General features: G+C 41.2%; 61 protein-coding genes and 3 pseudogenes. 39 read left to right on the forward strand and 25 right to left on the reverse strand.

Annotated elements, in window-relative coordinates:
- Positions 1-136 precede the first annotated feature (136 nt).
- On the reverse strand, positions 137-352 hold the full coding sequence (locus V7K15_RS03215; RefSeq protein ID WP_334902970.1) for a hypothetical protein: 216 nt from the start codon (positions 350-352) through the stop codon (positions 137-139).
- Between the two features lie 98 nt (positions 353-450).
- Between V7K15_RS03215 and V7K15_RS03220 the strand changes: the two genes are divergently transcribed.
- The 4 genes from V7K15_RS03220 (at position 451) to V7K15_RS03235 (ending at position 4361) form a co-directional block, all read left to right on the forward strand.
- Positions 451-666 carry a hypothetical protein gene (locus V7K15_RS03220; protein ID WP_334902972.1) on the forward strand — a complete coding sequence of 72 codons (216 nt, stop codon included), beginning with the start codon at positions 451-453 and terminating at the stop codon, positions 664-666.
- Between the two features lie 6 nt (positions 667-672).
- Entirely contained in the window at positions 673-1077 is a 405-nt protein-coding gene (locus tag V7K15_RS03225; RefSeq protein WP_334902973.1) for a type II toxin-antitoxin system VapC family toxin, read from the forward strand.
- An 11-nt stretch (positions 1078-1088) separates the two neighbouring features.
- Positions 1089-4094 (forward strand): UPF0182 family protein, encoded by a 3006-nt coding sequence (locus V7K15_RS03230; protein ID WP_334902975.1) that lies wholly within the window; start codon positions 1089-1091, stop codon positions 4092-4094.
- Between the two features lie 84 nt (positions 4095-4178).
- Complete coding sequence (locus V7K15_RS03235) at positions 4179-4361, forward strand: hypothetical protein (RefSeq protein ID WP_292790110.1); 183 nt, start codon at positions 4179-4181, stop codon at positions 4359-4361.
- A gap of 372 nt (positions 4362-4733) precedes the next feature.
- Here the strand turns inward: V7K15_RS03235 and V7K15_RS03240 are convergent, their stop codons facing one another.
- The 4 genes and pseudogenes from V7K15_RS03240 to V7K15_RS03260 all read right to left on the reverse strand — a co-directional run bounded on the left by V7K15_RS03240 (position 4734) and on the right by V7K15_RS03260 (position 8298).
- Positions 4734-5036 carry a hypothetical protein gene (locus V7K15_RS03240; RefSeq protein WP_334902977.1) on the reverse strand — a complete coding sequence of 101 codons (303 nt, stop codon included), beginning with the start codon at positions 5034-5036 and terminating at the stop codon, positions 4734-4736.
- Positions 5037-5616: 580 nt separating this feature from the next.
- On the reverse strand, positions 5617-7020 hold the full coding sequence (locus V7K15_RS03245; RefSeq protein ID WP_334902979.1) for a glycoside hydrolase 100 family protein: 1404 nt from the start codon (positions 7018-7020) through the stop codon (positions 5617-5619).
- A gap of 62 nt (positions 7021-7082) precedes the next feature.
- Positions 7083-7253, reverse strand: a pseudogene (locus V7K15_RS03250) (SDR family oxidoreductase); the annotation flags it as partial.
- A 616-nt stretch (positions 7254-7869) separates the two neighbouring features.
- On the reverse strand, positions 7870-8298 hold the full coding sequence (locus tag V7K15_RS03260; protein ID WP_334902981.1) for a hypothetical protein: 429 nt from the start codon (positions 8296-8298) through the stop codon (positions 7870-7872).
- A 1261-nt stretch (positions 8299-9559) separates the two neighbouring features.
- On the opposite strand from V7K15_RS03260, the gene V7K15_RS03265 reads away from it, so the two are divergent.
- Both V7K15_RS03265 and V7K15_RS03270 read left to right on the forward strand, forming a co-directional pair.
- The gene (locus V7K15_RS03265; protein ID WP_334902982.1) at positions 9560-10198 is read left to right on the forward strand and encodes a hypothetical protein; all 639 of its coding nucleotides are present in this window, start codon (positions 9560-9562) and stop codon (positions 10196-10198) included.
- A gap of 79 nt (positions 10199-10277) precedes the next feature.
- Complete coding sequence (locus V7K15_RS03270) at positions 10278-11609, forward strand: hypothetical protein (RefSeq protein WP_334902984.1); 1332 nt, start codon at positions 10278-10280, stop codon at positions 11607-11609.
- Between the two features lie 216 nt (positions 11610-11825).
- On the opposite strand, the pseudogene V7K15_RS03275 reads toward V7K15_RS03270, so the two are convergent.
- The 4 genes and pseudogenes from V7K15_RS03275 to V7K15_RS03290 all read right to left on the reverse strand — a co-directional run.
- Positions 11826-11996, reverse strand: a pseudogene (locus V7K15_RS03275) (3'-5' exonuclease); the annotation flags it as partial.
- 21 nt (positions 11997-12017) lie between these two features.
- Entirely contained in the window at positions 12018-12473 is a 456-nt protein-coding gene (locus V7K15_RS03280) for a hypothetical protein (protein ID WP_334903210.1), read from the reverse strand.
- A 125-nt stretch (positions 12474-12598) separates the two neighbouring features.
- A complete protein-coding gene (locus tag V7K15_RS03285; RefSeq protein ID WP_334902986.1) occupies positions 12599-13861 on the reverse strand; it encodes a sensor histidine kinase in 1263 nt (420 codons plus the stop codon).
- Positions 13862-13891: 30 nt separating this feature from the next.
- Positions 13892-15778 carry an ATP-binding protein gene (locus V7K15_RS03290; RefSeq protein ID WP_334902988.1) on the reverse strand — a complete coding sequence of 629 codons (1887 nt, stop codon included), beginning with the start codon at positions 15776-15778 and terminating at the stop codon, positions 13892-13894.
- Between the two features lie 276 nt (positions 15779-16054).
- Here V7K15_RS03290 and petN point away from each other — a divergent pair, with 276 nt between their 5' ends.
- The 9 genes from petN (at position 16055) to V7K15_RS03335 (ending at position 22104) form a co-directional block, all read left to right on the forward strand.
- Complete coding sequence (petN, locus tag V7K15_RS03295; RefSeq protein ID WP_012408302.1) at positions 16055-16144, forward strand: cytochrome b6-f complex subunit PetN; 90 nt, start codon at positions 16055-16057, stop codon at positions 16142-16144.
- A gap of 4 nt (positions 16145-16148) precedes the next feature.
- Positions 16149-16313, forward strand: coding sequence for a hypothetical protein (locus V7K15_RS03300; RefSeq protein WP_334903224.1), 165 nt, complete (start codon positions 16149-16151; stop codon positions 16311-16313).
- A 153-nt stretch (positions 16314-16466) separates the two neighbouring features.
- On the forward strand, positions 16467-19265 hold the full coding sequence (locus V7K15_RS03305) for a GAF domain-containing sensor histidine kinase (protein ID WP_334902990.1): 2799 nt from the start codon (positions 16467-16469) through the stop codon (positions 19263-19265).
- Between the two features lie 267 nt (positions 19266-19532).
- Positions 19533-19988 (forward strand): DUF29 domain-containing protein, encoded by a 456-nt coding sequence (locus V7K15_RS03310; RefSeq protein ID WP_334902992.1) that lies wholly within the window; start codon positions 19533-19535, stop codon positions 19986-19988.
- A 99-nt stretch (positions 19989-20087) separates the two neighbouring features.
- Complete coding sequence (locus tag V7K15_RS03315) at positions 20088-20339, forward strand: hypothetical protein (protein ID WP_334902994.1); 252 nt, start codon at positions 20088-20090, stop codon at positions 20337-20339.
- Positions 20340-20727: 388 nt separating this feature from the next.
- A complete protein-coding gene (locus V7K15_RS03320; RefSeq protein ID WP_334902996.1) occupies positions 20728-21000 on the forward strand; it encodes a hypothetical protein in 273 nt (90 codons plus the stop codon).
- Positions 20987-21340, forward strand: coding sequence for a type II toxin-antitoxin system PemK/MazF family toxin (locus tag V7K15_RS03325; RefSeq protein WP_334902998.1), 354 nt, complete (start codon positions 20987-20989; stop codon positions 21338-21340). Before V7K15_RS03320 ends, V7K15_RS03325 begins: the two co-directional genes overlap by 14 nt.
- A 153-nt stretch (positions 21341-21493) precedes the next feature.
- Positions 21494-21721: a hypothetical protein gene (locus V7K15_RS03330; protein ID WP_334903000.1), complete on the forward strand. Its 228-nt coding sequence runs from the start codon at positions 21494-21496 to the stop codon at positions 21719-21721.
- Positions 21718-22104 carry a type II toxin-antitoxin system RelE family toxin gene (locus tag V7K15_RS03335; protein WP_334903002.1) on the forward strand — a complete coding sequence of 129 codons (387 nt, stop codon included), beginning with the start codon at positions 21718-21720 and terminating at the stop codon, positions 22102-22104. Before V7K15_RS03330 ends, V7K15_RS03335 begins: the two co-directional genes overlap by 4 nt.
- A 61-nt stretch (positions 22105-22165) precedes the next feature.
- Here V7K15_RS03335 and V7K15_RS03340 read toward each other — a convergent pair whose 3' ends face one another.
- The 4 genes from V7K15_RS03340 to V7K15_RS03355 all read right to left on the reverse strand — a co-directional run bounded on the left by V7K15_RS03340 (position 22166) and on the right by V7K15_RS03355 (position 26097).
- Positions 22166-22894, reverse strand: coding sequence for a hypothetical protein (locus V7K15_RS03340; RefSeq protein WP_334903004.1), 729 nt, complete (start codon positions 22892-22894; stop codon positions 22166-22168).
- Positions 22895-23128: 234 nt separating this feature from the next.
- Positions 23129-24535: an NAD(P)(+) transhydrogenase (Re/Si-specific) subunit beta gene (locus V7K15_RS03345; RefSeq protein ID WP_334903006.1), complete on the reverse strand. Its 1407-nt coding sequence runs from the start codon at positions 24533-24535 to the stop codon at positions 23129-23131.
- Complete coding sequence (locus V7K15_RS03350; protein ID WP_191757267.1) at positions 24532-24825, reverse strand: NAD(P) transhydrogenase subunit alpha; 294 nt, start codon at positions 24823-24825, stop codon at positions 24532-24534. The genes V7K15_RS03345 and V7K15_RS03350 overlap by 4 nt, the downstream gene beginning before the upstream one ends.
- Before the next feature lie 99 nt (positions 24826-24924).
- Positions 24925-26097: a Re/Si-specific NAD(P)(+) transhydrogenase subunit alpha gene (locus tag V7K15_RS03355; protein ID WP_334903008.1), complete on the reverse strand. Its 1173-nt coding sequence runs from the start codon at positions 26095-26097 to the stop codon at positions 24925-24927.
- A 760-nt stretch (positions 26098-26857) separates the two neighbouring features.
- Here V7K15_RS03355 and V7K15_RS03360 point away from each other — a divergent pair.
- The 7 genes from V7K15_RS03360 to V7K15_RS03390 all read left to right on the forward strand — a co-directional run bounded on the left by V7K15_RS03360 (position 26858) and on the right by V7K15_RS03390 (position 31125).
- Positions 26858-27370 (forward strand): DUF2808 domain-containing protein, encoded by a 513-nt coding sequence (locus V7K15_RS03360; protein ID WP_334903010.1) that lies wholly within the window; start codon positions 26858-26860, stop codon positions 27368-27370.
- Positions 27371-27609: 239 nt separating this feature from the next.
- Entirely contained in the window at positions 27610-27744 is a 135-nt protein-coding gene (gene rpmH, locus V7K15_RS03365) for a 50S ribosomal protein L34 (protein ID WP_094327629.1), read from the forward strand.
- A 25-nt stretch (positions 27745-27769) separates the two neighbouring features.
- Complete coding sequence (rnpA, locus tag V7K15_RS03370; protein WP_334903012.1) at positions 27770-28192, forward strand: ribonuclease P protein component; 423 nt, start codon at positions 27770-27772, stop codon at positions 28190-28192.
- On the forward strand, positions 28179-28571 hold the full coding sequence (locus V7K15_RS03375; protein ID WP_334903014.1) for a PH domain-containing protein: 393 nt from the start codon (positions 28179-28181) through the stop codon (positions 28569-28571). Before rnpA ends, V7K15_RS03375 begins: the two co-directional genes overlap by 14 nt.
- Positions 28572-28761: 190 nt before the next feature.
- The gene (gene yidC / locus V7K15_RS03380; protein ID WP_334903016.1) at positions 28762-29913 is read left to right on the forward strand and encodes a membrane protein insertase YidC; all 1152 of its coding nucleotides are present in this window, start codon (positions 28762-28764) and stop codon (positions 29911-29913) included.
- Positions 29910-30437: a Jag family protein gene (locus V7K15_RS03385; protein WP_334903017.1), complete on the forward strand. Its 528-nt coding sequence runs from the start codon at positions 29910-29912 to the stop codon at positions 30435-30437. The genes yidC and V7K15_RS03385 overlap by 4 nt, the downstream gene beginning before the upstream one ends.
- Positions 30438-30609: 172 nt before the next feature.
- Entirely contained in the window at positions 30610-31125 is a 516-nt protein-coding gene (locus tag V7K15_RS03390) for a YceD family protein (protein ID WP_334903018.1), read from the forward strand.
- Positions 31126-31515: 390 nt separating this feature from the next.
- Here the strand turns inward: V7K15_RS03390 and V7K15_RS03395 are convergent, their stop codons facing one another.
- The 4 genes from V7K15_RS03395 to V7K15_RS03410 all read right to left on the reverse strand — a co-directional run bounded on the left by V7K15_RS03395 (position 31516) and on the right by V7K15_RS03410 (position 33941).
- Complete coding sequence (locus V7K15_RS03395; RefSeq protein WP_334903020.1) at positions 31516-31944, reverse strand: putative toxin-antitoxin system toxin component, PIN family; 429 nt, start codon at positions 31942-31944, stop codon at positions 31516-31518.
- The gene (locus tag V7K15_RS03400) at positions 31944-32165 is read right to left on the reverse strand and encodes an AbrB/MazE/SpoVT family DNA-binding domain-containing protein (protein WP_334903022.1); all 222 of its coding nucleotides are present in this window, start codon (positions 32163-32165) and stop codon (positions 31944-31946) included. Before V7K15_RS03400 ends, V7K15_RS03395 begins: the two co-directional genes overlap by 1 nt.
- Before the next feature lie 302 nt (positions 32166-32467).
- Positions 32468-33628: a protein NO VEIN domain-containing protein gene (locus V7K15_RS03405; RefSeq protein WP_334903024.1), complete on the reverse strand. Its 1161-nt coding sequence runs from the start codon at positions 33626-33628 to the stop codon at positions 32468-32470.
- An 82-nt stretch (positions 33629-33710) separates the two neighbouring features.
- Positions 33711-33941 (reverse strand): type II toxin-antitoxin system HicB family antitoxin, encoded by a 231-nt coding sequence (locus V7K15_RS03410; protein WP_334903026.1) that lies wholly within the window; start codon positions 33939-33941, stop codon positions 33711-33713.
- 273 nt (positions 33942-34214) lie between these two features.
- On the opposite strand from V7K15_RS03410, the gene V7K15_RS03415 reads away from it, so the two are divergent.
- Positions 34215-35726: an AAA family ATPase gene (locus tag V7K15_RS03415; protein ID WP_334903027.1), complete on the forward strand. Its 1512-nt coding sequence runs from the start codon at positions 34215-34217 to the stop codon at positions 35724-35726.
- A 113-nt stretch (positions 35727-35839) separates the two neighbouring features.
- Positions 35840-36340, forward strand: coding sequence for an SH3 domain-containing protein (locus tag V7K15_RS03420; protein WP_334903029.1), 501 nt, complete (start codon positions 35840-35842; stop codon positions 36338-36340).
- A 22-nt stretch (positions 36341-36362) separates the two neighbouring features.
- Here the strand turns inward: V7K15_RS03420 and V7K15_RS03425 are convergent, their stop codons facing one another.
- Positions 36363-37613 carry an RNA-guided endonuclease InsQ/TnpB family protein gene (locus tag V7K15_RS03425; RefSeq protein WP_334903031.1) on the reverse strand — a complete coding sequence of 417 codons (1251 nt, stop codon included), beginning with the start codon at positions 37611-37613 and terminating at the stop codon, positions 36363-36365.
- 38 nt (positions 37614-37651) lie between these two features.
- On the opposite strand from V7K15_RS03425, the pseudogene tnpA reads away from it, so the two are divergent.
- Positions 37652-38053, forward strand: a pseudogene (gene tnpA, locus V7K15_RS03430) (IS200/IS605 family transposase).
- Positions 38054-38137: 84 nt separating this feature from the next.
- Here tnpA and V7K15_RS03435 read toward each other — a convergent pair.
- A complete protein-coding gene (locus V7K15_RS03435; RefSeq protein ID WP_334903033.1) occupies positions 38138-39490 on the reverse strand; it encodes a serine/threonine-protein kinase in 1353 nt (450 codons plus the stop codon).
- Positions 39491-39797: 307 nt separating this feature from the next.
- Between V7K15_RS03435 and V7K15_RS03440 the strand changes: the two genes are divergently transcribed.
- Positions 39798-41246, forward strand: a complete 1449-nt coding sequence (locus V7K15_RS03440; protein WP_334903035.1) for a peptidoglycan-binding domain-containing protein — start codon at positions 39798-39800, stop codon at positions 41244-41246.
- Here the strand turns inward: V7K15_RS03440 and V7K15_RS03445 are convergent.
- Positions 41243-44269, reverse strand: a complete 3027-nt coding sequence (locus V7K15_RS03445; RefSeq protein WP_334903036.1) for an SMC family ATPase — start codon at positions 44267-44269, stop codon at positions 41243-41245. The two genes, V7K15_RS03440 and V7K15_RS03445, sit on opposite strands and share 4 nt — an antisense overlap.
- Before the next feature lie 488 nt (positions 44270-44757).
- Here V7K15_RS03445 and V7K15_RS03450 point away from each other — a divergent pair, with 488 nt between their 5' ends.
- The 4 genes from V7K15_RS03450 to V7K15_RS03465 all read left to right on the forward strand — a co-directional run bounded on the left by V7K15_RS03450 (position 44758) and on the right by V7K15_RS03465 (position 46809).
- Positions 44758-44946, forward strand: coding sequence for a hypothetical protein (locus tag V7K15_RS03450; RefSeq protein ID WP_334903038.1), 189 nt, complete (start codon positions 44758-44760; stop codon positions 44944-44946).
- Between the two features lie 65 nt (positions 44947-45011).
- A complete protein-coding gene (locus V7K15_RS03455) occupies positions 45012-46007 on the forward strand; it encodes a tetratricopeptide repeat protein (protein WP_334903212.1) in 996 nt (331 codons plus the stop codon).
- A gap of 72 nt (positions 46008-46079) precedes the next feature.
- On the forward strand, positions 46080-46469 hold the full coding sequence (locus V7K15_RS03460; protein WP_334903040.1) for a DUF433 domain-containing protein: 390 nt from the start codon (positions 46080-46082) through the stop codon (positions 46467-46469).
- A complete protein-coding gene (locus V7K15_RS03465; protein ID WP_334903042.1) occupies positions 46447-46809 on the forward strand; it encodes a DUF5615 family PIN-like protein in 363 nt (120 codons plus the stop codon). The genes V7K15_RS03460 and V7K15_RS03465 overlap by 23 nt, the downstream gene beginning before the upstream one ends.
- Before the next feature lie 116 nt (positions 46810-46925).
- On the opposite strand, the gene V7K15_RS03470 is transcribed toward V7K15_RS03465, so the two are convergent.
- From V7K15_RS03470 to V7K15_RS03480, 3 genes are all read right to left on the reverse strand, one after another.
- Positions 46926-47231, reverse strand: a complete 306-nt coding sequence (locus V7K15_RS03470) for a hypothetical protein (RefSeq protein ID WP_334903044.1) — start codon at positions 47229-47231, stop codon at positions 46926-46928.
- A gap of 88 nt (positions 47232-47319) precedes the next feature.
- Complete coding sequence (locus V7K15_RS03475) at positions 47320-47487, reverse strand: hypothetical protein (protein WP_334903045.1); 168 nt, start codon at positions 47485-47487, stop codon at positions 47320-47322.
- A gap of 51 nt (positions 47488-47538) precedes the next feature.
- On the reverse strand, positions 47539-47841 hold the full coding sequence (locus tag V7K15_RS03480; protein WP_334903047.1) for a hypothetical protein: 303 nt from the start codon (positions 47839-47841) through the stop codon (positions 47539-47541).
- A 370-nt stretch (positions 47842-48211) separates the two neighbouring features.
- Between V7K15_RS03480 and V7K15_RS03485 the strand changes: the two genes are divergently transcribed.
- The 7 genes from V7K15_RS03485 (at position 48212) to V7K15_RS03515 (ending at position 51928) form a co-directional block, all read left to right on the forward strand.
- The gene (locus tag V7K15_RS03485; protein WP_334903049.1) at positions 48212-48427 is read left to right on the forward strand and encodes a hypothetical protein; all 216 of its coding nucleotides are present in this window, start codon (positions 48212-48214) and stop codon (positions 48425-48427) included.
- The gene (gene bchM / locus V7K15_RS03490) at positions 48414-49100 is read left to right on the forward strand and encodes a magnesium protoporphyrin IX methyltransferase (protein WP_334826742.1); all 687 of its coding nucleotides are present in this window, start codon (positions 48414-48416) and stop codon (positions 49098-49100) included. The genes V7K15_RS03485 and bchM overlap by 14 nt, the downstream gene beginning before the upstream one ends.
- A 265-nt stretch (positions 49101-49365) precedes the next feature.
- The gene (locus V7K15_RS03495; protein ID WP_334903051.1) at positions 49366-49845 is read left to right on the forward strand and encodes a hypothetical protein; all 480 of its coding nucleotides are present in this window, start codon (positions 49366-49368) and stop codon (positions 49843-49845) included.
- 57 nt (positions 49846-49902) lie between these two features.
- Complete coding sequence (locus V7K15_RS03500) at positions 49903-50283, forward strand: DUF423 domain-containing protein (protein WP_334903214.1); 381 nt, start codon at positions 49903-49905, stop codon at positions 50281-50283.
- A gap of 316 nt (positions 50284-50599) precedes the next feature.
- Positions 50600-50983: a hypothetical protein gene (locus V7K15_RS03505; protein WP_334903053.1), complete on the forward strand. Its 384-nt coding sequence runs from the start codon at positions 50600-50602 to the stop codon at positions 50981-50983.
- Positions 50984-51148: 165 nt separating this feature from the next.
- Positions 51149-51589, forward strand: a complete 441-nt coding sequence (locus V7K15_RS03510) for a sensor histidine kinase (RefSeq protein ID WP_334903055.1) — start codon at positions 51149-51151, stop codon at positions 51587-51589.
- Positions 51590-51595: 6 nt separating this feature from the next.
- On the forward strand, positions 51596-51928 hold the full coding sequence (locus tag V7K15_RS03515) for a sensor histidine kinase (RefSeq protein WP_334903057.1): 333 nt from the start codon (positions 51596-51598) through the stop codon (positions 51926-51928).
- A gap of 51 nt (positions 51929-51979) precedes the next feature.
- Here V7K15_RS03515 and V7K15_RS03520 read toward each other — a convergent pair whose 3' ends face one another.
- Positions 51980-52741, reverse strand: a complete 762-nt coding sequence (locus V7K15_RS03520) for a nucleotidyltransferase domain-containing protein (protein ID WP_334903059.1) — start codon at positions 52739-52741, stop codon at positions 51980-51982.
- Between the two features lies 1 nt (position 52742).
- Between V7K15_RS03520 and egtC the strand changes: the two genes are divergently transcribed.
- Both egtC and egtD read left to right on the forward strand, forming a co-directional pair.
- On the forward strand, positions 52743-53531 hold the full coding sequence (egtC, locus tag V7K15_RS03525; RefSeq protein WP_334903060.1) for an ergothioneine biosynthesis protein EgtC: 789 nt from the start codon (positions 52743-52745) through the stop codon (positions 53529-53531).
- A 193-nt stretch (positions 53532-53724) separates the two neighbouring features.
- Entirely contained in the window at positions 53725-54759 is a 1035-nt protein-coding gene (egtD, locus tag V7K15_RS03530) for an L-histidine N(alpha)-methyltransferase (protein ID WP_334903062.1), read from the forward strand.
- Positions 54760-55009: 250 nt separating this feature from the next.
- Here egtD and V7K15_RS03535 read toward each other — a convergent pair whose 3' ends face one another.
- Positions 55010-55324 carry a hypothetical protein gene (locus tag V7K15_RS03535; protein WP_334903064.1) on the reverse strand — a complete coding sequence of 105 codons (315 nt, stop codon included), beginning with the start codon at positions 55322-55324 and terminating at the stop codon, positions 55010-55012.
- Between the last annotated feature and the right edge of the window lie 601 nt (positions 55325-55925).

Below are 55925 nucleotides of genomic sequence, written 5' to 3' on the forward strand. Positions count from 1 at the left end.
AAGCTGAGAACATCGGGAGCCGTGTACACAGAAATGGGTACGCACGGATCTAACTGAGAGGTGCGGGGAATAATATCCCCCATCGACTCAACCAAGAGAACAGAAGAAATAAACCTCTAATCTCCTATGTTGAGGCTCAGAACTCCACACTCGGAACTTTGACCTTTGAACTCGGAACTTCGACCTCTGAACTCGGAACTTCGACCTTTGAACTCGGAACTTCGACCTTTGAACTCGGAACTTCGACCTCTGAACTCGGAACTTGGTGTTCAGAACTGCAACAGTCGAGATCCAAGGGATAAGGGGTTAGGGGATAAGGGCAAAAGCTGCGAGAAATAATTCCAGAACTCATTATGTATAATCATTCTGGAACAAGCGCTCGATACAATAGACTCGTCCCACCAGAGCAGCAATAGATGCCACTAGAAATTAAATAGGAGGTAAACAATAATGCTACGAACCATTGAAGGAATTTATAAAAACGGCAAAATAGAACTAGCTGAAACACCACAAGGTATTACTGAAAGCAGAGTCTTTGTTACTTTCTTAGAAACAAAACCCATGACTTGGCCAGAAACGATTATGCAACATCAAGGTGTAGTAGAAAGTATCATTTTTGAGTCCTACAGAGACGAACTGCTACCACTTAACGAAATCGAGTTGTAATTAATTATGGGTTACTTACTCGATACCTGCGTAATTAGTGATTTTGTCAAGGGAGAAGAAAACACTCTCAAGCTATTAAAGTCTACTACTCCCACTGATATTTTTATTTCCTCCTTAACAGTAATGGAGGTGAAGTATAGATTAGCAATCAATCCCCAACGTGCCTTGAAAATTCGATCATTGATTGAAGCATTATTAGGTTCAATTACAATTTTACCTTTTGGTGTGGAAGAAGCTGAACAAGCTGCCCAAATTAGAAGTATTTTTAAAACAGCAGGTACTCCTATCGGTTCTTATGATCTACCGATCGCAGCAACAGCAGTAACTCACAATCATATTGTTGTAATATCTAATGTTCGAGAATTTCAAAGAGTACCCGGCTTGCAAATAGAGAATTGGCGTTCTTCTTAAATTAGATATCAATGTATTGGAAATGGGGCTTTAGACTATTAATTATATTTTTGGGGCTGTGGCTAGTGTTGGATCTGGGTTCCCGCCTGGGAGCAGAGATTTTTTGGTTTCAGGAAGTCGGCTATCTCCAAGTATTTCTGTTGAGAGTGGTAACTGGTGGTGTTTTGTGGTTGGTGGTGGCTGGAATCACTGCTGTCTATCTACTGCTAAATCTGGCTCTCGCACAACGGCTAAAATATCCCCAGTCTTTGAAGATTGAGGAAGTCAGGCGTGAGGAAGCAGAACTGGGGAGTGAATTAACAAATTTTCTCAGTCCTCGTTATCCAAGACGCAACGAAACCCAGATACTTGCGCTGCAACGCTTTCAACCATTAAGATTGCGCTGGTTATTACCCCTAACTCTGTTACTGAGCTTATTGATCGGGTTGATGCTGGCTCACTATGGTCAAATTGCTCTTTTCTACTGGCATTCTCCAGTTAATAACGCTAGTTTACCGATTCCCGCCCGATTTCGACCAGAGACAATCTGCCAACTCTTAAGGCAAATTGTTTCTCAAGTCTGGCATCTCAGTTTAATTGTGGTTGGCGCGATCGCAATTTTAATCTATCCCCAATTTTTATTAAGAGCGATCGCACTTTTGTTCTGTCCCATTTTTGCGTTCATCCTATTCCAACACTGGCCAAAGGTGCTGCAATATTTCCACCCCACCCTTTTCAACAGCACTGAGCCTTTATTTGGTCGAGATATCAGCTTTTACATATTTTCCTTACCCTTTTGGGAACTGCTAGAACTCTGGCTGATGGGATTATCTTTGTATGGCTTTGTCGCCGTTACTCTCACTTATCTCCTGTCAGGCGACAGTTTGAGTCAGGGAATTTTCCCCGGTTTTTCGCCCCAGCAGCAGCGTCATTTATCCGGGATGGGTAGCTTGTTGATGCTGGTAGTGGCGCTGAGTTATTGGCTGAGTCGCTATGAACTGGTGTATTCTACCCGTGGAGTTAGTTATGGTGCCTACTATACGGATGTGACAGCCCAGTTGCCAGCTGACACCGTTTTGTGCATCCTCGCAGTAGCGATCGCCTTTTACTTACTTTGGCGAACATTTTTCTGGAAACCCAAATCTCAGTATCGTCCCTTGGTGTTTTACGGGTTAGGGGTTTATCTAATACTGGTTGCAGTGGCTGAGGGTGTTCTACCTAGTGTGGTGCAATATTTAATTGTCCAACCGAATGAGTTGCAACGAGAGCAACCCTACATTCAGCGTACTATCGCCTTGACTCGCCAAGCATTTGATTTAGATGCGATCGATTCCAGAACTTTCAACCCACAAGGAAGATTGACTGAAGCTGATATTCAAAAGAATGACTTGACAATTCGGAATATTCGCCTGTGGGATCAGCGACCATTGTTAGAAACTAACCGTCAGCTGCAACAAATTCGGCCTTACTATCGGTTCCCTGATGCCGATATTGACCGCTATACTCTCAAAACAGATGCAACTTCACGCCGACCATCAGCCACCCAAAAGCCGCTAGAACCAACAGAACGGCGGCAGGTACTGATTGCCGCACGAGAATTAGACTACAGTGCCGTACCACAGGAAGCTCAAACATGGGTTAACCGCCGCCTTATTTATACCCACGGTTTTGGGTTTACTGTTAGCCCAGTTAATACAGTTGGTCCGGGTGGGCTACCAGAATATTTTGTGAAAGATATTAGCGGTAATAGTAGCGCCCTCACAACTTCCAATGAAGCGATTCGTGAAAGCATTCCCATTGGACAACCCCGAATTTATTACGGTGAAATCACTAATACTTATGTGATGAGTGGCACAAAAGTTAGAGAGCTAGACTACCCTAGTGGTAGTGACAATGTTTACAACTCTTACGATGGTTTGGGTGGCGTTGAAATCGGTTCAGGATGGCGACGCTGGCTATTTGCAATCTATTTGAAAGATTGGCAGATGTTGCTGACACGGGACTTTTTGCCAGATACAAAGGTGCTACTTCGGCGAAATGTCAAGCAAAGAATTGAAGCGATCGCACCTTTCCTGAAATTTGACAGCGATCCCTATTTAGTCGCTACTGCTAATCAAGATTTCCCAAGTAATCCCAGTTATCTTTACTGGATTGTTGATGCCTACACGACGAGCGATCGCTATCCTTACTCAGACTCTGGTAACGATGGGATCAACTACATTCGCAACTCGATCAAGGTAGTAATTGATGCCTATCACGGCACTGTTAAGTTTTACATTGCCGATCAGAGCGATCCGATCATTGCCACTTGGTCAGCAATATTTCCCCAAATGTTCAAACCGCTCAGTACAATGCCAGTAAATCTCCGTAGTCATACCCGGTATCCGGTGGACTTTTTCAAAATTCAATCTGAGCGGTTGATGACCTATCACATGACCGACTCCCAGGTATTTTACAATCGGGAAGACCAGTGGCAAATCCCCAACGAAATCTATGGTAGTGAAACACGTCCGGTAGATCCGTACTATTTGATTACTAGTTTACCCACCGTACCTTTTGTTGGTGCAGCCTCTCGTAGAGAAGAATTTATCCTGCTTCTGCCCTATACTCCCAAACAACGGACTAATTTAATCGCTTGGTTAGCGGCGCGATCGGATGGCAAGAACTACGGTAGGCTAGTGTTATATGTCTTTCCTAAAGAACGCCTAGTTTTCGGCCCAGAGCAAATCGAGGCGCGGATTAACCAAGACCCAGTAATTTCCCAGCAAATTTCTCTGTGGAATCGCCAGGGTTCGAGAGCCATTCAAGGAAATCTACTAGTCATTCCCATTGACCAATCGCTGCTCTATGTCGAGCCAATCTATCTAGAAGCCACACAGAATAGTTTACCAACTTTGGTGCGGGTAGTGGTGGCTTACGAAAACCGGATTGTCATGGCACAAACCTTAGAACAAGCATTGCAAGGAATTTTTAAACCAGAAGTTACACCAGCCCCTGCGATTATCCGTCCCTTTGAAGAAGCAGCCCCGCCAGGTTAAGCGATTTTAAAACTAAATAATTCAAAATTTATTGCAACAGCCATACTTTAATGGTTCAACATATGTAATGGACACTAAAACTTAATGGACATGGTACAAGATAACCAACTAGAGATTCGCCACGTAAGTCCTAAAGTCAGGGAGTTGATTAAAGTATACGCAGATGTTAATAACTGTACGCAAGTTGAGATGTTGGAACGCATTGTTTTGGAGTGGAACGCCCAACAAAGCGAGAGCGAACGACCGCCAGGAGACGAAGATGAATAACTTTGTGCTACAATCTTTAATCCGATTCTAGCGAGATGCTTTTATCAGAATGCCGCTTGAAAACCCTTGAAGATGTGTCCGACGTCAGGTCGATATATGTGTGCTTTAGACACTTTTTTGTGCAAACGTGGTCAGTATGGGAACCTGAAAAATAGACATCTCCAGAAATTAAATATGCCTTACCCAGAACCCTTGTAGAGACGTAGCACTGCTACGTCTCTACATTCTTTTTCGAGATGTCTAATCAGGATATTAAAACAGTGATGTTTTAATAATCTGCATCTATTTAGAGCTGAGAGTGTGAATAATTAGACTGGACTAGTACGGTGATCTTGTGTTTAGTAAGCATTCTCGGTGTTATCTGAGTATTACTTATTTCACCAACAATGGTGATTCCGAGTGAGGATTCTCCTTGATACTACTCACACAAAAACTAATGTGGGAGCGGATAGCTCGCTCATAAACTTCAGTCTGGTGAGTACGTACCCCTACAGCCTGATAGATTAAGTTAACTTCTGGGAATTCCGACCAATACATCAAAAAAATGTCTTTGGCTGGAGTAATAATTTCATAATTATTCTCTTGTCTTTTCTTTCTGAGTTTACAATTGTTTAGTTGTAATTTTTCTCTGAATAGTTTTTCAAATTCTGGAATTAAATCTGAAGTAATTTTCATGGTTTATACACGTTAAAACGTGTTAAGGATGCAAAGACTATCTGGTGATATTAGAAAGTATGACACTTCAGATACCTCTTACAATATAGTGTATCAGTTATCCGGTATTTTAGAAGGGGATTCAGACGCAGGGTGACTCGTTGGCGCAGCCCAAGTTAGACAGGACTTAGACAAACAATAGCCTGAACCCTGATTTTGAGGTAGGGGCAATACCCTGCGGTCAGCCTTCGTCTACATGAATTGCCCCTACCTCATGTAGTTTTGCGTAAGTCTTATAGAGAATCAGGCTGTGCGATCGCCACAACCTGTTGATCACGATTTTATCTAGCACAAATCGGCTATTTATTAACTTATACTTACTAAAAGTTTGGTTGTTTGTGATCTTACTGTCAGTGTAGCTAGTACAGGCGGAAGTTTGCCTACCTTTAACTAGTTGCTGTGAGCAGGTTGTCTATCTCTTGTCTGGTTAATTGAAATGGTAGCTGGATTTAGATGCCCTCTGTACTAGTTAGCAGAGACACCCTGTATAGTTACACCACTAAATCATCTTCTCTTTAGAGCCTTGGGGGGCAATCAGTACCTAGAGGCTACAGCCTGGGACTTCAAGTCCTTCTGCAAAGCTGATTAATTCCAAGTACTCTGGATTTTCTACGAACTTTTTGGCTGCTAGCAATCCGGCAATGCTCCAAGTTTGATAAATTCTGGCTTCTTTGCCAATCAAACGGCCATTGTTGCCATCGTAGTATTCTGGGAATTTATCCTTAAATAAACGCCTTTCGGCAATGGCGATCGCTGCTTGGGCAAGTTCTGTTCGACCTGCTTTGAGTGCGGCGGCAGTAAATAACCACAGTAAAACGGGCCAGTTCCCGCCGTTGTGATAAGACCAAGCCCTGTTTTTAGAATCACATCCTGTAACAATTCTCCACTCTAAACCATCCATTGCTGGAAAACAGATTTTAACAGGCATATAGCCGATCAAGTCTTGCCAACGTTGGGCAAATAAATTCATAATGCTTTGAGATTCTTTTTCGCTTGCTAAGGAAGCTAAGATTGCCATCAGATTTCCCAGAGCAAAAAAGCGAAAATCTATCCGTCCCGGCCCCAGATTTCCCGCTAAATATCCTCCAGTTTCGGGCAACCACTCGGTCAACCAAGTGGGAATTGATTCTGAGTTGATGTTGAATTTATTAACAATTTCTTTACCAAATTCGTTATCCTTGTAACGATAGATTTCCCCCAATCGCTTCAGGTCTAGCCAGTAATAGTTGCGGATATGATATTTCAAAGATCCCAATCGCTTATTGACTTTACCAAGGTAGCTATCGCTATCCCCATCTGGTAAAAGCAATTCATTAGCAGCCCTGAGGGAGGCATAGAATAACACCTGAATTTCTAGAGGATGTTCGTAGACTCCCATGCGACGGTCAATCATAAACGCGCCATCGGGAACTAACATTGTTGGGTACATGGAAAAGCGATGTACCAAGCAAAGATCCAAAATTAACTTGATTCCTGCTTGAAAATCTGGCTGACGCGCTAGGGTTAAATCGCCTGTAACTTTTTCATAAGCGCGTAGCAGGAGAATCCACCACATACAAGAATCAATTGGAGGAACACGAGCGATCGCCAGTTCACCAAAATCAGCGACCAAAAATTCCTCATTCCCCTTGGAATGTACTTTGAAACTTGCAGGCATTAACCCCGCTCCCGGTTCAAAGCAGTCTATCTGCTTTTCATGACTTTGTAATTTCAGTGTTTCTACTAAGAAGTTACGCACAATCTCTACTTTGCCGTGCATGAGAAACACCAAGGCAGAAGGGACAAAATCGCGGAGGAAGCACTGGTCATAATTGAGTGCATCTGACTCCGGATCGTGGGCGGCTACAGTACCAATGGGTCTTCCTTGGTAATAAATTATCGACTCTTCCAACAATTCCCAGGCTTCTGCTTCGAGCAGACTGTTATTATCGATCGCGCTAGTCATGGACGTCTAATTCCACTAATGGTATGTATCGGCTCTATTGTGGAAAATACGCAACCCTTACCTCAAGCTGACCAGTTTTCCCGGAAGTCAGCATCCAAAGTCAATCCACCATCTACAAACAAGGTTTATCCGGTGATGTAGGCGGCTTCATCCGAACCTAAAAAAGCTACTGCGGCTGCCATTTCCTCAGAGAAACCAGCACGCCCCATTAAGATGTGACTTTCCGCGTAGGCGTAGCCCGCACTTCTCTACGAGAGGCTATGCCAACGACAAAGCTACCCCGACTGCGCTCGGCACAAGTCAGTGACCATCATAGACATCACCTTTTTTTCTATCTTCATCTATCCAGGCTTGATTCATTGGTGTGTCTGGCGCAGCTTTAGAGTCTTTGCAGTAATCAATGGCGATGTTGCACCCTTCTTGAGCAAGTTATGATCGCGATCGCCTGACCGATACCTGATGTTGCACCTGTAATTAAGACCTTCTTTCATTCTAACCCTATCATATTTCTTTCCGAAGCTGCCCTTACTTGAATTTACACTCAATCAAACAATTTTGGATTTTAGATTATTCCTTCAATTCAAAATCTAAAATTGGCACTGTCAACCCCCAAGAGAAGGAATTAAAAATTAAAAAATAGGTTTTTCATGATTTAGAATTTCTGATACTATTTGACGAAATCCCTGCTATGGATACATGAGTAAGGGCGTATAGCGGTTCGTCGCTTAATAGGGTAAAAATCGGACTCAGTAAAGCGTCCGTCCACGGGTGGATTTCTAATACTCTAGAGAATGATTGAGTAGTAATGAATAATCGTGCTTTGTTTGATCAAGCTTAATACTTAATTATTTAGTATCTGCTACTGGGAAAAAGTAGAATATCTATTGTTTCGCCCACTACCAATCCCAAGACCGCTATGACTGTTAAAACCCAAAAGGAATCTAGCTTATTGAAGCCAGAAAAGCGCATTTCCAAATCACCTAAAAGCGTAGTTGCTAAGGGGATGATAAAAAGGCTGAATAATAATGACCAAGTTGCTACTAAAGCAATTGATATACTTAAAAATAATATGACAATTAAGGTTTGAGAGCCAAATTCAACTAAACGCTCTAACCAAGAAATACTCTTTCGCACTACAGCTATAACCATAGCAGCAACAAAAGCCCCCACTAACCAAATTATATGATGAGCAGCAAGATACCATCCCAGGAGAGTGTAAGCCAATAAGAGTAATATTAAAGGCATCAAAGGAATCCTGTTAAAAAATTCCACATTCATATTGCCAAGGCTTGTAAAAATACCAACTTAATCTCTTAAATTTAGTGAAAAATTGTTACTAATCAGACTTCTAAATATACCAGCTTTGCTCAGAATATTCCTCTATCTCCAGAGCAACTTTAAGGACATACTCTTTAGTCGTGACAATATATAGCCCTACTTAATCATTTGTGAACAATACTTAGACAAGTCGGGAATCTCAGCCTTAGACGCTTATAAAGTCTGTGGCAACAATAACTTGCTAAATCGGAAATTTTATACTTAGTACACGTCACCGTAAAAGGGGTTCGGAAATATTCAGACTTGATGTTGGGTTTCACTTCCCTACAGGACGCGAACGTTCTACCCAATTTAGGAATGATTAAATTCCATAGCCTTTTGGGGTGTTCTGTACTTAGTAATCTAATTTAACTTTGTTTGATGCGATCGCTTGTAGCTTAAAATTCAGACGATCAGGCTTATCCAGCTATAGTAAGATATTCTTGTCCGTAGTTGCATTAGTTATTTAAGTTATATATATGACATTTAGTACTGATTTAAGCATAATAGTAGTAGGTTCTAAAATACTATCAATGTGTGAATAAATTGACTTTGACTCTCGTCTATTTGTCATGAAATTTAATCAAGAGGTGGTTATAATTCATCGTGTACAAGTTTGACAACTGTCCACAATACTGTTGCATACCTCAAGCTCATGGTAATATTATTTTATTCTCAGGAGATATGATTTTATACATCAAGTTTTAACCATGCTGAAACAGCTAGTTAGGTGTGCTACCTCCAAAAAACAAAAAATTATTCAACCCACCCCGGAAATCAACAAAAGCCCGAACGTGCAAAGCACAGAGCTTTTGAAACTCTGCTTATACAAAGATACTAAAGAGCTAAGAAAGCCCTTTTTTAGGAATCATGACAGCCAGCGATGAAGGCATAAAACCCTTTGATAATGGCAAAAAATTAGACAATAGTAAATAGAAAAGTTTTGACACGGTGTCAATTGTTTTTTGTATATCTAAAAATATCAAAAAGCCGACTTTGTGTTGTCAAGAAGACATTCATATTGTGTGTTGTCTTGAGATATTGTTTATTTTGGTGGTTAGTTACCTATATAAAAGTCCTATTTGATTGGTGGAAACTTAGCTTACCATCGACCGAATGAGGCAACCTCTTAAATTTAAAAAATGATTTAGGACTGCTAGAACAATCCTGATTTAGTAATGACTCAATTATTAACAACGTAAGCAAGAGTAACAGGAAAAACATGAATATCATTGTTCATTTGTTTGGAGCGATCGTTCTCCAAGTATCTGCATTGACTGCGATGTCTAGCATGGCAATGTCTGATGATCAGCTTTTACGTGTCTATACTCAGGAAGCTGCTGCTTCTCAACAGAAAATAACGCAGAGGATTTGCTCTTTAGATCCCATTGATAATTTATTACCTCCACCACAAATTAAGGCAAGTAATTCTTTACTTTCTTACCTTGCTGAACAAGGTTTTACACAGAATAAAGAGGGTTCTTGGGTCTGTTATGCAAACGATCCTAAAAAAGAAGGGCGTTACTTTACTCTGTTTAAGGTTAAACAAGTTGATGGCAGACTCATCGCAAGTTCTTTCTTAGATGAAGGCAGTCTGATTCAGGGGCAGGAAAATCGGAGCTTGAACTTCTTTATGATGCTGATTGAGCATCATCTGAATACTAGTCAAGAGAACCGTCAAGGTATACGTAGGTATTTAGAAGCCTTCGTTTCCTTAGTAAAGCAAGGGAAGATCAAACCTACGCGTCGTGGGTTTCTTTTCGACCAACCAAACCGGGCATTGGTCTTATATCACACACTCTCATCAGGAAATCTCAAAGGTACGGGAATCACGATCAACATTTCTTTACCTAAGAGTTGAATTGGGGAGTAGGGAAGCAGAGGGAAATAACCAGTACCCAATGCCCAATTAAATTGCTGTCGTATAGTGGAGGTGCATTTTGCCTAAATCAATTGTTCAAAGAATTGCGATGCCATTTGCGGAGCCTCTCGTAGAGAAAGTGGTTCGCTTCGCCACCATCGGATTTTCATCTGTTGCAATAGTACTCACTACATATCAATCTGCTTTTGCACAGCTCAATATTGGACGCTATGGTATCCAACAAGGACTGGAGTCTGAGTATCTCCAGTACCAAATCAATAACCAGAATTTGAGCCAGATGCGAGTAATTCCTGCATGTAATGTAGGATTTGGTTTGAGCTGCAATAAAACTGGATCGGTAGTTCAGCAATTAGTTGATTTAAACGGCGGGACTAACTATCAAAACCTCCTGATACAAGCAGCTGGTGGGGAGAAAAACTTCCAGAATTTCGCTACTTTTTACGGTAACAATCCCAATCTCTCTGCGGTGCCTTTCGCTTCATTTTGGAGAAACCAATCCCCGGCAATTATGGATGGTTCTCAATACCTTCTTGGGCAAAGTTTTAGTCGCAACCCAGTAGAAGGACTCGGACTTGTAACCAAGCAGTTCTACTGGTCGCCGTACTCAGGAGTCAATAACTCGGTCAGCCTCCGTAATGGATTAATAGACTTGAAATTGTCATACGGACGACTGCTGTTTGAGGAAGCCTCAAAAATTTCCAACATTAAAGAGCAGATTCAATCTCTTGGTCTGTCGCCAGAGATGAGGAATTTTTATTTAAATAAAATCTCTACAGGCTTGGATGCCTTGAGTTCTGGAGATCAGAAGCAACTCCAACAGAGGATTTTTGAACTACTATCCTTTCCATACTCCGAAGATGGTGGGGAACTTGGACGCCCCAATAACGCGATTCCAGGGGAATTCAATCAGATATTGGGAGAAGATATCGCCGGAGATATTTTGCTGAGTGACAATCCACTAGCCTTGGACGGAGAAGGAATGGATCTCAATACTTTCCCTGACTCGGTGGGAGATGTTTTGGTACAAGACAGTTCTGATTCTTTTCCACTCTGGCCAATAATCGGAATTGGGGGTCTTGCTTTAATTCTGCTTTTACTACTGAATGGCGATAGTTCTTCAGCTCAAGGATCTGTTTCTTCAGGAAATATACCTACACCTATACATACACCTTTGTCTCTCACCAGCAAAGGCGAATGCGATCTGACTCCCGGTGGTAATGGTTCTGATCACACACAGATGATTGAGATTCCATGTAATGTTACTCCTAAAACCCCTACGGAAGTGAAGAGGGTAGTGGAGCCATCAATGATCAAAGCGCTGGTATTGCTAATTGTTCTACTATGCATAGTCCGTTACAAACATCGGTCTTTAAAAATCCGTAATTCGTAATTATTACAGCAGTTTTCATTTATTTAAACCACATCTATTGTCAGGGCATAGCATTGCTGCGCCTCTATAGTGGGAGTCTATTTACCTGAATATAGCTCTCAACTTAGTCTTCTGGGGCGATCGCTTCTAAAAAATGGATAAACCTAATTCATAACTACCCTTATTTTGTATTTACATATCAAAGTTGGTGTAGTTAACAGGTAACTTTGCGATTATTCAGCTTAGTTTTTTGCTTTTAATCTGTCTGTAGATAGCTGCAATGTTGCGGGCATCATCAATGCCACGATGGTGTGTGCCTTTTAATTCTATCCCCAACTCATTGAGAGCCTGTGCCATGCCAAATTTTTTAGACACGCCAAGATATTCTGAAAATTCCTCTTTGATATTTTAGTTTGCATGTTAGGTAATTTAGATTGATGAAAAAGGTTTAACCCAACGGAGTTGAATAGCCATATCAAGAGCGATGCCTACGGCGGGCTGTGCCAACGCAGCAAACGCAAACCACAATACACTTTCAAAAGCCAACACCACAAAAGGCAAAATTGTGCTGTGAGAATTCCACCCAAGTTCTATCTGAGTTAATCCCCGCACCAAGCCAAATGCCAGCACACCACCAGCTTTGAGTTGAGGATTTTTATCCGAGCGGATGATATAGCGGTAAGTGACACCAAATAGCAAACCAGTAAAAGTTGCAATTCCACCACTTACCCACCAATGCCAGTTAATATCAATTTGCAGACTTGCGAATATCTGAAAATACTTTGCTAGTACAAAAGTATTCAAAAGACTAGTAATAGCAAAAGCGAAACACACAGATAAACCTCCAATTATTCCAGCCTTGAGGGATTCTATGCGTTCTACCATTAATTGAGGATCTAAAATTGTGTTCACTCTATATAGAAATTAGGGATTGGGTATTGGGAAAAATTTTCGCCACTCTCCAGTATGATAAATGCTAAAGCAGTTTTGTAATTAATTAAATGCTGCTCTCATGTGGGAATTTTGATGATAAACTCGGTTCCTAGACCTAGTTGAGAATTCACTTCTAATAGACCTTCGTGTTTCTCTACAACTATTTGATATGCTATCGACAAGCCAAGTCCAGTCCCTTTTCCAACGACTTTTGTGGTAAATAACGGCTCAAACAAGCGTTTTTTAAGCCGTTCAGGAATACCAATTCCATTGTCAGCAATCCGAATTACAACAAATTCTTCAGAATCTATTTCTGTTGCAATTTTAATCTGAGGAATTAGATTGTTCATTTTGCCTTGCGTTATAGCTTCATCAACAGCATCAACTGCATTTGCCAGAATGTTCATAAATACTTGATTCATCTGCCCAATATAGCAGTTGATATCTGGTAATACTCCATAATTTTTAATAACTTCAATGCGGGGACGATCGCCATTAGCCTTGAAGCGATGTTGCAAAATCATTAGCGTACTATCTAGTCCTTGGTGTAAATTAGCAGATATTTTAGTATCCCTATCCGAGCGACAGAAGTTGCGGAGTGAATTAGAAAGGTTCCGAATTCGTTCACTTCCTAGCTTGAGTGAGTTCAAGATTTTTCCCATATCTTCGAGAACGAAGTTTATATTCAAGTCATCAATAGTAGTGGTAATTTTGGCTGTTGGGTTTGGATACTCTTGTTCATACAGTAGGAGCAATTCGGTTACTGCTGCAATGTGTTCTTGCAAGGGTGAAATATTGCTGGAAATAAAGTTGATGGGGTTGTTGATTTCATGTCCAATACCAGCGACTAACTCTCCGAGTGTTGATAGTTTCTCTTGCTGCACTAGTTTGACTTGGGCTTGTTGTAAAGCCTTGGTGCGATCGCTAACTTGTTGTTCCAAAGATTCAGTCAATTGTTTGAGTTGTAAATGCACGCGCACTCTAGCAATGACTTCCTCTTGTGCAAAGGGCTTAGGGATATAGTCTACTGCACCAAGGGAAAATCCCTTCGTTTTGCTTTCCGTATCCGCTAAGGCAGTGGTGAAAATAATCGGAATGTTTTGGGTAACAGGATTAGCTTTGAGACGATAACAAGTTTCAAATCCGTCAATACCCGGCATTTGTACATCCAGCAAAATCAACTCTGGTTGATTGCGTTCGGCTTGAGCGATCGCACTTTCTCCATCGACTGCAACACGGAAACGAAAACCCTCACTATTGAGCGCTTCACACAGGACAGATAAATTTGTCGGATTATCATCCACAATCAAAATAAATCCGTTATTTGTGATTTTGTTCATGATGGATTTAAAAGTTAAATTGAACTCCAATTACTTGATATATTGTTGAATAAAAGTTTCCAAACGTTTGAGTTGAAAATTACTAGCAAGCTGGACAAGCTGCTGAACAAAAACCATTAGCTGCTCATCAGATGCAGAAAGTTGCCCAGCCAGTTCCAAAATTTTTTGAATATCGCCATCTTGTGCGAGTTCGAGTAACTCTTGCAAAACCTCCTTGGCAGGATAAATCATCTTTTCCGGTTGTTCCAAACCACTTGTAGAGTTTTTTTTGATTGCGTCTACCTTCCCATCAAAAATCCATTCCAGGTTCAAAAATTGTCGTAGCATTTCCAGTAGCGTTTCCGCTTCTACAGGCTTTGGTAGAAACACATCTGCACCAACATCAATACTCTTGTGCTGGTCGATTGCAAACACACTGGCTGACGAAGCGATGATAGGAATCTCTTTAAATTGCTCAGACTCACGTAAACGATTGATCAACTCAAATCCATCGAATATAGGCATCACTAGGTCAGTAATAATCAAGTCTGGTTTGTGGGCTAGAGCCTGTTCCCATGCTTCCTGACCCTGACTAGCTTCTACAACAATAAACCCAACTGGCTCTAGTAAATTTACAATTACTGATCGGTTTTCCCATCTGTCATCCGCAATCAAAATGGTGCGCCTTTGTCCTTGATAATCAATAATGGTTCCCTGCTCAACCACTCTAGAAACCTTTGCCCAGTCTTTAGATTCTGGCAATTTTGCTTCAAACCAGAAAGTGCTACCTTTGCCAAATTCACTTTGTACCTGAATTTGATCGCCCATCAACAAAACAATGTTTTGGCTGATTGCTAATCCTAAGCCTGTACCTTCAGATTGTCGTTTCTGATTTCCCACTTGCTCAAACGGCTGGAAGATTTTCTCGGCTTGTTCAGGGATTATACCTGTGCCAGTATCTATTACCTGAAAGCGAATTTTGTAGTTAGTCTGTCCATTGGTATTTGATTCTTGAGTAATAACCTGAACTTTGAAGGTGACACTGCCTTGATTAGTAAATTTAATCGCATTACTAAGCAAGTTAATCAGTACTTGCCGCAAGCGTTTTTCATCAGCATGAATACCTGTTGGCAAATCAGGATCGAGTTGGACGTGAAATGCGATGACCTTTTGTTCTGCGCGGATGCGGCACATTTCAGTCACGCTATCTATAAAAGCAGGCAAGTAGAAATCAACAGGATACAATTCTAGTTTCCGAGCTTCTATTTTGGAGAGATCCAGAACATCATTAATTAGGGTTAAAAGATGGGAACCACATTGATAAATAATACTGACCCCTTTGCGTCCTTTTTCACTCAAAGATTCTGTGCGTTGGAGAATTTGTGTATAACCCAGGATGCCGTTAAGGGGTGTACGTAGTTCATGGCTCATATTAGCGAGAAATTCACTCTTGGCTTGGCTAGAGTTTTGAGCAACTTCTTCTGCAAGGCGTAGTTCTTTCTCGATGCGCTTGCGCTCAACAATTTCAGTTGAAAGCACTCGATTGATCGCTTCTAACTGGGCAGGGCTAGGTAGGGTCAGAGCTTGAGGCATGAGATAAAATAATGCAAATGCCGTATATATCGAAATAATGGCAGTTAAAGCTTTTAAACCACCTGCAATCCAATAGTCTGGATGCCAAAGCGTCCAAATTTCCATCAAGTGTCCAGTACCGCAGACAATGATAAAAGCACCAAATAACAAAAAGACTCCATTGAAAGGAACATCTTTGCGCTTGGAAATAAAGTAAATCAGTAAGAAGGGAATAGAATAATAGGCAAAAGCGATCGTGGCATCAGAAATAATGTGAAGCCAAACTAATCCAGTTTGCCAGAGATAACAATGTCCGTGGGGAATAAAACCGTTAGATTGGAAAGGATAGTTGAAAAATGTCGGCATGATATTAGGGGTTGGTGGATTGGAAATATATATCCAGAACCCTAGTATTCCCAAAGCATCAAGTGGAAAACCGCGATCGCTATTTTTTTATATTAGTTTTAATTATTACGTAGAGTATTAGCGTATCAAGAAAAGATAGTGTTTGGTTTGCGTAGGCGTAGCTCGTCGTAGACATCGCACGCCAAACTTCCAATGTCATTGAAAAAAATCTTAACCTGCCTTTTCCCAGTATGATAAATATTAGAAACCTTTTGTAATTATTTGAAAAGTGGGAGTATGGAGATTTTGACACTAGGTTGGGTATCACTGTTAGTTGTGTTCACTTGGTCAATTGCAATGGTAGTCTGGGGACGTAACGGACTGTAGAGGCATGGTGGAAAGTCCATTTTTGAGTATTTTGACTTTAGTTGCTGTAGTGCTGCTGGTAGTAGTCACTGGTGGTATTGGTTATTTAACCTTGGCAGATTGGCGCGATCGCCGTCGCCAAGAGGAAGAGAAACGCACCACCCGCAGCGCCACTCCTAAGCGGCGATAATTTTCTCGTAGTTGAAAAACTTTTTTGTAGGGACACGATATTATCGTGTCCCTACATTGTTTTTTTAGTATTTAAAGGAAATAATTGTTACCTTTCTACTGTCTAGGGGAATTATGAGATAGAAGACTTTCAATATTTAAAATCAGACTGGGAATGGAAAACGCCTCTACGATTCAACCTATACAACCTTCAGACCAGCAAGAATCTCATTCAGATGTGACATCCCCCTTACGTCAGAATGAGCAACAAAAAGCCTTGTCTGGCGTTATTGCCCGCATTCGTGAGTCTCTAGACATAGAAACTATCTTCAAAATTACAGTCACTGAAGTACGCAAGCTTCTGAAAACTGATCGGGTTGGTGTGTTTCGTTTTTATCCCGAATTGGGATGGGAAGGGGAATTTATCTATGAAGATGTGGGAGCAGAATGGGGTTCGGCACTAGCAGAGAAAGTGCATGACCACTGCTTTGCTGCGCAGTTTGCCGAACTATATCAGCAAGGTCGGATTAAAGCAATCGCTGATATATATCAAGCTAGTATCAGTGATTGTCACATCCAAATGCTAGAAAGATTCCAGGTACGTGCCAATATAACTACCCCTTTAATGAAAGGTAAAGATTTATGGGGATTGCTGTGTATTCATCAGTGTAGTAGTCCTCGTGAATGGGAAGCATCAGAAATTGAGTTTGTGCAATTAATCGCCGAACATCTGGGAGTTGCCTTGCAGCAAGCAGATTACCTGGAACAAGTGAAATTACAATCAGCACAATTAGCACAAGCAAAAGCCAGAGAAAAGGCAGCTCAATGGCAGAAAACCATAGCTATAACCATTGAGAAAATTCGTCAATTCCTAGACTTGGAAAGCATTTTCCGCACAAGCACTGTAGAACTTAGGCAGATGCTAAATGCTGACCGCGTGGCTATTTATCGCTTCAATCCCGATTGGAGTGGTGAATTCGTGTTTGAATCAGTGGCAGAGGGTTGGATCTCCCTGATGGAGCAGCAGTTACAGCGCCCGGAATTGAAAGAAAACGTCAGCGAATGTAGCGCCAAAGATTTAGCTAAACCCCCACTCACTGATACCTACTTACAAGATACAGAGGGTGGTAGCTTCAGTCGGTGTGAAGTTTACCGTGTTTGTAATGATATTTACAGTGCAGGTTTTAGCGACTGTTACATTAAAATCTTAGAGATATATCAAGCAAGAGCTTATGTAATCATTGCCATTTACCACGGTCAGACGCTCTGGGGCATGCTAGCAGTGTACCAGAACGCCCGAAGCCGTGATTGGGAAAAAGATGAGGTTTACTTTCTTACCCAAGTTAGCACCCAATTGGGGGTAGCATTACAGCAAGCTGAATCATTGAAACAGGTGCAGGTGCAAGCCCAAAAACTGGCTAAAGCCGCCGAACGAGAACGGAAAGCAGCCGAAAGGGAGAAGGCGTTAGCTGCAACGGTGGAGAAAATTCGCCAGTCTCTTGATATTGACACCATCTTTGCTACCAGTACAGAAGAAGTCCGACGGCTATTGGAAGTTGATAGAGTCACAATCTATCGATTCGGGGCTGATTGGAGTGGGGAATTTGTTGCTGAGTCTTTAGCGCCAGGTTGGACACCAGTAAAGGAAATTATATCTGCGATGTCTACGACGGTCACTGAGCTTGCCTGCCCTGAGCCTGCGTCGTACCACTTCCCTGCGGGACGCGCAAGGGACGTGGAAGCAAGCTACGCGCAGCGTCTCGTAGAGAAGGGTCGAAGTGCGGGCTACGCCGGAGCAGATGATTATTTGCAAAAAAACCAAGTTCGAGACTTTGCTAATGGTAAAACTCTTGTCATTAAGGATATTTACAGCACTGATTATTCTATTCCATATATTGCGCTAATCGAGCTAATGGAGGCTAGGGCATATATGATTGTGCCGATTTTTCAGGGGGAGAAACTCTGGGGATTACTAGCAGCTTATCAAAATATCAAACCCCGTGATTGGCAAGAAGATGAGGTAGATTTGCTGATGCAGATTGGGACTCAGTTAGGGGTAGGACTTCAGCAAGCGGAATTACTCGAACAAACTCAACGTCAAAAAGAAGAAATCACCCAGACTCTTAAAGAATTGCAGAACACTCAGAGCCAGTTGATTCAAAGTGAGAAAATGGCAGGCTTAGGGCAGTTAGTTGCTGGTGTAGCACATGAAATTAACAATCCGATTAGTTTTATTTATGGCAACATTACTTATGTTACTGAACATGCCGAAAATTTACTTAAATTACTGTGCCTCTATCAGAAAGAGTATCCTAAGGCAACAGGAGAAATTCAAAAGCAAGCAGCAGCACTGGATTTAGATTTCATTAGTGATGACTTGCCCAAAATTCTGACTTCAATGAAAATGGGGGCAGATCGGATCTCTCAATTAGTCTTGTCGTTGCGAAGTTTTTCTCACCTTAACGAAGCAGGAATGAAGCCAGTTGACCTTCATGAAGGCATCGAAAGTACTTTGCTAATTTTACAACATCGACTGCAAGCACAGACCAATTCTTTTGCTATTGAGGTAGTTAAGCAATATGGTGATTTGCCCCTGGTAGTATGCTATGCAGCCCAGATTAATCAGGTATTTATGAATATTCTTAACAATGCGATCGATGCACTGCAAAACTCAGAGAAAGCTGGAAAAACAATTGATAATCCTAAAATTTGGATTCGTACAGAAGTCACAAAAGGGAATACTATTCTGATTTGGATTGCTAACAATGGTTATGAGATTTCAGAGATGATGCGATCGCGCATTTTTGAACCTTTCTTTACTACCAAACAACCTGGAAAAGGTACTGGTTTGGGGTTATCTATCAGCTACCAAATTATTGTGGAAAAACACGGCGGTAATATCAAGTGTGTTTCTGAACCTGGTAACGGCTGTGAGTTCTGGATAGAAATTCCGATGAAACGGACAGTTAGTTAAAAAAACAGGCGATGCCTTCTCTACCAGACGCTACGTGAACAGAGGGTTTGGCCTACGCTGTTTTAACGAACTGTCAAGATGCATTTTCTGCCAGACGCTAGGCGTAGCTTGCTTGTATAGTCTTGTATAGTAGGGGTACGCCTAGACTGTTTTGAATGAACCGCAAAGAAAAAAGAAAAGAGGCGATACCTGCCGTAAGCTACGCTAACGCACACTCTAAAATAACACAAGTAATGTTAAAATTATATATCCATAAAGGAGAAAATTATGGGCAATCAATCTGTTCCTAAAACCAATAATCTTTATGCACAAGATTATCACTTGTGGTTAGAACACACTGTTTATTTATTAAAAAACAAAAACTTTTTAGAATTAGAGTTAGAAAATTTAATTGAAGAAATTGAAAGTATGGGGAGAAGTGATAAAAATGCTTTAAGGAGTAATCTTAGAGTGCTTTTAATGCACCTTCTCAAATACAAATTTCAACCCCAGAACCGATCCAATAGCTGGTTATATACAATCTATGAACATCGTCAAAGATTACAAGAAGCATTTTTAGATAGTCCTAGCTTAAAATGCTATTACACAGAAGTTTTTGATAATTGTTACCAACACGCTCGAAAAGAAGCATCTATTGAAACAGGACTTCCTCTGTCTATTTTTCCTAAAGACTATCCTTTTTCTGTTGATGAAACCTTAAATTCTGATTTCTTCCCAAATTAATCATAATCGCCTTTTTTGTTTCGCGCAAAGTCGCAGCGAAGCGATCGCCTACTCCATATTTTGATTAGGATTAATAATAGATCGACTCTATAAATTTATATGCAAATCAAAGAAATTCTCCAAGCACTTCCAAGTTTGAGTATAAGCGATCGCCTGAAGATAGCTCAATCAGCCCTGCAATTGGTTATTCAAGAAAAACACTCACTTACCAAAGATGAGCAAAAACGCCAATTAACACTAGCCGCAATGACAGCGATTGCAGATTATGCACCTGGGAGTGAATTAGATATATTCTCTGACTACTTACAGCAAATCTGGGAATGCAATACTCCAAGATCAGTTACTTTGTGAACGCATTCCCAATGAAGTAGGTTATGCGATCGCTTTTATTGTGAACTCTGATTGAAGATAGTTTAACCAGCCATGAAGAAAAATGTTTTTATCAAGTATCAACTCAGGAAGAATGGGAAGCTATATTAACAGATTTAATAAATAGCCCTGCTTTTTCTTTAGCACCAGCACTTTCAGATGCAGCGATTAGTCGAGAGAGTATTTACACCAGAGAAGATGAAATGTTATGAGCTATTTGGTGGATACTAATATTTTGCTGCGTTTGGTGCAGAAGAATAGAAGAGGCGATGCCTGCGGCTGGCTTTGCCTACGCACTGTGGAGATTTTGTAGGCGATCGCTTATTATAATTTCACTAGTATTAGTAATATAGTTGCTCTATGAATTAATATGGAAATCAAAGAAATTCTCCAAGCACTTCCAAGTTTGAGTATAAGCGATCGCCTAAAGATAGCTGAATCAGCCCTGCAATTGGTTCTTCAAGAAAAACACTCACTCACCAAAGATCAGCAAAAACGCCAATTAACACTAGCCGCGATCGCAGCGATTGCAGACTATGCACCTGATAGTGAATTAAATATATTCTCTGACTTAGAGGGAGAAGACTTTTGCGACTATCCAGATGAAGACTTACACAACTCAGTAAATTATGTACAGAGGTGAAGTCTGGTTAGTTAATTTAGATCCAACTGTAGGGACGGAAATTAGCAAAAAACGTCCTTGTATCATAGTCAATGATGATGCTATTGGGATTTTGCCTTTGAAGGTTATTGTTCCAGTTACGGATTGGAAAGAAAGATATGCAGTTAGACCTTGGATGGTACGGCTGGAACCAAGCACAGAGAACAGTTTAGCCAAAGTTTCCGGTGTAGATACTTTTCAAATACGTTCAGTTTCAGAAACAAGATTAGTGAGAAAACTAGGTCAACTCTCCGACTCAGAAATGCAACTTGTTTCTCAAGCGTTAGCTGTTGTCTTAAATATTTCTCATCCAACACTTTAGCGATGCCTGCGGCGGGCAACTCTTGGAGAGGCTACACCAACGCTCTTTGGGAGTTTCGGATATCGCTTTTTTGTTTCGCGCAAAGTCGCAGCGAAGCGATCGCCTACTCCAAATCTTCTATACTTGTACTATGTAAAGGTAATCAAATTCTCTATGATTACAAACACTAATACCCAAATGAATACCAATCAATATCCATTTGCTGAAGAATTAATCACAGATACTCAAGGTAACATTCGTAAAGTAATTATAGATTTTCAAGACTATCTACGCTTATTAGAAGTGATTGAAGATGAAGGATTGATATTAGCAATCAAGGAAGTACAACAAGAAACACCATTAAATATTAATGAAGCATTAGCCGAATTAGAAAGAGAGTGAATACCCAGTATCTATCCAGTTTTATTAAAGATTTAAAAGCACTCAAAAGTACACCTTACTATGAGACGATTAAAATACTTGCTTTTGAAGAAATACTACAAATAGCTAATTTTGAAGAAATTACTAATATCAAAAAGTTGCAAAGATATGATGATATTTATCGTATTCGTATAGGTGATTATCGGATCGGGATTATATTTGACGGTGAAACACTAATATTTCAGCGTGTGCTACATCGTAAAGATATTTATCGCTATTTTCCAAAGAAAGTCAAATTAGTTATTTTGTGGAATCCAGCGATGCCTGCGGCGGGCTTTGCCTACGCACGGTGGAGTTTTTGTAGGCGAGCCGCTTTTTTAACCAACCGTACAGGACACAGATGAAGAAGAGGAGCGATCGCTTTTTTAACAAACCATGAAGTTACGAAGGCACAGAAAATTATTGTTACGCTAGGTTAGCAGTAGTTAATCTACCAATATTATGAAAATATTCATTTTTTAAACCGAATGCCACAGGATGTTTAGCTATAATAAACACAGTTTTACTATTATTTCTACAAATTAACAAACCTTCTGAAGTTTGCGAAAACTCAACATCCGTTATTTTTTCAGTTATTCTTCTCCAAAAATCTTTATATCCTATACCGTAGAACACAACTGCTTTAGGTTGATGTTCTTTTATTCTCTGACTAATATGATTTATTCGCTTTTCAAGACAATACTTTTCATAAGTATCTCGATTAGATAAAAAGCGAAGTCGAGACTGTTGAGCAAATATCCAATGCTTAAGAGATGGTGACGGCAAAGGTAATAATTCTAATAAACAAGTCTCTTTATCTTTTCTACCTAATTCGTCTATTTGATATTTACGAACATCTTCTCTATCAATATTTTCTCTTCCTTTGGCACTTAATATAATGCGAATTAATCCCTTCCATGTTGGTTGTATTTTTGCATCCCATGTTTCCATAGCTATATGATATTCTGCAATATCTTCTATTTCCTGTTTGCCTCTGTTTGACCATATATTTATTCTATTATTAATATCGTTAAAGTCTCCTCCTGCTTCTTCCATACCAACAAACCAATAATTACCTTGATAATTACCATATCCATAAAATGTATCAACTCTTTTTTCTAAAAGCTCATCATTAAAAAAACCTTGATTATTCATACTTTTGTGATTTTACTGACAAAAACAAGATTGAAAAGTCAAAAATAATTTAGTATAGATGGAACGTCAAGTCTATAATAAATAAGCTTTGCGTGAGGCAACTCCCCAACAAAAAAACTTGCCCCAGAAGCATCACACCCCCAAGGCAAGCCAACTCTCTAATTCTTTTCTTCCTTCGCGCCTTCTCTGCGAGACGCTTCGCGTAGCTTGTCCTCCGCAGGAGTACGCGGTTCGTTAAAGTTGCTTCACCTCCGAAACCAACTTCGCCACCATATCCTTAGCGCCACCAAACAACATCGTCGTTTTCTCCTTGTAGAACAACTCATTATCTACACCGGCAAAACCCGTACTCATCCCGCGCTTAATTACAATCGTCTGCTTCGCCCGATCTACTTCCAAAATCGGCATACCATAAATCGGGCTATTCTTATCACTCCGCGCCGCCGGATTTACCACATCATTTGCCCCAATTACTAAAGCCACATCAGCTTGATCGAACTGGGGATTAATATCATCCATGTCATACAACTGGGTATAAGGCACATTTGCCTCCGCCAGCAACACATTCATGTGCCCCGGCATTCTCCCAGCAACGGGGTGAATGGCATACTTGACATCAACGCCCATTTTTTCCAACTGATCCGACAATTCCCGGACGCTATGTTGCGCTTGGGCAACTGCCATACCATAACCAGGTACAATTACCACAGAACGGGCATAACCCAACATCATCGCCCCTTCTTCGGGATCGATGCTGCGGACAGTTTGATCAGTTGCACCACCACTAGCAGCAGCACCACCAGAACTAGATCCTGTACCAAAAGCGCTGAACAGCACACTAAATAACGAGCGGTTCATCGCCTTACACATAATCTCGGTGAGGATTAACCCAGATGCTCCCACCAAAGCCCCAGCGATGATTAACATATTGTTCATCACCACGAACCCAGCCGCCGCCGCCGCCACACCTGACAACGAGTTCAACAGCGAGATTACCACAGGCATATCGCCGCCACCAATGGGGATGACGAACATCACGCCCAGCAGCAATGAAACGCCAACCACTCCCAAGAATATGGGTAAGCTATCTGGTGTGATGATTAAATACACACTGCCCACTACATAAGCACCCAGAAGTAAGAGGTTAAATGGTTGCTGGAATGGAAATGTAATCGGGGAACCACTGATTAAACCTTGCAATTTGGCAAAGGCTAAAAAACTACCCGTGAAGGTAATACCACCGATTAACACATCCAACAGGATGGAAATGTTCACATCTAGGGGTATCGACTGAGAACTATCTAATAACCGCCAGAATTCGGCAACGGCTACTAATGCCGAAGCCGCACCGCCCAAACCGTTGAGTAAACCCACCATTTGGGGCATTTCGGTCATTTGGACTTTATAGGCAACGATCGCACCAATTGCCGATCCAATCGCCAAGCCCAACAATATCATCTCGTAATTCAACACATGTTGATCCAGCATTGTCGCGGCGATCGCCAGCAACATCCCCACAGCCGCGACGAGATTACCGTTTCTCGCTGTAGCAGGTGAACCCAGCTTTTTCAAGCCCAGAATGAATAACGATGCAGCGACTAAGTACGTCAGCTGAATGCCAGTTGGTAAAAAGTCGCTCACGCCTTAATCTCCTTCTTCTTGAACATTTGCAACATTCTGTCTGTCACTAAAAAACCACCCACAACGTTGATTGTTGCTAATACCACAGCAATCAAACCGAGAATTACTGATACATTCGTGTCTCTCGCACCAGCAGCAACTATTGCTCCAAGTACCGCAATCCCAGAAATCGCGTTTGAGCCTGACATCAAAGGCGTGTGTAGAGTCGGTGGTATTTTGTTGATGACTTCAAAGCCGATAAAAGATGCCAAAACAAATACAAACAAAGCAGCAAGTAATGCCTCTGTCATGAAATCAAAACTCCTTAATGTAAATGGGCATTGGGCATGGGGCATGGTTCATCCCCCTCATCTCCCTCATCTCCCTCATTTTCCTCATCCCCCCAGTCCCTAACTAACCGCCGGTTCTTGAGTATTCAAAGCTTGTAGTGCATCCCGCACTCGTTGATTGCGAATTTCACCTGCATGGGTAATGCAAGCTGCATCAACGATGTCGTCGCTAAAGTCAACCAGCAAAGCTTTGTCTTTAATTAGCAGTTGCATCAACGAAGTTACATTCTTGGCATACAATTGGCTGGCGTGAATTGGCATTGATGATGGGAGATTGATGGGGCCGATGATTGTCACGCCGTTCCAGACAATATCTTTACCGGGTTCTGTACAAGCGCAGTTACCACCCTGGTCAGCAGCCAAATCCACAATCACTGAACCGGGTTTCATTTGTGCTACCATTTCTTCTGTAACTAGCCGTGGTGCTTGTCTCCCAGGAACTTGGGCGGTAGTAATCACTACATCAGAATTTTTGACGTGTTCGGCGACAACTTCCTGAGTACGTTGTTTACTAGCCTCAGAAATTTCCTTGGCGTAACCGCCAGCAGCGACGGTTTCTTCGTCTAATTTGACTTCAACGAATTTTGCCCCTAAGCTTTGCACTTCTTCTTTGACGGCGGGACGGATATCAAAGGCTTCTACCACTGCACCCAGGCGTCTAGCGGTGGCGATCGCTTGCAATCCGGCTACACCAGCGCCCATAATAAATACTTTCGCTGGTGCGATCGTGCCTGCGGCTGTGGTTAACATCGGGAAATATTTCGGTAATGCAGCTGCGGCAATTAATACTGCCTTGTAACCTGCTAATGAAGCTTGCGAGGACAAAGCATCCATACTTTGCGCCCTGGTAGTACGGGGAATCATCTCCATACTCAAAGCTGTGACTTGACGATTTGCCAGTTGCTGTGCTATTGCGGGATTTCCCAAGGGATTGAGGAAGCTGACTAATACAGCCCCTTCCCGGAGTAATTCAATTTCCGAGCGTCCATCTTCTCGTTCTTGCGGTGGGCTGACTTTCAGCAGAATATCAGCTTCACCCCATAGTTTCGCAGTATCGCTGATTATTGTGGCTCCTGCTGCTTCATAGTCAGAATCACTAAAAAAAGCTCCCTCTCCTGCACCCGTTTCTACCCAAACTTCCAAACCTTGTTTTACCAATCGGCCAACGGCATCAGGAATTAATGCCACACGACGTTCACAAACTTCAATTTCTTTAGCAACTGCTATTCTCATGAAATCTCCTGAAGATAAATACCTAATCTCTGCTAAGTAAGCGATTGTCCATATAAGGGGTGTGCCGCACTCATAATACTTAGGCAGGAACATCAGCCATGACTTTTATTTGTAGATTGAACCTGGAATCTTTCCTCTCTCACTCTTAGTTGTCCAGGCAAAGCTTCACTTTGCCGCTCGCAGAGGTCATATTTTCAGATAGTTGCAAACAGGGTTACGTATTGCACATCCTAAATTGATTCCCAAATTTTGCATTTTTATCTTCAGCTGATTTTTGGGATTGAAAAATTTTGGTATTCCTTTCTTATAGAGTAATATTGACCCAATTTTCAAAGCTTGATAATTTCCCAATCAAATTTTAAGGATTACGACTTTGATTCAAACTTCTTTTAATCAATTTAGCCCAAGTTAACTGGCGATCGCTGATAGCGTGGCTCAATTTTTATAACAAAATTCTCAAATTTAGATACACTTCTACATATTTTGAAATACAATCTAATCCTAAATGTGTTTCTATCTAGTTCAAATTTGACCAACTTAGTAATCTAAATCATGACTCTACAAGGATAATAAAGTAAGTATTGTATGTCAAATTTGCTACTAAATAATTTCACTGTTTCCCAAAGCTAAGGGAAGATGGCACTTTTTATTGTTATGAAACGTCCATTGTTAGGAAGTGAGTAGTAAAGTTTAGTAAAGAATACTAACAGACAGTTATTTTTAGATAACAGATTTACATTTTGGTAGAGGAAGCCCAATTATGCGACGTTTACTTTCTGCTTTAGCCGTGACTAGTTTTTTGGTTGCTGGATTACCAGCCTTGACTTTGGCGCAAAGCTTACCTGGATTGACGCTGTTTAGCGGCATCAAAAGCGAAAATCAGTTGCCATTTAGGTTAGATTTTGGTGGACAAGCTAATGGTTGGGATCGATACATATTGAGGATTCCAGCCAAAAGAATGAAATTGGCTGTTGGTCAATTTGCCATTACCTACCCTGATTATTACAAAGGAACTTTTGACCAGAAAGAAATCGAAGTTCGAGTCAAAGGCAAAGCAGTTCCGCTTTCTGAGGTGAAGTGGGACAAAGAAGGTAAGCTGATTAATATTTTTCCCCAAGAGCCGGTGCCAGCAGGTAGCGCAGTTGAAGTAGTCTTATCTAACGTGAAAAACCCAGCCTTTGGCGGAGTTTACTATTTTAACTGTCAAGTTCTCTCCCCTGGCGATGTGCCACTACTGCGCTACATGGGAACATGGATTTTGAGCATCAATTAAAAGTGGGGAGTAAGAATTTTAGATTTTGGATTTTGGATTAAAGAATTGAAATTTAATCCAAAAGACGCTCGATAGCATTCGCGTAGCGTCTCGTAGAGAAACGTTAGCGAGTCTGCGAACGTCTGACTCGCTCTCCGTGGCGCTATTGTCAATCCAAAATTGAATTCCCCAATTTCCTAATAAAGTGATAAAATATGAGATTGTGAGTTTTTATAAAAATCACCTAAGAGGAGAACTCTATGAAAAGAACACTGGGCGGCACTAGCCGTAAGAGAAAAAGAACCTCGGGTTTTCGCGCCAGAATGCGGACACCAGACGGCAGAAACGTAATTAGCGCTAGGAGAAGAAAGGGACGCCACCGTCTGAGCGTTTAGGGCATATCAAGCTAAAAGAGCATCTGTGGCTTTGCCCAAAGCAAATCGGCTAAAATCCCGCAAGGATTTCCAGGCAGTTTTCCGGGAAGGAATTCGGCGTCATGGATCTTATCTAACATTGAGAGCCTTAAAGCCATTATGTTCAACAAAACCTTCTTTGGATATTGCCACCCAGACTACACCAGTAACTAACTCACTACATCTTGCCAGTACGCGGATTGGGATTTCCATAAGCACAAAAGTCAGCAAAAGGGCAGTGGTTCGCAACCGGATCAAACGGCAAATTGCTGCTGCTTTACACAAGTTGCTGCCTAAATTATCACCAGGATGGCGGCTAGTGGTAATTGTCAAACCCACAGCAGCAGAATCTAAGTGCGTAAGCCCAGAATTTCTGCAAGAATTAGAGCAGTTGTTGGCACAAGCTGAGGTGTTCGATGGGAATTCGTGAAGATGTTTATTATCAAGGTGGTCCCCATCTTGGGGATTTAATTATCAACCTACTGATTGGGCTAACGATTGTCGGGATACCTTTAACAGTCGGGGCAATTGTCAGGGCATTGTGGCTGCGTTTCCGCATCACCGATCGCCGAATTACTGTGATCGGAGGTTGGCAGGGGCGCGATCGCACTGACATAATTTACTCAGAAATTGTCAAAGTCGTCACAGTTCCCCGTGGCATTGGCTTTTGGGGAGATATGGTATTAACCCTAAAAAATGGCAGTCGTCTCGAATTGCGTGCAATTCCCAAGTTTCGGGAAGTCTATGACTACATCAACGAAAGAATTGCAGCGAAAAATCCCGAATATACTGTCGCTGCCAACAAGTGATGGGAGATGAGGGAGATGTAGCTTTAGCTTCCCGCAGGGTGGGAGATGAGGGGAATAATCAATGCCCAATGCCCAATGCCCAATGCCCCATTTAAATGTGCGGCTATCCGTAGCGAAAGATAGTCGCCGACAAATTATGATTTAGATAAATTAGATTCAGTTTACAGTAGCTCAGGTTGAATTCAGAATAATGGATTTTGGTATCGGCTTTCTCTCGAACAACGTGATGCTGCCAATCATAGATTTTTTCTATGGTATTGTGCCTAGCTACGGATTAGCGATCGTTGCTTTGACACTGATAGTCCGCTTTGCGCTCTATCCCCTGAGTGCTGGCTCAATTCGCAACATGCGGAAAATGCGAATTGTACAACCTCTAATGCAAAAGCGGATGGCAGCAATCAAAGAGCGCTATAAGGATGAACCGCAAAAGCAGCAGGAGGAAATGGTCAATGTTCAAAAAGAATTTGGCAACCCTTTAGCAGGTTGTTTTCCATTAGTAGTGCAAATGCCAGTCTTGTTAGCGCTATTCGCCACTTTGCGGGGTTCGCCTTTTGCAAGTGCGAACTACAGCGTTAACCTGCAAATCTTTCCGGCAGAACAAATCGAACAAATTCAACCGCAAGCCTTTGCCACTCCTGCTCAAAATATTTACGTTGCGGATGGTGAACACGTTAAAGTCGCTGCAATCCTTCCCAGTGGTAATAAACTAGCGGTGGGAGAACAAACAAAGATACAATATCAGACTATTGAGGGCAAACCATTTCAGGTGCTCTTAGCAGAACACCCAGAAAATAAGCTGATTCCTGATTGGAAAGTCACCAAAGGGGAAGATAGGATAAAAATCGATGCCCAAGGCAATGTAGAAGCCTTGCAACCGGGAGAAGTGAGCATTCAAGGAACAATTCCTGGACTAGCAGCAGAAAAAGGGTTTCTATTTATTGATGCCTTAGGTAGGGTTGGCGCAACCGATCCAGATGGGACAATCCACTGGGATATCGTCGCCATGATCGTCTTCTTTGGAATCAGCCTTTATGTTAGCCAGCTGCTTTCTGGGCAAAATTCCAGTGGTGGCAATCCGCAGCAGGATACAGTTAACAAAATCACCCCAGTCATCTTTTCTGGAATGTTTTTGTTCTTCCCCTTACCAGCTGGGGTGCTAATGTATATGGTGATTGGTAATATTTTCCAAACCGCACAAACTTATCTTCTCTCCCGCGAACCTCTATCAGAAGAACTGCAAAAAATTGTAGAAATTCAGGAGAAAGAAGCAGCAGTCACAGAACAAAAGGCATTGCCTTTTGAACCAAAAAGTGGTAAGAAAAAGGCGGCAGGGGGATCATGAGCAACATTCCGATGCAGCGAGGTCAGCAATGGTTAAAAACACTGCTGGAACTCACCGGGATACCTGCTGAGATTCAAGGTCATTTAGAAACTGCCCAATCTCAAGACGGGGATGCCCCAGAACCAGATAACTACTGGTTGACAATTGACCAAACCAACTTTACGTCAGAACACATCCAGGTATTAATTGGTGCTGATGGTTCTGTGCTTGATGCGATTCAGTATCTAGCAAATTCGGTTCTTAATCTCAGCCAACCGCCGGAGGAACAAGCCTCTTACACTATTGAGTTGAATGGCTACCGGGTCAAAAGAGAAGCCGAAATTCGCGCATTAGCAGAAGCAGCAGCCGATGAAGTGCGCTTTTCTGGTAGAGAAGTGGAAATCAAATCCCTCAGTTCTGCTGAACGGCGTCAAGTCCATACCTTCTTGAAAGAATTTGGAGATTTGGAAACCTTCAGTCGCGGTAAAGAGCCGCATCGTCATCTGGTTGTCCGTCCAGCTTCGTTGGAAGAAGTTAGGAGTTAGACGCGATTAATCGCGTCTGTACGTTAGGAGTTATGAGTTTGGAGTTAATTAAAAACTCATAACTATATAATTTCAAAATTTCTCTTGTTATTAAGAGAGAAAGTAAAGATGTAGTATCAGTATAATTGCTGGTAATCAAGATAAATTTTAGTGAGGATGTCTCACAAATCCTATGGACGCAATTTATATTCCGCAGCTAACTCAAGCCCCGGAGCGGACAGAGGAAATTCAGGTTGAGGAATTTCTGCCTGGTCTGGAAACGTTGACACCAGTTCGCGGTCATGTGCGCGTGCAGCATCATGGCAATTACTTGCAAGTGTCTAGTCAGGCAGAAACAATTATTACTTGTACCTGTAACCGATGTTTGCAGCAATACAATCGACGTTTAGGGCTGGATACGAAGGAAATCATCTGGTTGGACGAAACTGCAAATCAGCTAAATGACTTGCCTTTAGAAAGGGAAGTGGTTTTGGAAGAATTGCTTGAAACTCTACCGCCCGATGGTTATTTTTATCCTAACGAATGGCTGTATGAGCAGATGTCCTTGGCAGTACCTCAACGACAACTGTGCGATCGCAATTGTCCAGGTATTCCTGTAATTATTGATGATAGTTCTGATAGTCCTGAAACTCCAGTTGATAACCGTTGGGCTTCTCTGGAAGCACTGAAAAAGCAACTTCCGGGCTAATAGCTTATTGCTTATGCCTAAAATTCTGTGATTTCCCGCCCGTGGGTAGTTTACCGCCGTAGGCATCGCTTTCGGGAATATTAACTCGACAGAGACAGCATGGGTGGCAAATACATGAGGCTTGTAAGATGCGATCGGAAAGTTTATGTCTACTATTGTATCTCGGCTCGACATTACACAAATATAGGACTTACGCACGGGTAACGGAAAACGTAGACGCAAAGCGGCTTGCCGCAGGCTACCACAGAGGGCGCAGAGGTCACGGAGGAATGAGAGTTTGAGAGGGTTTTTGCGTAAGTCCTAAAATATTCTGTGATGTAGATGACTTCTGTAAGCAGTGGGAAAACTTATGGCAACAAATACCACTTTTAGAAGGCATCACCGGAAAAATTAGGGTGACTGACCATCAATAACATTTAGAAAATCTTCAGCCGTGATAATCGGGCAAGAAAAATTATTTTTTAGACTGAGTAAATCGCGATCGCCCGTCACGAGATAATCAGCCTCACTTACCACAGCCAAAAGTAAAAAAGGCACATCAAAGGGATCGCGACATTCAGGAATTACAGGCAAGCGGCCGGGCATTGCTACAGCTTCACAAAAGAGTATGTAATCCGATAGTAAATCTTCTTGCTCAGTTGGCGTGAGCTTAAACTTTGGATAAGCCAGCACTCGGATTAACTCAGTTGTTGTCGCTTTAGAAACCAGCGGAGTGAAGAGATCGTCCTGCCATGCCAAACGAAGGCTAGATACTCTGCCCCCAAATATCAGCGCCGAGATGATAATATTAGTATCAATTACTACCCGTGGACAAACCATTAAGATTGACGCGCCCAAGTCACTGCATCAGCCACATCCTGCTCACTCAGTCCTAAATCCGCCAGCTTAGATCGAACTGCATCAGCCCGCTGAATTTTTACAGGAGTCAGAATAATTTGCCCCCCCTCCACCTTTACCTCAAAATACTCAGCCTCACCGATTTCACGAGTAATACTTTTAGGCAGCGTTAGTTGATTTTTAGAAGTTAACTTGGCGAGCATAACTTGCCTCCTAGCCTTTGCTATCAAATGTAAGGATTCCTTACTTGAGTATATACATCCTACCTTACTAAATCTAAAACCCAATCAGAGAAACAGCTTTTCTGAAAAACGTGAACTACTACTGACCCAAAGTATTGTAACTCCGTTGGCGACGCGATGGCGATCGCACCTGATCAATTCCAACTTATCAATCGCAACCGCTACAACCCTCATCCCAACGTTGGCTGATTAAATATGCTTATGCTTGCAACGCGATGACCACTTGCAGGTATGATCTGCCCAATTAATGCAGGTGGTCATAATTAAACATAACAACCTCGCTCCTTTTCAACTCTAAATATTGGACGTAATCTAGCCATGTATTGAATTGGTTTTAGCTCAAACTGAGACAACATTTCACATCCAGTCCAACAGTATCCTTTTGGGCTATTAAGTGCTGAAGTCACAACCCAAAGCACAAAATTAGGATTTTTATTTGCCTGTTCAATTTCGTTGGCAGTAATTATAAAAGCTGGTTCTCCTCCAGAAACGCCTTTTACTTCAACATTTTTGACTATGGAATCTTTAGTACAAGTTAAGTCGTAACCTACTTTATCTCTTTCAAAAGATTGGATATCCCAGCCATCATACTGTTTTTGTACAAAATCAATTGCGGCTTTCTCAACTTCTTTATTTTTTTGATAATTGCCAAAACCAGCACCTAGAGAAGTCGTTTCTTCTTTTTGTTCTTCTTCCTTTTGAAGTTGAACTATACTTGTGGCTTGAATAGGTTCACTTTCATTACTAGAGTCTGAAATGTTTGAAGATTCTGATTCCTTAGAGGTGTTATCAGGTTTTATTTCTTCAATTTCAGATATTTTTTTAGCATTTTGCTTTTTTAGTAGACTTTCACACGTTGTCAAGGCATTGACAGCTTTGGAATAGCGAGGCTGAATAAGAAGTGCCTGATTGTATGCATCAATAGCAGCTTGATAGCTCATCTTATCCTTGTATGTCTGCCCTCTGTCGTAGAAAGTATCAACTAAACGCTTACCATACCCTTTTCTTGAAAGAACCATCGAATGTTCTTCCCAAGCAGAATCTAAATCTTCACAAAAGCTTGCATCAAATTCGCATCCTCCCTGCATAAATGTAAAATTCGCCCCTTTGAACTGGGGCATATACTTTAACTTTTGTTGATCTAATGGCTGATCAAAATCAACAACAGAATCTATATGAAGAATCACTCTTTGTTGTTTATCTTGAGGTGCAGCAAGAACTTTACCAGCAGCAAAAAATCCATGCGGTTTGCTACCTGTTCGTTTAAGGTAAGCTCTATCTCCGATTTTAATCTTATTACTATTTCCAGAATTCCACGGAGCTTTCCAAAAATTTCCAGCAGTTATTTGTTTCTTCGCGTCTTCTAGGTGATGGCGGATACCAATTTCGATATCGTCATTGCAGAGAAATATGAACGTTGCCATTTATTTTTGAGAAATATAATTTTTTGTTGTTGGCTGTTTTCAGCTTCACCTTTATGTTTTTACTAAGGCATCGGTAATTACATCACAAATTAATAAAGACTTGATAAATGGCTTTCAGTTTTCGGAAGTTTATAAAAAACGTGGGTGACTCCTGCCACCCATAAACCGACTCTTTGGTTGGTTGCTCAAACTGTGCGATCGCATCCGAACGGGTTTCAGCTTCGGCTACATAATCAGGCAACTCTGGCACTGACGCGATAAAATGCCCCTCGGATGCCTGTTCAACCAGAACATGAAGAGACAGCCTATTCAAACTTGTGACTCTTTGAAGATTCATGGACAGCGATACTAGATTCACTTTCCCCATAATTATGCCTTAATCAAAACTCAAATACCTGATGCAAATAGGCATTGAGCCGAGATATGAACGAAAAAGGTAATTCAGAAATGTTTACGTCTAAGTGTATTATAAAAATCTTGATTTTTCGTTAGTCCACGGAGGCGGACTTTGTTTGTGTAGCAGTGAATTTTATTCGCCTAATATTTTGCTGAACAATGAGAGAATAACTAATAACCACAGCTATATATGAACTTCCGTGAAGAGTTTAAACTGCTGCTACGCGCCCGCTACCCCTTAATTTATATTCCCACCTATGAGGAAGAACGGGTAGAAGCAGCTATCCGGGAAGAAGCAACCAACCAGGGTAATCGCCCGGTATATACTTGGGATTTTGTCGATGGCTACCAGGGAAACCCCAATGATGCTGGGTTTGGGCGACGTAATCCGTTGCAAGCTTTAGAATTTATCGAAAAATTACCAGCTTCGGCACCTGCAGTATTGATTCTACGAGATTATCATCGCTTTTTAGATGATGTTGCGATCGCCCGCAAACTCCGCAATCTGTCCAGGCTTCTGAAGTCGCAACCAAAAAATATTGTCCTATTGTCACCACGCATCGCCATTCCTGACGATTTAACCGAAGTTTTGACAGTCGTCGAGTTTCCCTTACCCGCCGCCTCAGATATTAAAGTGGAGGTGGAACGCTTACTGCAAAGTACTGGTAACTCCCTTTCTGGCAAAGTTTTAGATGACTTGGTGCGCTCTTGTCAAGGACTTTCGATGGAACGGATTCGCCGAGTTTTGGCAAAAGCGATCGCTACCCACGGAGAATTGCAACCAGAAGACGTGGATCTGGTTTTGGAAGAAAAGCGCCAAACTATCCGCCAAACCCAAATCCTGGACTTCTACCCCGCCACTGAGCAAATTTCTGATATAGGCGGACTGGATAACCTGAAAGACTGGCTGATTCGGCGGGGAGGCTCCTTTACTGATAAGGCGCGACAGTACGGATTACCACACCCCCGTGGTTTAATGTTGGTGGGTATTCAGGGAACTGGTAAATCATTAACGGCAAAAGCGATCGCTCATCACTGGCATTTACCCTTGCTACGTCTGGATGTGGGAAGATTATTTGGTGGTTTGGTGGGTGAATCAGAATCTCGGACTCGCCAAATGATCCAAGTAGCTGAAGCCCTCGCTCCCTGTATTTTGTGGATTGATGAAATAGATAAAGCTTTTGCCGGAGTTGGTAGCAAAGGTGATGCTGGAACAGCCAGCCGTGTGTTTGGCACATTTATTAACTGGCTAGCCGAAAAAAGCTCACCCGTTTTTGTCGTCGCCACCGCCAACGACATCCAAGCCTTACCGCCGGAAATGCTCCGTAAGGGACGATTTGATGAAATTTTCTTTGTGGGATTGCCCACCCAAGAAGAGAGAAAAGCAATTTATGATGTTCATTTATCCCGATTGCGTCCCCATAACTTGAAAAGTTATGACATCGACAGGCTAGCTTATGAAACGCCCGATTTTTCTGGGGCAGAGATTGAGCAAACTTTAATTGAAGCGATGCATATTGGATTTAGCCAAAACCGCGACTTTGCTACCGACGACATTTTAGAAGCCGCCAGTCAGATCATCCCCTTGGCGCGAACTGCTGTAGAGCAAATTCAGCAACTCCAAGAATGGGCGGCGGCTGGGAGAGCGCGTTTGGCATCCAAACATAGTCCTTTAAGCGATCGCCTCCGGCGCACTCCGTGAACACACTCAGTTGCCAGCTACAATAATGAGTTAGTCAATAATTACTAGTTAATAGTCAACAGTTAATCATGAATTAATATTGACTATTGACCACTGATGATCAAATTTTAACTATGTTGTCTAGCTTCACAAAATTTATACTTGGGTTTTTATTAGCGATCGCTGTGTTAATCGGTGGCGGTGTTGCAGTTGCACTCTATTTCATGAATCGCACTGGCATACCCCCAGCCAAACCCGTTTTTTCTAATGATGCCCCCTCGGTAAAAGGCCAAGCTACAAAAGCAACTGAGACTGGAGCAGGTAAACCCACCCTTACACCTGGGACGAATACTAAATCTAGTTCATTAAACTCAACTTCTACTCCCACTCCCACAGAATCACCAAAAGCATTGCCATCGCGAGCTTACCGAGGGCGTGTTAGTTGGGCTCAAGGCTTGAGTTTGCGATCGCAACCAAATCAAGAAGCTGAACGTATTGGTGGAGTTGGTTTTAATCAAAAAATTATTATCTTAGAAGAAAGCGAGGACAAATCCTGGCAAAAGATTCGTTTGGAAGGTAGCGAACAAGAAGGTTGGGTGAAAGCAGGTAATACTGAAAAAGTTGAGAAACAATAACCTATGAACTACCCCGCCCATCTTAAGAAGATGGAGGAGGTTTCTGACGCTTCATTTCAGCTAGTTGCTTAAACCCACCGCAATGGGTAGAAGTAGAGCTATCCGATCCACGTTTGTCGAGGACGGTTCCCGCCCCCGTTGCCCAATCAAGCATCACCATTGCCGCAGCTACGTCGCGGTCACAAGTAAATCCACACGGGCAATTATGGATTCGCTCAGACAATTCTTTCTTTTTTTGACTTCCACATTTAGGACAGGTTTGAGAAGGTTTAAGCTTCTGTGTAGGTACTTCTACAAAAATCCCGCCTCCCTCGCTCAACTTGTACTCAATAGACTGTTTCAACATTGCCATCCCCACATCTAATATGGAGCGGTTAAGTCCTGTTTTTTGAGACTTTCTTTTGCTACCCTTCAAAGAATGTCGGGTCATGGCTTTTATGTTGAGTTTTTCTGTAGCAACAAGGCTATTACAGCTTACTATCTCTGCTGCTACTTGATGAACCCAATTAGAACGCTGATTAGACACCTTGCGCTGTAGTTTTCTTACCTTTTGAGTAGCCTTTTTCCATCGCCTAGATGCAATAATATTCTGCTTAAAATCAGGTTTAGTTTTGCGTCGTTTAGACTTGGATACAAGCTTAATCTTGGCTTGTGTAACGGATAAGTAACGAGGGTTCTCAACAATATTTCCGTTTGACATAGCAACAACAGTAAGACAGCCAAAGTCTAACCCAACCGCTTCTGTACCTGTTTCCCGGACTGGATTACACTGTACCGTGATCGAAGCATACCAAATCCCTTGGCGATTTACTACGGTACAAGTTGTAGGTTTTCCCCAAGTTCTTGCACTACCACGCATTTGAATCTTGCCTAAATTAGACAATTCTAAATGCCCATTATTGCCGTTAGTTAAAGCTTTCCAACCTGCAATACATGGATAAGTCCATCCAGAATAATGCCTAATTGATTTAAACTTTGGGTATCCTCCTAAGCCCTTGAAAAAGCGTTGAAATGCCATGTCTACCCGCTTTAACGTAGCTTGCAGAGCATGACTTCCTAGCTGCTTATATTCGTACCATACCTCCTTAAATTCTGGTAAGCAGTTTTGCTGTTCATAATAATCAACTGACTTTTTAAAATGTTTGTACTGATTCTTTCTATTAGCAATCGCCGCATTATATAAATCCTTATGCAAACGTCTCCAGTAACCCAAGGTTTTAGCTTGAGATGGAGACGGATAAAGACGAAATGTAATGCGGCGGGTTATACTCATAAGAATAATTTAGACTATGGTGTACATCTGTGTAAACTATTCTTCATTCTCATAGGCACTGCGTTTATAAAATAAATTTGCATATAGTGTTTGTAACAAAATACAGGCGAAAAGTAATAACAGCAGATATGCTTCATCGGTTGAAAGATATATTTTCTCATCTATGCCAAAATCAAAAAAGTGAATTAATAGAATTTAACTCTTAATCAGATCATGTCCATTTACTCATAGATTTCTCGCCCGATATTGCCCCATCAAAATTAGTCAATACCTTAAAAACTATTTCCAGTCGGATGATTAGGAAGGAGTTTGCTGAACACGTCAACAAATTTTATTGGAAACCCGTCTTTTGGACAGGTGCATACTGCGTTATCTCTGCTGGGGGAGCGCCGCTTGAAATACTAAAGCAATACATCCAGAATCAGAATGAACCTGAATAATTATTACGCTTATCCTGCCTGTCCCTAAAGATAGCCCATGATTACATGGACGAGGAATGCGGGACAGAATCTTGTTCAACAAAACTAACTAATACCACAGGCTGCTAGTTTTACAGCTAAAGCATTGGGGTATCGCCACGGTTGAGAACCACCAATGCAAATGCGTGAGGGTAAATGACCGATTGGTGCTTTGAGGCTAAAATTGAATTCCGAGTTGGCAGAACTATAATTGTATACATGCCAACCAACTTGATTACAAAAAATTCCATAGTCTCCATTCACGTTTTTGTAAATAACTGTTTGCACGCTAAAACCAAAGCGTCCATGACTGTAATTCACCCATAAATTGTTAATAGTCTGTAAATCTTCACAGGTAAATTTATCAATATTACTACTAAATATATAACTACCTTTAGGCTTTGCTAGTCCCTGACACATCAGATCCCAAGTTTCTTGATCTGCTAATTGCCATTTTCCTTTTGCTAATAAATCACGCAAATGCGTGTAATCAATAGTACTTAATGTCTGATAATTAGAAATATTTAGCAATTTCTTTGGTTGTTGTTCCAGTAGCTGCAACGCTTCTGTTGCAGATTGGAAGCGTTGCGAAACGGCATTTTTTAAAAGTTTATCTAAGATTTCACACAGGCGAATGCTAACAGTATTGTCTGCTGGTAAATATTCCTGCCATACCCAGCGATCGTTAGCAATATCGAACAAATCAAAGGGAGAAACATCGGTGAGTAAGTAAATACATGTTACACCCAAGCTGTAAAGATCGCTGGCTGCTAATGCCTTTCCTCGCAATTGTTCGGGAGCAATATATTCTGGACTACCTACTATTGTACCTGTATGAAGTCGCCCCGTATTAGTGGCTAATTTAGCAATTCCAAAATCTATTAAAACCAAGTCTCCTCGAACCGAACGGCGCATAATATTTTCCGGTTTAATATCTCGGTGGATTACTTGTCGAGAATGGATAAATTGCAGTGTGACCAATAAACTTTTTAATATCTCCCAAATTTGCGGTTCTTTCAAAACGCCTTGTTGTTTTAATTCCTGGGCGAGTGTTTGTCCATTTACTAATTCCTCGACGATATAAAACTTTTGATTTTGTTCAAAGTGCGCTAGTAATTTGGGTATTTGAGAATGTTCTAGCTCATTGAGACGAAGGGCTTCTTGATGAAATAGTTTGACTGCTTTGTGCCAAATTTCAGTATTTTCCTCTTGGAAACATAGCTGTTTGATCGCACATTTGGGTTGATTTGGAAGATGTTCATCAATAGCTAAAAACGTTCTCCCAAAGCCACCACGTCCAATGAGAGCGAGTGGGCGATATCGCTGTTTGAGTAACAATTCCTGACCACAGCTATTACAAAAACGAGAGATGTCAGAATTTTGCGGACGCAGGCAATCAATATTCGTACAGTAGCTCATACTATAAAAGTCCTATTTGTTGCAATTACTATATATAAAGTATTCCCATGCGATCGCCCCTCTTACTAACCCTAAAGTTCCGGTGATTTATCGTTATGACTTACGCAAACAATAGCCGAAACCCTTATTTTCTTCTTAGGGGCAATACCCTGCGGTCAGCCAAAGCTTTACATTGGTTATTATTCCCTCTACAGAAGCTTGTGTTTCATATCATCTGAGAAAATTTCTTATAAAGAATCATACAAAAAATCAACACAACACAGAGCAAACGGTATAATTTTGTATACTCATAACTTGAAAAAAGCAAGTGAAAACAGGGGTAGATAGCTATTTAACTGAGCTAGCCTCAGTCTCAGAGGCATCCAAAAGCGTCAAGGTTGTTCGTAGCTTCAGTAATTTCAAATTTTTGAATAGGAAAAACTTATCTAGTGGTGCGGCGATACGTCTTTTGTGTGTGGCACTGACTATGGGGCTTCTAAGTATAACTGGGCAGGCTTTAGGACTTCAGAAAATAGGAAGTAGTGGGGCTGAAGTTAGCAGTAGCCAAAGGTGTTTAAAAAAATTAGGCTACTTTAACGGCCCGGTGAGTGGCAAGTTTGCTAGCTTGACTCAAAATGCTGTTACCAAATTCCAGCAAGCTAATAGAATACCTGCTGATGGAGTTGTGAGTATTAGTACTCAACGAGCCTTGCAACGAGCCTGTCAAGGTAGAAGTTTTAGTAGAAATACCACTGGGACATTACGTAGGGGCAGCCCAACCCAGGCATCGCCAGTTAGTCAATATCCTGTTCTCTCTCAAGGTAAAACTGGTGCAGCCGTGACAAAGTTGCAACAGCGTCTACGGCAGCTAGGTTACTTTAAGACTAATCCCACTGGGAATTTTGGCCCAATGACTAGAGATGCTGTAATTACGTTCCAGCGAAATTATCGCATATCTGTTAACGGGATTGTGAATCGACAAACTTGGAACAAACTACTGGGTTACTCGCCGACTCCAGGCAGAACAAGTCTGTCTACTCAACAAGTGAGAGAACTACAAGTGCGTTTGCGGCAGCTAGGTTATTTTAAGACTAATCCCACTGGGAATATTGGCTCAATGACTAGGGAAGCTGTAATTGCATTCCAGCGAAATTATCGCTTACCTGTTGATGGCATCGCCAATGCCCAAGTTTTGCAGTCAGTGCGTAGTGCCTCCACAGTTGGATATACTACTCAACAACCAGGCAGAAATTATCTGACTGTAGGCGATCGCGGAGAAAATGTCAGATTAGTTCAAGAGCGTTTATCGCAGTTGGGTTTCTCTAATACCAATCCTGATGGCTTTTTCAACGATTATACCAGACAATCTGTGATTGGATTCCAGCAATCTTCTCGACTTAATTCTACTGGAAATGTAGATTGGCAAACTTGGCAAGCATTAGGGTTGAATAGCGTCACGGTAACCAATTCTACTGAGAATAATGGTTATCTATTACCTCAGACTAGTCGGGATGTATTACCTCCTACTAATGACTATGTAATACCTGTTACTAATGGCAACACATTAGTTGCTAATAATCCTTACAGAGTAATAGTGCCAATTTCGAGTCATGATACTCTGAGTAAAGTGCAACAATATATACCTAATGCTGTCACGCAGCAATCCGGTCTAGGGGATTATGTGAATGCTGGGGCATTTAGCGATCGCACCCAAGCCGAAACGCTATCAAAAAAGCTCCGCTCATTAGGTCTTGATGCACGGGTAAAATACAATTAAATTGACAAACTCAACTGCGAACCTTCCTGAGTTTTATTGACTTCAATCCTGGCTTGGAAAGCTTCTTTGAGGTGGGGCATGTGGGTTACAGTGAGGATGCAGGCAAAATCAGAAGAAATCGCATTAATCGCGGCAATCAAGCGATCGCATCCTTCAGCATCCTGTGTACCAAAACCTTCATCCACAATCAATAATTGCAACGCCGCCCCCGCCCGTTGTGCTAATAATTTCGCCAGGGCTAAACGGATGGCAAAGTTAATTCTAAAAGCTTCCCCACCTGAGTAAGTTTCATAAGATCGCGTTCCTCTAGAATCGGCAATTAAAATATCTAAGGTGTCTATCAGCTTGGCATTTTTCTTGGCTGATTTCGCACTACGTCCAGCTTTTTGAGTAATAAATTGTACATGAAACTGATTCCCACTCAGGCGCGAAAGTAGTTGATTTGTCTCGGCTTCCAGTTGCGGTAACACATTTTCAATCATCAGTGCTTGGATACCATTTTTACCAAAAGCTTGCGTTAATTCCTGATAAACACGATATTCCTGCTTGCAAGATTGTAGTTGCTGTTGCTGTTGTTCATATTGAATTTGCAGTGTTTCCAGTTGATGCGCCAGCTGTTCTAAACGCCCCAACTTAGCTATCTGCTCATCAAGTTGCCGTCTACGTATTCCTAACTGCTGCTCTAAAGCATGAATTTGGGCAGATGGGTTAGATGTAGCTTGTAATTGCTGGATAATGCTTTCAATTTGTCCGCCGAGTTTTTGCCGCTCCGTTACTCTGGCGTTTCTGGATTCCTCTAACTCTTGCAATCTCGTCTGGAGTTGCGGATACTGCTGCTGGGCTGATAGTAGTTGTTGATACCGCAAATGCCAAGATTGAGCTTTCTTTACAGCTATCCGCAGATTGTTGTGCTGCTCGGAACTGTAGCCAATTTCGGCAATGTGACGTTCAAGAGCCGCGATTTGTTTAGCACATTCAGAATCAGTCTGATCCTGCTGGATTCTGGTTTGTAATTGGACAATAGCGGCTTGAAGTTCTGGTTTTCGGGCTAATAGTTGCGCTTGTCGCTTAGTCGCATCTTTAATTTGTCCTTGTTTAATTTCTGCCCAGCGCCACCGCTCAACTTCACTCCGGGCGAGGGCGTGATCTTGTTCATTATAATTAGCTTGTTGCAAATATTGGTCTAGCTGCCGGAGTTCGGCTTGTTTATCGGGAGCGTAATCACCAGCTTGGAGCGATCGCTCTAAATGTTGTTTTTCGGCAGCAATTTGTTGTAACTGTTGTTGGACATCAGTTGTAGCTTCTAACTGTGCTGCCAACTGTCCCCGTTGTTCACGTAAACCATCATAACTCGCCAACTGTTGGGAAATTTCCCGATATTCCTGCCTAAGTACCTGAATTTCTCTGTCTGACACAGCCATTTGTTCCCGGACTACCCAAAACTGCCCTTGAGTATCTTCTAACTCCGCCTGGGTTTTTTCTACCACCCGACTCCAGTGATGTTCATCCAAGGGACGTTCACATAATGGACAAAGTGCTTCAGGATTTTGGAGCATTTGCAATTTTTGCTCTAATTCAGCCAGCAGTTTTTCATAGTCCCGTTGATGAGCTTGCAGACGTTCGATAAAGTGCCGCCTTTCTTGCCCTTTTTCTTGCACTCGTTGCAGATAAACCCGCTTTTTCTCCAGTTCCTCAATCTGGATTCCCACATCCATCACCGCTTGTTGTAGTTGCGGTTGTCGTTGGTGCTGGCGTTGCAATTGGTTCTCAGTACTTTGAAGTTGTTCGAGTCGCGCTACTAAACCAGCATGAGTGCGATCGAGTTGGCTTTGTAAAGTTGCTCGTTGTTGCAACAAGGGAGTAACTTGCATTTGCAATTGATCTAGGCGAGCAACATGGTGACGGGCTGCGCCCAGTTGTGACAAAGCCGCTTCTACTTCACCGGATTTGGTGAGAGTTTGCTGAATATCTCGCTCTTGTTGCTGCAAAGCTTCAATTTGGGCTTGGGCTTGTTGCAGTTGCCGTTCGATTTCGTGAATTTGTTTGGTAAGCTGTTGTTGCTTTTGTTGGCGAGTCTGCCCAGCGCGGGTGTATTCTTCAAATTTGACAGCAAAGGCTTCTTCTTGAGATTGTAGACTTTGATATTGGGCGTATCCAGCTTTAATCTCAGCTTCTTGGTGTAATATTTTTTCTAAATCTGATCGCTGAGAGCCAATAGCTGATTGTTCTTGTTGGAGGCGATCGCAATCTTGGGTAAGATTTTGGTATTGCTGCTTCACAAAGCTGAGTTGTTGTTCCCAATTTTGGCGCTGATGCTGGACAACTTGCAAACTTTGTAATTGAATATTATCAAAAGCTTGCACTTGTTGCAGTTGGTTGAGTTCGGCTTCTAACTCCATTCTTTGCGCTTCGGTTGTCTGGCGCTGTTGCAGCTGAATTTTGATCGACTCCAAAGAATGCTCTAGCTCTACTGCTTGTGCTTTGAACTGACGAGAAGATTCCTTTGCTCGTTCTTCCAAATCATCGTACTGATTGAGTTTCAACAACTCCGCTAAAATTTCTTTGCGTTCGGCGGGGCGCTTGAGCATGAATTCATCGGCACGACCTTGACGTAAGTAAGCAGAATTAATAAATGTATCATAATCGAGCTTGATGTGTTCTAAAATCAAATCTTGTGTTGCTCTTACCCCTTTGCCAGTGAGTGAGCGAAACCCAGATGGTATTTCTATTTGAAATTCCAGGACGCTAGTACCTGCCCGAATTCGGGTACGAATCACCCGATATTTTTGCTGGTTACTTTGGAAAGTAAAATCAACCCGAACTTCTTTGGCACCAGAATAGATGACATCATCTTCAGCAGTGGCGCGGCTTTCACCCCAAATCGCCCAAGTGATTGCTTCCAGAAGAGAAGATTTCCCCGCACCATTGGAACCACAAATACAAGCCGTATGCAAACCGCGAAAATCTAAAGTTGCATCACGGTAACTAAGAAAGTTTTTCAGAACAAGTTGTACTGGGATCATTAAGACTATAGCGCCACATCTACTTTTAATAATTAAGAGTACAGATGCACTATTTGTTAGTTTAGCTATCTACATATCAGGTTTATACTTTTGAAGACATCAACTTTACAAAATTTAACAATATCATGAGTAAATTTTTCTTGCTGCATGAATAATTTTTGCGATCTTCGGAGAAAAATGAAACTTCCCTGGAGGCGTCTTGTTATTTCTCCCTGTTGTCTGAGATAAAAACATTCATAGAAGAGTTGTTAAGTAAGTGGGTCAAATTAAATATAAAACCTCACCCTGCCTCCAGCTTCCCTCTCCTTAGTAAGGAGAGGGATTGAGGGTGAGGTTTGATATAAATATTTAATTACGCCTACCTACTTACAAGCATTGAGATTATTGGGCTAAATTTCGCGTCAAAGTAAAAGAATCAAGGTGATAGGGGAAAAAGCGTTAAGATACTCAGTAAAAATGTACATTTCTGAGATAGACATCATAAACCAATGGATATAGCTCTAATCGTTAAATTTCTCGCTCCCTGTCTGCCATATCTGTTGAATGTGGGTAATAAAGCCGTAGAAGGGGCATCACACAAAGTAGGTGAGGATGTCTGGAATAAAGCCAAGGCGATTTGGGGAAAGTTAGATCCCAAAGTAGAGGCTAACGCAGACGCGAAAAAAGCAGCCGAATAGGTAATACGTACAATTACCAGGGAAAGTACAAACAGGCCATAGAATGCGAGCATTAGTCTTTAGAAATAGCTAGAGAGATAGGTGATCGCAATTTAGAAAGCTTATCTTTTATGAATTTGGGTAGTGCTTACTTACTCCAAGGGCAATACCAACAGGCGATAGAATGCTACCAACGGTCTTTAGAAATAGCTAGAAAGATAAGCGATCGCAATACTGAAGGCAAATCTTTAGCTAATTTAGGTAATGCTTACAACTACCTGGGTCAACATCAACAGGCAATTGGTTGCTACCAGCAGTGTTTAGAAATATCTAGGGAGATAGGCGATCGCAACTCAGAAGGCTTATCCTTAATGAATTTGGGTAATACTTACAACTACCTGGGGCAATACCAATGGGCGATTGAGTTCTTCGAGCATTGTTTAGAAATAGCTAGAGAGATAGGCGATCGCAATACTGAAGGCAAATCCTTAGCTAATTTGGGTGCTGCTTACAACTCACTGGCAAAGTACCAACGGGCGATTAAGTTCTGTCAGCAGTCTTTGGAAATAGTTAGAGAGATAGGCGATCGCAACTCAGAAGCCTCATCTTTAATGGGTTTAGACAATGCTTACAACTTTCTGGCAGAGTATCAACGGGCGATTGAGTTCTTCCAGCAGTCTTTGGAAATAGTTAGAGAGATAGGCGATCGGTTAGTCGAAAGTGCTTCTTTGTGCAATTTGGGCAATGCTTACAACTCCCTGGAACAGTACCAATGGGCGATTGAGTTCTTCCAGCAGTCTTTGGAAATCAAGAGGGAGATAGGCGATATTCGAGGGGAAGCGATCGCCTGGCATAACTTAGGTTTGGCTTTAGAAAAAGTTGACCGAGAATCAGACGCACTTGGTGCTTATCGCAATGCCCGTGAACTATTTCAGACAATGGGACTTGATGATAATGTGCAACTTTGCAACAATGCAATTGAGCGTCTTTCGCAACCAAAACCGCCAGTAGTTTCTCGCCGTGGGTTTTGGGCGTGGTTGCCTCGGTTGTGGCGTTGGATTCGTGCTTGGTTTCAGCGGTAAACAAAATCCGTTAACTTATAATTAATCTAACCTGTTAATTTCCAACTCTTTGATAATCATAGTTTCAAATTTATGAACAGTAAAACTCTAGAGATAGGTCAACCTGTATCTAAAGATATTGCAGAGTATTTCAACTTTCTCGATCCTGGAGATATTAGATTGAAAAACTCAAGAATAGGAATTGAAACAATTCTTTATGAATACATTGATTGTGGACGTTCTCCAGACGAAATTGCCCAAACATATCAATCAATTTCCTTAGAGCAAGTATATGCAACCATTCTTTACTATTTGCAAAACCAAGAAATTGTCAGTGCTTACATGAAAAACTGGCTAGAACATGGTCATAAAATGAGAGAACAACAACGACTTAATCCCCCACCAGTATCAGAAAAACTCCGCCATATGCGAACTGTAAGACAAGCAAAAAAACAAATACATGACGCTGAAATATCTAATTGATGAAAATGTCAATCCTTTATATCCAAATCAAATTAAACTAAGAGAACCTGAGATTGTTATCCAGGTCGTAGGAGAACTAAAAACACCGCCGAAAGCAACACTTGATCCAGAAATTCTATGTTGGTGCGAGGAAAATAATTTTATATTAGTGACAAACAACCGTACTTCCATGCCAGTACATTTAGCTGATCATATTGCTGTTAATCGTCACATACCAGGAATTTTTATTCTCAATCCGAATTTAAGCATTGGTGACAATATAGAAGAATTAATGTTGGTTGCTTTAGCTTCAGAAGATAGTGAATATCAAGACCGCATAGTTTATTTACCATTACCATAACTGAGATATTACTAATAAAAATTTATATTACTAATAGCATTGGCAGCATCCGGGTTCATGGGATGGCTAAGGTCTACACTCCTCAAAAGGACATTAGTATCTACCAAATACGACACTTAACCCCGCTCTCCATAAATACTTTCGCGGCTCATAGCTTCATCGGACAGTGTAGGTAGATTAAGCCCTCGGTGGCTTTCCACCCAATCCCGAAATGCTGCTACCCACTCAGTAGGGGTGGCGGTTTCATAGAAAGGACGTTCCTGGGCTGGTTGTACTAGCTGCTCAAGCATGATATCCAGGTGTGGTTTAATTTCCAATGGACTACGCTTGGAAATCTTCGCCAACAAAAGCGTAATTGTTTCAATATCCTGACTGTGAAATTGTTCTAACTCACTCAAATTGGGTTTTGGTTGGCTGTTCATAGTCTGTTAGAACGTGGCGATTTTAGTTAATATCTTAATTCTCAGGTTATTGATAAATTCCTGCCTGAGTCACGCATTTTCTACTTCTTTACAATCTTACTTGTTTCTCAACCAAAAATCCCTGTAGTTTCTCGCCGTGGGTTTTGGGCATGATACACTCATCACCTGACCCAACAGCGATCGCAGAAAATTGTAGGTTGGGTTGAGGCAATGCGTTACCAACAAACCTGCCCTGTAGGTTGGGTTTCGTTCTCAACTCAACCTACGTAGCTTAAGGTTTTTTGCGCTAACCCAAGCGTATTGGATTTTAACCGGGTGATGGTGGCTTTAAGAATGCGTAGGCGTAGCCCGTCGTAGACATCGCTACGGACTTGTGTTCTGAACCAACAGACTTGTGTTCTGAACCAACGGACTTGTATTCTGAACCAACGGACTTGTGTTCTGAACCAACAGACTTGTGTTCTGAACCAACGGACTTGTATTCTGAACCAACAGACTTGTGTTCTGAACCAACAGACTTGTGTTCTGAACCAACAGACTTGTATTCTGAACCAACAGACTTGTATTCTGAACCAACAGACTTGTATTCTGAACCAATCGTTATGCACATATATGACTAGTATTTAATTTTTGAAAAAATCTAAGTATATGTAGGGTGTGTTATCGCCGAGAGTACGGCATCTAAAATCCGAATTGGTGCGTTACGCCAAAGGCTAACGCAACGCCAGTTCCTACAACGGATAGCGCAGCGTTAGCGAGTTATCGAGCGTCGGGAACCTCCCTTCGGGTTCGGGGGTGACGCTCCTAACGTCGCTAACGCTACGCTATCGCAATCGACGCCAAGCGCCTTGGCGCAGCCTCTCGTAGAGAAGACTGCGACCCCCTCACCGCAATGCACTGGCTCCCCTACGTGTATTTCAAAAATCAAATATGAGTCCTATAGTATAAAACCACGCGATCGCTCTTGTCGATTCCCATCAATGATACACTCATCACCTGACCTAACAGCGATCGCAATTGACCAATGCGGCGGGAAACTGAAAATACGGTGTCTGATGCTAAAGAAAAACTTGCTCCAAGCCCATAGCCGCAAACTATATCTAGAAAAATCTGAAAGAGCGCTCCTCTGGGTTCCTATCAATGATAATTTGAAGCATTGGGAACCCCTAAAAATCAAAGTTTATGAACGTAGCTGACGATAAAACAATTGTTCGTGAGTATTTCAATTCCACAGGGTTTGACCGTTGGAAGCGAATCTACGGCGATGGCGAAGTCAACAAAATCCAACTAGACATCCGCAATGGACACCAGCAAACCGTGGATACAGTTCTCGGCTGGCTGAAGGCTGATAACAATTTACCAGAGCTATCAATCTGTGATGCTGGGTGTGGTGTCGGTAGTCTCAGCATCCCCCTAGCGGTAGATGGCGCCAAAGTTTATGCCACCGATATTTCTGAAAAAATGGTGGAAGAAGGGAAGGATAGAGCCAAGCAAACCTTGCCAAATGCCGAAAATCCCACTTTTGCGGTGCAGGATTTGGAATCGTTGAGTGGTAGTTACCATACGGTTATTTGCTTGGATGTTCTCATCCACTACCCCCAAGAAAAAGCCGATGAGATGATTTCTCACCTCTGTTCTTTGGCACAGTCGCGGATAATTCTCAGTTTTGCGCCGAAGACCTGCGCCCTAAGTATACTCAAGAAAATTGGCAGTTTCTTTCCTGGCCCAAGTAAAGCCACTCGTGCATATTTGCATCGTGAGGCTGATGTAGTGAAAATTTTAGAAAGTAATGGCTTTTCATTGCAACGAAAAGCGATGACGAAGACTCGTTTCTATTTTTCCCGCCTACTGGAAGCTACACGTAAATGAAGTTAAAATCGCAGCAAGATGAATACTATAGCGTTTCTCAGCTGCGTGAGGTACAAGAACCCCACCCCCAACCCCCTCCCCGCTCTTCGATAGGGGGCTATGATGTAACTCATTTGATTAGGAAAAGCTATATACCTTTGCTGCGATTTGACAATCTTAAGGCTGAAGCGCTTACAAAACTATCATCAGGAGTAGATTGATATACTAGAACCTTTGCGAAAGTCAGGTTAAAATCGCTAGCAAAGTGTAAATCTAAAGTGGAACTATGAAAACTGCTGAAAAATTGGCTGCCGGTTGGCTACTGACACTCGGATTCATGTTTTTAACGCTATCAGCAACAGCGACATGGGAAAAATTTGCTGTACGTGAGGTATACATACCAGTACAAGATGCGGATACTTTTACCGCACCAAATGCTACTTATGAAAATGATAATAGTGCTGTTGGTGGTCTAATTTTTGGCGTTCCTACCCTAACACTGGGTACATGGTTAGCATTGGGATTGTACCGTCAAAGCCGACAAGATAAAAAAGCACTTAATCAACAAGTTAGGGATCGCCTGCAATCAATTTTTTATGAGATGCTACAAGAGAATCAGGGGCGCGTAACTGTTTTAAGCTTTGCAATGCAGTCACAACTACCCGCAGCCAACGCCAGACAATATTTAGATGACAAAGCTAAAGAATTCAATGCAAACTTTAAGGTGAACGAAGAAGGGGCTGTATCATATCATTTTGATGTCTAATTGTTATTTGTCATTCACTAATGACCAATGACAATCTTAAACTTACAGCTAGGTCTAATGACGCAGATTTTTTTAAGCGTAGCTGCCATTTTGGGCGGTTTGTCAGTTGCTGTTGGTGCCTTTGCCACCCATGCCTTGCGGGAACAAATTAGTAAGCGGTCGCTAGAAATTTTTGAAACTGGGGCTCGTTACCAAATGTATCATGCTCTAGCACTTTTTCTCGTAGCACTACTAATTAGTCGCACCGAATTTCCTCAACCCACTCTCGTAGCCAGTGGATGGCTGTTTATCATTGGTATTGCTATTTTCTCAGGAAGCTTGTACGCCCTTAGCTTAACCGGTATTAAATCCTTTGGAGCGATTACGCCACTAGGCGGCACAGTTTTGATTGCTGGTTGGGGTGCTTTAGCTTTTGCTGCTTGGAATTTGAAGTTGTAAAAAGTTAGGAGTTAAGAGAGACGTGATTAATCGCGTCTGTACAGGAGTTAGGAGTTAAGAGTTTGTTAACTCCTAACTGAATTTATTGGAGGCTCAATTCTCTCCTTCTGGAATCTGAGGGCTTACTTGAGAAAGATTTCTCTATAATTTTTAAAGATCCATTACTTCCTGGTGATATATTTTTTGCTAGTAACCAGTTGCCATCTAGCTTTATAACAGATATGCGATCGCGCATGATTAAGCATCAGGATAAACTAATTCAAAATTAGAAAATTCTATTTGGTTAGAATTTGAAAAAAACAGATTTCTAGACGAGATGAGTCAAGTTAATCAGCGCTTATCTGAACTACAAATATTTATAAATAGCCATCCTCATGATTCGACAATAAATAATACAGACCTGTTGAATTTATTAAATAGGCATCAAAAAAATACGCAAATATATAGTCAAAAAGTCAAAAATTTTTGGCGGCAGATTGAACAAAATAAATTCTCAGCTAACGCCACAAAACCTGACCAGGAACAACTCTTAGTTTTTTTTAAGGAAGAAACTAAGATATCGGTTGAGTTTGAGAAACTTTCAGACGAATTAATTCGGATTATAGGACATGCTGAAATTCAACAAAAGCAAGCAAATGTTAGTTTTGATGGTGCCCAAAAATTGCGAATTAAAGTTATTATTGGAAGTATGCTAGTATAGCTGCGATCGCAGCTATACTAGCAGTATATACCAGTAGATTAATTGCCCGTCCCCTACAAATAGTCACTAACGTTGCCAGAAAAATCACGCAAGAGTCAAATTTCCAACTCAGAGCTAATGTCATAAGCAGCGATAGCCCAAGGACAATTAATTCAAACCGAAAAAATGTCTTCTCTTGGACAGATGGTAGCAGGTATAGCTCATGAAATTAATAATCCTGTTAACTTTATTTACGGTAACATTCAATGGGTTACTGACTATACTCAAGATTTATTTAGCCTTGTGAGTTTATATCAAGAACAATACCCAGATTCTATCTGGAGCATTGAAGAAAAAATTGAAGAAATTGATTTAATTTTTATTAATAAAGATTTACCACTTATACTTTCTTCTATGAAAGTCGGCGCTCAACGTATCCGGGAAATTGTGTTGTCTTTGCGGAACTTTTCCCGATTAGATGAAGCTGATATGAAAGAGGTAGATATTCATCAAGGAATTGATAATACGCTGTTAATTCTAAATCACAGACTTCAGCCAGATATTGAAGTCATTAAAAAGTATGGAGATTTACCCTTAGTTGAGTGTTATCCAGCACAACTCAACTAGGTATTTATGAATATTATAAGTAATGCGATCGATGCTATACTAGAGCAAAAAGCTGATTCAGGTAAAAGGAAACAAATTATTATAGATACATTAAAGATAGATGATATTTATATTAAAGTAGGAATCAGAGATAACGGTTCTGGAATTCCACCAGAGATTAAAAATAAACTGTTTGACCCTTTTTTCACAACTAAACCAGTGGGTAAAGGTACTGGTTTAGGTTTAAGTGTTTGCTATCAGATAATTGATAAACACAAAGGTAAAATAGAACTAATATCAGAATTGGAACAAGGGACAAAGTTTGCAATCATTTTACCTATTAAAACACAAACAAACTAGTAACGCTATCTATAGGGAACGCAGAATTTAAAATTGCCTCATTCTATTTTTTCAAAATTCATAGCTCCTCGTTCTCAGGCGTACCAACAAATTATGCAAAGCCGCATTCGCGGAAGGTACTTCAGGTAATGAGCTAGATTCATACGCCTCCTGCAACTTATTACGCAGACGTTCATATTCTCTTTGATGAAAAGCTACATTAATATTTGACAAAATAGACCTTTCTGTACCTGCTAGCTTTTGCGCGATTAAATCATGAATATATGGTAAATCAAAAACTTTATTCAGCTTAATTAAATTAGCTTCAACTATCCCTGTTTGCATTAGATAAATCCCAGTTAACAGGACTCGATAAACATAAAGTAATGGCTTTACTCGATGCGTATGTTCTTTCTCAAAAAGTTTCCATTGTGTTCTAGCAAAACCAATATAATGGTAGCTATAGTGACGGGTAATGCAATTTTTGGTAATAAATTTAAATTCTTGATGTTCGGGTGAAGTTGTTAATATTAAAGGTGAATACAGTTGTTTTAATACATAACCGTTTTTTTTAAGTAGCATCAAAAAGAATTTTTTGGCATCATGAGTGACTAAATCAATTTCTAAAGATTCACGAACTTCTGAAACTTCAATAGTTTCATTCCTAGTCTCTAATCCCACCACTTCTTGAATTGGTAAAATATGCACACCACGCAAGTCATAATCAGAATCAGGTGACGGAAAACCATATAAGTGAGAACCACTGATGATGGTGAATAAAAGTGGGTAAGGCTGTTGCCCAATAATTGTGTTAATAGAAGATGGAATATTCATAATGTGTCGTTTACTTGCTTACTTGGGTTCGCCTGTTTCTTTAGAACATCTTCTGTATAAACCAGAACACTCACTGATAGTCCAGAGTTATCAACCCCGTGAAATGACCTCTGGGGTAGTAAATGCAGATGGCTTTGGTGTGGGTTGGTATCATAGTCAAAAAGATATCGAACCTTTTACCTACAAAAATATCCTACCTATTTGGAATGATATAAACCTACCCAGTCTTAGCCGTTACGTTGAATCCAAGTGTATACTTGCTTATGTCCGTAGTGCTATAGCAGGACAATCTTTAGATTTTGCTAATTGTCAGCCCTTTAACCATCAACAACAGCTATTTATTCACAATGGAGAAATCGAAAATTTCCATAAAACATTACACAGAAAAATCCGCAGCACTTTAACCCAAGATTTTTACGAAAAAATTAATGGCAATACTGACTCTGAACACATTTTTGCATTGTTACTTTCACAAAGTCAAATTAACAAACATCGACCTCTAGAGTATGCTTTACGCACCACATTATTAACGCTTTTAGAGATGGGAAAACGCTATCAAGTAGAAGCCTCACTCAACGTAATTTTTAGTGACGGACATCGCCTGATAGCCTCTCGTTTTGCTACCACTTCACCGCCTCCATCTCTTTACTGGATACGAGACGATCCGACTTTCCCAAAATCTGTAATTATTGCGTCCGAACCTTTATTTATAGGTAATTGGATTGCTTGCCCAGAAAATAGCATCATTAGTGTGGGAGCAGACTGTGAGATCCAAATTGATAAAATCTAGTGTGAAAGAGGCTAGTAATAGTACTTAAGCGCTTACTTGCTGTCATTTGAATGGGGAAATGCCTACAAATAGCACTAAAGCTTGATCAATATTGCTCAGGCATGATTTTATTAGCTATGACTATGTGTTTCACTGATTGGGGTAAAGGTCTGCCATCAAAGGTAGCCTATTACGCCAAGCAAACGGAGGTTTCATGTCGATATCTAAAGCTGTTACCAGCAAGATTACTTACCCAGATAATATCGGAGAACGCTTGCAAATAGAGCGTTTGGTTGGAGCAAGTCAAATAGTTGCACCTAGTGCTGGGAGTGATGTGGTTAAAGGATTAACTCAAACACCTAAATCTCTACCCCCCTGTTACTTTTATGATGACCGTGGTTCTGATCTATTTGAGCAAATCTGTGATTTACCAGAATATTACCTCACACGCACAGAAACAACCATTTTACAGCAGTTTGCTGGCGAAATTGCCAAGATAACTGGCGCTTGTGAATTGGTAGAACTTGGTAGTGGCAGTTCTAGTAAAACCCGCATTTTACTAGATGCCTACCAAAATCTAGGCTATCCCTTGCACTACCTACCAATTGATGTATCTGGAGGTATGTTGGAAAGTAGCGCCAAGCAGTTATTAGAAGATTATCCCTTACTGCAAGTTTATGCACTAGCGGGAACCTATGAATTAGCTCTTGCACAACTCCTACCGACACAATTACCCAGTCGGATGATTTGTTTTATTGGTAGCTCTCTAGGTAATCTGAGAGCTGATGAGTGTGATGTGTTCTTCTCTCAAATTACAGAAGCCTTACAAGTAGGTGAGTATTTCTTGTTAGGGATAGATTTACGAAAGCCGAAACAGATTTTGGAACCAGCTTATAACGACAGCCAAGGAGTGACGGCAGCATTTAACCTCAATATGTTAGAGCATTTAAATCAACGGTTTGAGGGTAATTTTGATACCACGCAGTTTGAACACTGGGCGTTTTACAATGAAAGTGAGCATCAAATAGAAATGCATTTACGCAGCGTGCGATCGCAAATTGTAGAATTACGCGCTCTTAATCTCAAGGTTAATTTTGCACTAAATGAGACTATCCTCACCGAAATTTCTCGCAAGTTTGACCTTAATACTATCAAGCAGCAACTCACCGTACAGGGTTTATTACCTCTTCATATGTGGACAGATCGAAATCAATGGTTTGGTTTACTGCTCTGTCAACTGCAAGCATAAAGCAAACCAGGGTATGTCTCATATATAGCAACGGACATATTGGTTAGGACATCATATTTTGATGTCAAGGGAACTCTTAACAGAGAAATGTCCTAACAATTGTGGCGACTGCTATATATAGTGGTTCTCAGTTGAGTCCCTTAGACATCTCCATAAATTAAATATGCGTTACCCAGAACACTTGTAGAGACGTAGCAGTGCTACGTCTCTACATTCTTTTTCGGAGATGTCCAATATATAGACCTGCTAGTTATTGCTGCATCGAAGGTGTGGGAAAAATTCTGCTGGATATAGGAATCCGTGGCTGAGGTTTAGTTGCAGTTATATTGGCATTAGCACCAGAAGAGTTATTAACTGCTTCAGAGACGATAGCTGGTTTGCTATTAGTAGAATTGGCAAAATCACTCAATTGGATAGTAGTAGGTGAATTTGAAGATATGGAACTAATATTTTCAGTATTTTGACTGTTGGTTTTTACCGGAGTTTCAGCTTGAGATGGAGTAACAATGAAAGTCGAACTTGTTCCTAATACCAGGATGAGCAAATGAGAAATATATTGTTGCATCGGGATTGGTAAAATGGGTTGATAAATATTCCAAGCTTAAAGAAGTTGTGCTTGGTCTCAGTTGGGAATAAAATCGCAATTTTCCAATACAAATTATGACGCTGTTGCGAATAAAAACTGAACATAGCAATTTACAAATGAATAGACTACTAGTGCTTAGTACATTAATTGGCTAACAACCGAACCTCCCTCAATTACCTTTCTTAGAAAGCAAGGGGAAGCTAACCGCTCTATTTTTAAGAAAGAGAGCGGTTATTTTAAGACTCATGAACCGATCTTCTAGAAAGTTGAGAAATAGATACACCTGGAAAAATTGACGTTTTTTGATCAACTAAGCCAGCACAACTATTAATACTTTAGTTATATTGAACTTGTTATTAAAAGAGGAATTTTACTGAAGTTTTTGAAAAAGCTGATTTAGAGAGAATCAACTCTTAATTCGCATATTTAAGTAACTAAAGCAAAAAGTATATGAAATTTTAATAAAATCTGAGTCTGATCAAGTAGCTACTGTAAATAAATACGTGTATACCTTCACCAATAGATACTAATCTGACTATGTTATTAACTAAACTTGATTACTAGCGTAGGTGTAACCCAC

The organism is Nostoc sp. (assembly GCF_036919815.1).
Lineage (GTDB): Bacteria > Cyanobacteriota > Cyanobacteriia > Cyanobacteriales > Nostocaceae > Nostoc.

What these genes read in the sequence shown, in the direction of transcription:
- V7K15_RS03515 (WP_334903057.1), top strand. Translation starts at nt 51,596, where the DNA reads ATGAATATTATAAGTAATGCGATCGATGCTATACTAGAGCAAAAAGCT.
- V7K15_RS03285 (WP_334902986.1), bottom strand. Translation starts at nt 13,861, where the DNA reads ATGAACAAAATCACAAATAACGGATTTATTTTGATTGTGGATGATAAT.
- V7K15_RS03235 (WP_292790110.1), top strand. Translation starts at nt 4,179, where the DNA reads ATGGACATGGTACAAGATAACCAACTAGAGATTCGCCACGTAAGTCCT.
- egtC (WP_334903060.1), top strand. Translation starts at nt 52,743, where the DNA reads ATGTGTCGTTTACTTGCTTACTTGGGTTCGCCTGTTTCTTTAGAACAT.
- V7K15_RS03280 (WP_334903210.1), bottom strand. Translation starts at nt 12,473, where the DNA reads ATGGTAGAACGCATAGAATCCCTCAAGGCTGGAATAATTGGAGGTTTA.
- V7K15_RS03230 (WP_334902975.1), top strand. Translation starts at nt 1,089, where the DNA reads ATGTATTGGAAATGGGGCTTTAGACTATTAATTATATTTTTGGGGCTG.
- V7K15_RS03360 (WP_334903010.1), top strand. Translation starts at nt 26,858, where the DNA reads ATGCGACGTTTACTTTCTGCTTTAGCCGTGACTAGTTTTTTGGTTGCT.
- V7K15_RS03425 (WP_334903031.1), bottom strand. Translation starts at nt 37,613, where the DNA reads ATGAGTATAACCCGCCGCATTACATTTCGTCTTTATCCGTCTCCATCT.
- V7K15_RS03435 (WP_334903033.1), bottom strand. Translation starts at nt 39,490, where the DNA reads ATGAGCTACTGTACGAATATTGATTGCCTGCGTCCGCAAAATTCTGAC.
- V7K15_RS03265 (WP_334902982.1), top strand. Translation starts at nt 9,560, where the DNA reads ATGAATATCATTGTTCATTTGTTTGGAGCGATCGTTCTCCAAGTATCT.
- V7K15_RS03290 (WP_334902988.1), bottom strand. Translation starts at nt 15,778, where the DNA reads ATGCCGACATTTTTCAACTATCCTTTCCAATCTAACGGTTTTATTCCC.
- yidC (WP_334903016.1), top strand. Translation starts at nt 28,762, where the DNA reads ATGGATTTTGGTATCGGCTTTCTCTCGAACAACGTGATGCTGCCAATC.
- V7K15_RS03390 (WP_334903018.1), top strand. Translation starts at nt 30,610, where the DNA reads ATGGACGCAATTTATATTCCGCAGCTAACTCAAGCCCCGGAGCGGACA.
- V7K15_RS03535 (WP_334903064.1), bottom strand. Translation starts at nt 55,324, where the DNA reads ATGCAACAATATATTTCTCATTTGCTCATCCTGGTATTAGGAACAAGT.
- V7K15_RS03465 (WP_334903042.1), top strand. Translation starts at nt 46,447, where the DNA reads ATGACGCTGAAATATCTAATTGATGAAAATGTCAATCCTTTATATCCA.
- V7K15_RS03350 (WP_191757267.1), bottom strand. Translation starts at nt 24,825, where the DNA reads ATGACAGAGGCATTACTTGCTGCTTTGTTTGTATTTGTTTTGGCATCT.
- V7K15_RS03460 (WP_334903040.1), top strand. Translation starts at nt 46,080, where the DNA reads ATGAACAGTAAAACTCTAGAGATAGGTCAACCTGTATCTAAAGATATT.
- V7K15_RS03400 (WP_334903022.1), bottom strand. Translation starts at nt 32,165, where the DNA reads ATGCTCGCCAAGTTAACTTCTAAAAATCAACTAACGCTGCCTAAAAGT.
- V7K15_RS03470 (WP_334903044.1), bottom strand. Translation starts at nt 47,231, where the DNA reads ATGAACAGCCAACCAAAACCCAATTTGAGTGAGTTAGAACAATTTCAC.
- rpmH (WP_094327629.1), top strand. Translation starts at nt 27,610, where the DNA reads ATGAAAAGAACACTGGGCGGCACTAGCCGTAAGAGAAAAAGAACCTCG.
- egtD (WP_334903062.1), top strand. Translation starts at nt 53,725, where the DNA reads ATGTCGATATCTAAAGCTGTTACCAGCAAGATTACTTACCCAGATAAT.
- V7K15_RS03505 (WP_334903053.1), top strand. Translation starts at nt 50,600, where the DNA reads ATGAGTCAAGTTAATCAGCGCTTATCTGAACTACAAATATTTATAAAT.
- V7K15_RS03510 (WP_334903055.1), top strand. Translation starts at nt 51,149, where the DNA reads ATGTCTTCTCTTGGACAGATGGTAGCAGGTATAGCTCATGAAATTAAT.
- V7K15_RS03495 (WP_334903051.1), top strand. Translation starts at nt 49,366, where the DNA reads ATGAAAACTGCTGAAAAATTGGCTGCCGGTTGGCTACTGACACTCGGA.
- V7K15_RS03225 (WP_334902973.1), top strand. Translation starts at nt 673, where the DNA reads ATGGGTTACTTACTCGATACCTGCGTAATTAGTGATTTTGTCAAGGGA.
- V7K15_RS03340 (WP_334903004.1), bottom strand. Translation starts at nt 22,894, where the DNA reads ATGAATAATCAAGGTTTTTTTAATGATGAGCTTTTAGAAAAAAGAGTT.
- V7K15_RS03325 (WP_334902998.1), top strand. Translation starts at nt 20,987, where the DNA reads ATGTACAGAGGTGAAGTCTGGTTAGTTAATTTAGATCCAACTGTAGGG.
- V7K15_RS03320 (WP_334902996.1), top strand. Translation starts at nt 20,728, where the DNA reads ATGGAAATCAAAGAAATTCTCCAAGCACTTCCAAGTTTGAGTATAAGC.
- V7K15_RS03415 (WP_334903027.1), top strand. Translation starts at nt 34,215, where the DNA reads ATGAACTTCCGTGAAGAGTTTAAACTGCTGCTACGCGCCCGCTACCCC.
- V7K15_RS03240 (WP_334902977.1), bottom strand. Translation starts at nt 5,036, where the DNA reads ATGAAAATTACTTCAGATTTAATTCCAGAATTTGAAAAACTATTCAGA.
- V7K15_RS03220 (WP_334902972.1), top strand. Translation starts at nt 451, where the DNA reads ATGCTACGAACCATTGAAGGAATTTATAAAAACGGCAAAATAGAACTA.
- V7K15_RS03260 (WP_334902981.1), bottom strand. Translation starts at nt 8,298, where the DNA reads ATGAATGTGGAATTTTTTAACAGGATTCCTTTGATGCCTTTAATATTA.
- V7K15_RS03330 (WP_334903000.1), top strand. Translation starts at nt 21,494, where the DNA reads ATGATTACAAACACTAATACCCAAATGAATACCAATCAATATCCATTT.
- V7K15_RS03385 (WP_334903017.1), top strand. Translation starts at nt 29,910, where the DNA reads ATGAGCAACATTCCGATGCAGCGAGGTCAGCAATGGTTAAAAACACTG.
- V7K15_RS03305 (WP_334902990.1), top strand. Translation starts at nt 16,467, where the DNA reads ATGGAAAACGCCTCTACGATTCAACCTATACAACCTTCAGACCAGCAA.
- V7K15_RS03450 (WP_334903038.1), top strand. Translation starts at nt 44,758, where the DNA reads ATGGATATAGCTCTAATCGTTAAATTTCTCGCTCCCTGTCTGCCATAT.
- V7K15_RS03520 (WP_334903059.1), bottom strand. Translation starts at nt 52,741, where the DNA reads ATGAATATTCCATCTTCTATTAACACAATTATTGGGCAACAGCCTTAC.
- V7K15_RS03500 (WP_334903214.1), top strand. Translation starts at nt 49,903, where the DNA reads ATGACGCAGATTTTTTTAAGCGTAGCTGCCATTTTGGGCGGTTTGTCA.
- V7K15_RS03480 (WP_334903047.1), bottom strand. Translation starts at nt 47,841, where the DNA reads ATGTGCATAACGATTGGTTCAGAATACAAGTCTGTTGGTTCAGAATAC.
- petN (WP_012408302.1), top strand. Translation starts at nt 16,055, where the DNA reads ATGGAGATTTTGACACTAGGTTGGGTATCACTGTTAGTTGTGTTCACT.
- V7K15_RS03315 (WP_334902994.1), top strand. Translation starts at nt 20,088, where the DNA reads ATGCAAATCAAAGAAATTCTCCAAGCACTTCCAAGTTTGAGTATAAGC.
- V7K15_RS03245 (WP_334902979.1), bottom strand. Translation starts at nt 7,020, where the DNA reads ATGACTAGCGCGATCGATAATAACAGTCTGCTCGAAGCAGAAGCCTGG.
- V7K15_RS03395 (WP_334903020.1), bottom strand. Translation starts at nt 31,944, where the DNA reads ATGGTTTGTCCACGGGTAGTAATTGATACTAATATTATCATCTCGGCG.
- V7K15_RS03485 (WP_334903049.1), top strand. Translation starts at nt 48,212, where the DNA reads ATGATACACTCATCACCTGACCTAACAGCGATCGCAATTGACCAATGC.
- V7K15_RS03375 (WP_334903014.1), top strand. Translation starts at nt 28,179, where the DNA reads ATGGGAATTCGTGAAGATGTTTATTATCAAGGTGGTCCCCATCTTGGG.
- bchM (WP_334826742.1), top strand. Translation starts at nt 48,414, where the DNA reads ATGAACGTAGCTGACGATAAAACAATTGTTCGTGAGTATTTCAATTCC.
- V7K15_RS03355 (WP_334903008.1), bottom strand. Translation starts at nt 26,097, where the DNA reads ATGAGAATAGCAGTTGCTAAAGAAATTGAAGTTTGTGAACGTCGTGTG.
- V7K15_RS03420 (WP_334903029.1), top strand. Translation starts at nt 35,840, where the DNA reads ATGTTGTCTAGCTTCACAAAATTTATACTTGGGTTTTTATTAGCGATC.
- V7K15_RS03445 (WP_334903036.1), bottom strand. Translation starts at nt 44,269, where the DNA reads ATGATCCCAGTACAACTTGTTCTGAAAAACTTTCTTAGTTACCGTGAT.
- V7K15_RS03300 (WP_334903224.1), top strand. Translation starts at nt 16,149, where the DNA reads ATGGTGGAAAGTCCATTTTTGAGTATTTTGACTTTAGTTGCTGTAGTG.
- V7K15_RS03310 (WP_334902992.1), top strand. Translation starts at nt 19,533, where the DNA reads ATGGGCAATCAATCTGTTCCTAAAACCAATAATCTTTATGCACAAGAT.
- V7K15_RS03215 (WP_334902970.1), bottom strand. Translation starts at nt 352, where the DNA reads ATGAGTTCTGGAATTATTTCTCGCAGCTTTTGCCCTTATCCCCTAACC.
- V7K15_RS03405 (WP_334903024.1), bottom strand. Translation starts at nt 33,628, where the DNA reads ATGGCAACGTTCATATTTCTCTGCAATGACGATATCGAAATTGGTATC.